A 57,671-nucleotide genomic window follows, 5' to 3' on the forward strand; every position below is an offset into this window, starting at 1 on the left:
CCTCATCTACAAAAGAGGGTGCGCTGTTTCCATTCACTTTTCTTAAGACACGGTACCAGGTCCCAACACAAATTGGAAACAATTCTGAATTGATCTGGAGTTGTGTGTGGATCTGATATCCTAATTATTTTTCATATGAACCTCGCGATATTCATACATATATAAGGTGCGCAAAAAATGAATTTACGGAGGACATCTATTGTTGAAAAAATGGATTGTGGTGTGTGTGATTTTTCTCATGGCTGTAACGGGAACGATGCAGGATGTACAAGCTGCAAGTTTTAAAGACATGCATAAGAAAACTTCGTCACTGTACGTGGAAGTAAATTACTTGGCGGATCGTGGAATTATAAGCGGTTATCCGGACGGGAAATTTAGGCCGAATGAGCCGATCGCAAAGAAGCATATTGCCGCAATGCTTGTTCAGGCCCTGGATCTGCCGACGACGAATTTGAAAGATCCTAACTATAAGGACGTACCCAAATCTCATCCTTATTATAATGAAATAGCGGCGGCATATACTGCGGGTCTGTTTTCAAATGCGGTCAATTTCAAACCGGAATCCAGTATTTCTCGCGCATTTATGGCGAGGCTGATGAGTAAAGCATTTAATTTGAAGGTGCATAAAAAAGGAGAAGAAAGTCCGCGGTACAGTGACGTTCCAGCGCATTCGGAGTTTCACATTGATATTTTGAGGGTGTCGTCCAACAATATTGCTACTGGATATCCAGACGGTACATTCAAACCGAATCAGCTCATTACACGTGCGCATTTTTCAGCATTTCTAGCTCGCGCACTTACAACGAGAGCAATGAATATTATGCCGGATCCGAATTATACGTATTACTATACAGACGGCTCTAGTAACTATCGTTATGAGTATGACAGAAAAGAAGAAAACGGCTTAGCTTATTGGCGTATACACAATGAAACGAAACATGAAAAGATTCCTCGTCTAGGCTATGTTCAAAACTCTTGGTCCTACGCAGAAGCTTACGATGACTGGTTCCATTATGATCAATATATACCATATCCTTTTGTTGTAACTCAAACCCACAGTGAAAACGATATCGGTCCAGTCAGCTTCGGTAATATATGGATTACAGAAACGAATGCTGTGAAGACTGTTCGTACTATAGAGTACCGTGACGTGTTGGTAATTGAGAACTATACGCCGTGGGACAATAAGACAATTTTCGATTACTACGCAAAAGATATTGGATTGATTCAACGAGTAGACAGTTCGGGGAAAGAGCTGTATGGATTAGTGAAACGTGTGAAAAAAACTAAGTAAATATACGAGGTCCCGGAACAATCCTTGGTTGTTTCGGGACTTTTGAATTTGCAGTAGGTATCAGGTCCAGATACAACTATGTAAGTGGAACTGGATCCTTGTTCATTAGAAGAAAATCAACTAGACCCTATCGGCATATCATACAATAAACAACGAGTACATTTGAATAGGAGAGATTGAGGTTAACGGGAAACATACATTGTTGGATATGAAAATGGGAGATGTCAACGGAGATGGTATGTTGGACACCGTGTATTTGTATGGTCAATTCGATGGGCCACCAGGTATCTATGCTCATAATATTACACTCGTAATACATGATGGACGATCAACTAAAAGTACAACCGTTCATCTGAAAAATAATGCGGGCTATAATCCGCGCTTATTTCTTGGCGATTTTAACAAAGATGGTGTCCCTGATATTATGGTAAGTATGGATACGGGCGGCAGTGGGGGATATCGTATTTTTTATATCTATTCCTTTAAGAATGACAGGTTACAGGAATTGTTCAACAGTGATCACTACGACGAAAAGTATGAATTCGAAGCACATTATGTGGATTATTATAAAGTGCGTGTGGAAAGTTCTCAACTTAACGTTTTATTCATCATAGACATTAGTTACAGAGGCATTGATTATTTATCTCAGTTTTATAACAGTGATGGGAAATTAAAAAATCCGGTTCAAGGCGGAGTTCTTGGAATAGGAGGCTTATTTCCGATTAATACAACAAACACAAACAATTATTTTGATTTATTAGCCATGCAACGTATTATTGGGCCCACTAATTCAGATACATTAGGATATGTTGAAAATCTATTGACGTGGCAAGACGTCGAATTTATTTCGAATCGATTGACTGTGTCTGTATTTGGTGTGAATATGAAGTGACATGAAACGAGTACCAGGTCCCCACACAATTCAGAAACTATTCTGAATTGAACGGAAGTTGTGTGTGTACCTGGCACCATCTACGAAAAAAACAGCGCATCCTCATCTACAAAAGAGGGTGCGCTGTTTCCATTCACTTTTCTTCAATTAACCCACTATCCACCAAGTATTCCTTGGCGACGAGTTCTACCATAATTCCATCATTATCGACTTTACCATTCATGACTTGCATCGTTTCTTCATCGATTTGACCTTCAAGCAGGCCGAGTATTTCTTCGAGTTCTGGGTATTCTTTGAGTGTTTCATCTCGTACTAACGGCAGTGCGTGGTAGGGCGGGAAGTACGATTTGTCATCTTCTAGCACGCGTAGATTCGCAATTGCGAGCTGCCCGTCTGTTGTGTAGGAGTTGATGACATCTACTTCGTTTGCACCAATGGCACGATACATCATACCGTGATCCATTCCTTTGACGTCTTTAAACTCGATGTCGTATTCTTTCTCAAAACCAGGTAATCCGTCGGGTCGGTCAATAAATTCGAATACGGCGCCGAGAATGAAGTCGTTCGACACTTTAGCAAAATCGCTAAACGTCACGAGGCCAAGCTCTTCCGCTTTCTCTTCATCAAGTGCCAGTGTATACGTATTATTGAATCCGAATGTACCGAGTGCGGTGATGTTGTCTCCGGCGACGAGTCGTTTGGTTGCAGCTAATGTTTCTTCAGCTGTGCCAGGCTCTTCTTGGTAATACGTTACGACAATAGTTCCTGTGTAGTCTGGGATGACGTCGATATGGTCGTTAGTCATCGCGTTCCAGACGACGGATGAGCCGCCTAGGTTTTCTTTGTAAATAATATCTACACCTAAGCGATCTTCAATTAATTGTCCCATGATATTAGACAAAATTATACTTTCCGTATTGTTTCGAGAACCGAGTCTGAGTGAATCTTTTTCATTGAATATACAGCCTGACAATAAGCTAGCCAATAAGGTCGTGACGAGCAACAGTGTAAGTTTGTTTTTCAAATCATCTCAATCCTTTCGGCGTCGTCCAACGTTCAACGCCACCAAAGAACGTTTCAAGGGCAATCGCGAGGATCGCTGCTGGAATGGCTCCAAGTAAGATCAATCCGTCAATTCCACGTGTAATGCCGAGGAAAATGAAGTCACCAAGTCCACCAGCTCCGATGAATGCTGCGAGTGTCGCGTTCCCGACGTTAATGACCGCAGCTGTTCGAATGCCGGCCATAATAATAGGGATGGCAAGAGGCAATTCTACTTTAAATAAAATTTGCATGCTCGTCATGCCCATACCTTTTGCCGCTTCTATTGTGGCGGGGTCGACGTCTTTAATTCCTGTGTAAGTATTACGCATAATAGGCAGTAAAGAGTAAAGGAATAGCGCAGCAATAGCTGTTTTGACGCCGATTCCGAAAATGGGGATCATGAAGCCGAGTACTGCTAAACTTGGGATCGTTTGCATAATGCCTGCTGCACCAAGGACTCCCGTTTTCAGTTTGGGTACGCGTGTGATGACAATCCCAAGCGTTACTGCAATGACTACTGCGAGGATCATTGAGAAGAATACGAGTTGAATATGGATGGAGGTTGCTTCGAGCACTTCCGGCCATCGCAATTTCGTTTGTTCTACGAGTTGTTGCCATATGTTTAAATCATTCATCTAGATCGGCCCCCTTATCTGTCCATTGACTAGACATCGCAGAGAGTAAGGAACCGCGGTTGACGAGCCCTACCAGTATATGGTGTTCATCGACAATCGGAATCATACCGAACGGTGAAGTGTCCATCATGATAATGGCATCTTTCGCTGTTGCTGTATTCACTAAAAAAGGTACAGCGGGTTTCATCACGTCATCAATGGTTTTGATGCCATCTAAATTTTTAATTAAATCGTAAGCGGAAACAATACCAAGTAGCTTCCTTTGATCATCTACGACGAGAAGATCTGTTATTTTTCGTTGACGTATAAGAGAGATGGCTCGTTCTGGAGAAGTAGTAGATTGAGTAGTGACCACTTTCTCTGCCATAATTTCTGTAACCGGCATCAGTTCAGGGTTTTGGATAATTCGATGCTTACCCATAAACTCTTCCACAAAGCCGTGAGCGGGTTCGTGTAGTAATTTCTCTGGAGTGTCTAACTGAAGTAAATTGCCGTCTTTCATAATGGCAATACGGTCGCCCATCTTTAGCGCTTCGTCCATGTCGTGTGTGACAAAGACAATGGTCTTCTTTAACTTTTTGTGTAGCTTCAGCAATTCTTCTTGCAACTGTTCCCGTGTAATGGGGTCAAGCGCACTGAACGGTTCATCCATTAATATGACATCTGGATTCGCTGCAAGCGCTCTCGCAATGCCGACACGTTGTTGCTGTCCACCTGATAATTCTTTCGGATACCGCGAAGCATAAATTTTCGGATCGAGTCCGACCATTTCAAGTAGATCGAGTACACGTGTTCTCGTTTTGTTTTCGCTCCATTTTTTCAATTGGGGTACAATAGAAATATTCTTTTCGATCGTGTAATGAGGGAAGAGCCCGACTTGTTGAATGACGTAACCGATATTTCTGCGAAGATCAGCGGCGTTGTAAGATTTGATATCTTTGCCGTCGATAGAAATTTTGCCACTTGTGTGTGGGATAATCCGGTTAATCATTTTCATAGTAGTAGACTTACCTGAACCACTAGGTCCTATGAGAACTAGTAATTCACCTTCAGCAATCTCGAAGTTGACAGATTTCACAGCTTGAAATCCACCATCGTACACTTTTGATACATTTTCAAACTTCAGCATAAGTACCTCCTGTATGTAATTAAGAGTAAATCCTGATTTCTTAACGTTTTTGAAATCAGGATTTAAAAAATAGACGTGGCTCCTTAATAAATTAAGAAAGTCGTCTTTGTAAATATCTTAACATATTAGTAAAGCTTGTACAACAAGCGATTGGGTACCAGGTCCCTGCGTGATTAAGAGACAATTCTGAATCCGTCCGAAATTGTGTGTGGACCTGGTACTACTACTATGTTTACCAAACCACCTATCAGGTAATAGAACGTTAAGTCATCAAAGTACTAAACGATAAATATGAACATAAAACAGGAGTGGAAAGTCATGAAACAAGTACCAGAAACAAAAGTTAAATTAACCGATGTGAAAGAGCTGATGAATAAAGGATATAATTTGTTGCAAGAGCTGCGCGAAGAGGTGGATGCGCCAGTCGTGAAAGCTGAATTCTTAACTAAAGAAGTAACTGCTGTTTACGGGGAGGAGGCAGCCCGTAAATTTTATGATCCCAAAAACTTTAAACGAGAAGGAGCTATGCCGAAACCAGTCTTGAAAACGTTATTCGGTGAAGGTGGGGTGCAAACGCTAGACGGTGAAGAACATCATCATCGCAAGAACTATTTCATGGATTTGATGTCTCCGGATAGAATGGAAGCGTACCACGAACTATTAGCTAAAAATGTTTCTGAGGAGTTAGGCAAACAGCACGGTGAATTTGAGTTATTTGACCTGGCCAATAAAGTGTTGTTTAACACCATCTCGGAATGGTCGGGGATCAATTTGGAGCGATATGATTCGAAGACGTTGGAGAAACTTGCGAGAAATCAAATTTCCATGATTAGTGGCGCAGTGACATCTCCTATAGACCACATAAAAGGAATCAAAGATCGTAATGAGTCTGAAAAGTGGGCGCAGGATCTCATAGAGGAAGCACGAAAGCACCCGGTACCAGGAAAAGAACATCTTGCGCTATATGCATTTGCACACGCGACGGATCTGTATGGAGAATTATTACCTGTGGAAGTAGCAGCGGTTGAATTATTAAATATCATCCGTCCGACTGTCGCATTGACGGTTTGGGTAGCATTAATGGGGCATGCACTCTTTGCTGAAAGAAATGTGTATGAAGAGGTAAAGGGTAATTTCGGTGAACTGCAAGATTCATTCATTCAAGAAATGCGCCGTTACTATCCATTTTTCCCAATGCTACCGGCGATTGCTGTGAATGATGTAGAAATTGACGGGTATTTGATTGCGAAAGAAAGCTTTGTAGTATTGGATCTCTACGGCAGTAATCATGATGAGCGTACAATCACTTCTCCGGGGCAATTCGATGTTAAACGATATGTAGGAAGAGCGAAAGATATTTCCTATAAAGAAGAATATGAAATGATTGCACAAGGTGGGGGGAAGTTTAGAGAAATGCACCGTTGTGCGGGGGAATGGATTACTCTTCACAGCTTGCGTGTCTTTTCTGACCAGTTAGTGAATAAATACGAATTTACCGTACCGCAGCAAGATTGGACGATTCCAATGAATCAGTTCCCAACGTATCCAAACAGCAAAGTATTGCTATTCAAAGAGTAATTCGTGCATTTAGTTTGCTTCACAACATATCAGCAAAAAGAGTCTGTCTACTGATGTAGACAGACTCTATTTTTAATCACAAAAATTCGATTAACGTTGTAGCAATCGAGAAATAAATTAGTAACCCGATAATATCATTTAACGTAGTAATGAATGGGCCGGAAGCGATCGCTGGATCAAATTTCAATTTATTGATGATCAAGGGAACGATTGCGCCAATGACAGCAGAAATTCCTAGCGTTAGTAAAATGGAAAAGCCGACAATCAAACCAAGCGCCAGATTACTATAGAAAATATACACAAGTCCCGTAATGACGACCATACAAATTAGTCCAATTAAGAAACCGGTCTTCAATTCCCGTTTCACCATTTTAAACGCACTATTCTTTTCAATTGTACCTAACGCCAAACCTCGAACGGATATCGCTAGCGATTGTGTTCCGACATTACCCGCAGAGTCCATAATCATTGGAATGAATACAGCTAGTAGCACGACGGACTCCAATGTCTCTTCAAATCGTCCAATTACGCCACCTGTGATCAACCCAAAAAACATCAGGCTAATGATCCATGGAGAACGCTTTTTAGCAGCTGCAAATGAAGTTAAGTTTATATCTGTCGCACCTTTAGTAGCCGATAGTTCACCAAAGTCTTCTGTCGTTTCTGCTTCTAAAATGTCCATAATATCATCGACAGTAATAATGCCTAACAAGTGATTTTCTGTAGTGACGACAGGAACCGCTAGAAAGTCATACTTTTTAATGAGCTTTCCGACATCCTCTTGGTCCATATGATCTGGGACCGATACGACGCGCGTATTCATAATATCTACAATCATTTCGTCAGGATTTGCGACGAGCAAGTTTCGTAACGATACAACACCGATTAGCTTGCCCTGTTCGTCGACCACATATAAATAGTAGATAATTTCGGCATCCGAGGCAATGATCCGTAACGTATTCAGAACATCTGTCACGTTGTCAGTAGACGCAATGCTCACAAGTTCCTTCGTCATTACCGATCCAGCAGTTTCTGGTAGATACGATAAAAGGCTTTTGATCTTTTCGGCTTTGTCGGGTTCCATATTATCGATTATGGAATTCGGCAACTCATTATTGAGCTTCGTTAAGAATGTGACGATGTCATCCGTAAACATGTTGTTAAACATTTCGGAAGCATATTTGTCATTCAGCTCTTGAAAAACATCTTTTTGATGATGGAATTTTAAAAGCCCGAAGATATCCGCCATTTCACGAGGGGATACATACGAATAGACTCGCTGACGTTCCTCTTCCTGCAATGTCATAAAAATGTCCGATTGGTCGGATGGATGCAGCTCTAAAAACGTTTCTCGAAACTCTACCATTTTTTCCTCTCTCAACTCGTCTAACGCCAAACTCATGTATTGTTCGCGTGTCTTTCTGCTTAACTTAGTCATATACAACGCTCCTTCAATTAATTCTCTCGTAGGGTAAGGCTACAACAGCAAAAGGAATTTTGATAACATACGTTTGTTTTAAATGAACTATAAAAAAACACCTTCAAGAAGAGAAGGTGTTTTGTCATAAGCAATACGAAAAAAGTTCTCTAAAAAGAACTGTAAAAGGCCAAACAAATATCCTCCAGTCGTGGAGCTTTAGCACTGTATGGCATAGGATTGAATCCAGCTACATTAAAAATTACCTTAACTCGATAATTCCTGTTGACCCATTGGCGTCTTTGGACGTTTCTGGGCAGCAGCGTTTCTCCATACAGGAGCCTTACCTAACGAGGGTATCTATGCAATTCATTACAGATACTATCGGAAGGTGTTTGGTTTGTCAAAGGAAGGCAAACAGGTACCGACACCACTCAAACAGGTACCAGGTCCCGACACAATTCGGGAACAATTCTGAATCGTGTCGAAGTTGTGTAGGGACCTGGCACCGTTATGAACTTATATGATTTTCACAGCAAGCAACATTGTTTTCAATTTGACTCAACACATGATCAAATGTGTCTAATAACTCTTTAATTTGTTGATTACGTAGTCCATAGTAGACATATTTACCTTCTTGTCTTCCTACAATAATTCCACAACCTCTTAGACAAGCTAAGTGCTGCGAAATATTTGACTGATTACCTTCTATACTTTCAACAATTTGTGAGACAGTCTTTTCCTCATATTTGATGCACTCTAATATTTGAACCCTTGTTTTGTCTCCGAATGCACGTAAAAACTTCACTTTAAGTTCTAAATTTTCTTGTATCATATATATCACTCCTTATATTAGACATGACTAATACGTTTTGTTATTATCACATTAGCAATCACTAATATGAGTGTCAAATATATAGTGAATCCTGTATAAGGGCTACTGCTAGTGTCAAACACAAAATCAGAATAGTACGTCCCCCCGCTTTTACAGGTATTCTAAAAGAGGTAGGACTTCTAGTTAAAAATGGGTAGTGGCACTATGGAGAGGAAATGAAGGGGGAATTATGACGAAGAATATTATCATAATCACAATTTTGTTTTTCATCGTCTCGGCAAGTACCGTATCCGCACATACCAGCCTAACTAGCAGTACTCCAGCTGATGGTGAAGTGATTTTGGAAGAAGTTCATGAAATTGTATTGGATTTTAATACGAAAATTGAAGCCACAAGTACGGTGAAAGTCTTTAACGAGGCGAATGAGGAAATAATCGTCAGTACTATTAACGTGAATGATCATGTCATGACAGCTGGTTTTTTGTCTCCATTAGATCATGGTACCTATACTGTGGACTGGAAGATTATAGGTGCGGATGGTCATCCGATACAGGGAACTTATTCATTCGTAGTCAATCAAGATGATTCAGAGGATCCTATAGTGTCAGAAGAAGCTCAAGAAACACCTGCCAAGCCTATTGAAGAACGAGTAGAAGAAAATGTGGAGCAGCCAGTTGAAGTTCAATCAAAAATAGCATCACATGATGTCTTAGTTATCATCCTTGTCGTTTTATTTACGATTGCTGGCGGAGTTTTCGGCTGGATCATAGGAAGAAGGCAAACATAAATGATTTGGATTTATATTTCAGAAAGTTTATTGTATTTATGTTTCTCACTATTGATGGGCGCATTTATCATTCAATTCATTCCAGAACGACTGAAACCTGAAATCCGTATTTCGAAGAGGCTACTTCAATTGGCAGTGCTAGGCATTGTGTTCTTTTCGGCTGCACCGCTGATTAGAGTCATCTTATTTCTTTATGAAGACATCGGTCTACTGTTGACGATGCAAAATGTGCTTACGGGGTTTGAAGTAGGCAAGGCATGGACAGTCACCCTCATACTTGCACTATTCTTTTATTTGTTTGTATCCTTGTTTTCAGTCTTGAATAGCAAAGTGCTTTCTGGTATTTCATTAGCTTTCACCTTCGTCCTACTCCTGGCATTGGGATGGGCAAGTCATGGCGCATCGCTTACCGAATGGAGTGGCTTCGTTATTCACTCTTTACACTTTCTAGCAGTGACAGTATGGATTGGTATGCTCCTGATCGTCGGTTGGTGTTCAAAAAACCAAGAGAATTGGCTTTCCTATTTACGGTGGTTTACTCCTTTGGCCATCGCATGTTTTCTTACGATTGTAGGAACAGGATTATTTCTCATGACATTGGTAATTGATGTAAATGAGTATAGCGATGCATGGATGCTACCTTATGGACAAGCCTTATTGGTAAAGCATTTGACTATCATCCCGGTTCTGTTTTTCGCTTTTATAAATGGGTTTTGGATTAAACGTAAATTGAAAAGGCAAGAGCCAATTAATCCTATACCGTGGTTGAAGTTCGAAAGCGTGCTTCTATTATTTACGTTCGTTTCGACAGGGGTCTTAGGACAACAGGAACCACCGCATAGTATCGAGATTACTCTCGCAGGCAGCGGTCCTTCGGCGTACTTCGATTACTTTTATTTAGGGGTTATAGAACCTTCCATGAGTTTGCAATTTGGTTTTAACACATTAAACATTCTATTTTTTATTGTAGCCATGATCTTCATGGGGCTAATCGTATATAGCTTCAAGAAAAAAACGCCTGCAATTGCTCCGTTTTTCATGGGGATATTCAGTGTTCTATCGCTCTATTTTGGATTCATGTCTAGCATGCAATAATAACGATGAGAGAAGAGGTATTTGATGAAACAGAATAAGAATTCCAATATGAAATTTGTGGTTATTTTAACACTATTGGCAGTCGCAATATTGGCGGCAGTTGTTGTATTTAGCAATAAAGAAGAAACCTTACCAACGGATACAAAGAAAATCGATATCACTGGGCAACCTTCACTTGGGGATCAAGATGCTCCTGTAACGATAGTTGAATTTGGTGATTTCAAATGTCCTGCATGTAAAGCATGGGGGGAAATGATTTATCCAAAGCTAGTTACGGATTATATCGAAACAGGTACAGTGCAATTTTCATTCGTGAATGTATTGTTCCACGGTGATGAATCGATTTTAGGTTCGATCGCCGCTGAGTCCGTTTTGGAGCGTAGTCCTAGTATATACTGGGATTTCCATCACGCATTGTATGATGCACAGCCAGCTGAAAATCATGATGCCGAGTGGATAACTCCTGAAAGAATTCTTGAAATTGCGAGTGATTTCCCTGAGATTGATCAGACACTTTTAAAAGAAGACATGGACCAACAAGCGACTATGGAGAAAGTAAAACTCGACGAAGATTTAGTAAGGGAAGTCGGCGTTGCCATGACTCCAACTATTGTGATAAACGGAAAAATGATGGAAGACCCATTTGATTACGAAGCGATTAAGTCCGCAATTGAGCAAGCGAAGAAGGATAAAGACTGATGAAGTATAAAGAAAACCAATCTAAATCACAGGAATTCCTATTATATGTGGCTTGGGTTGTTTCGCTAGTTGCCATGTTTGGGAGCCTGTATTTCAGTGAGATTAAAGGCTATATTCCATGTGAGTTATGTTGGTATCAGCGCATACTTATGTACCCACTTACATTACTATTGGGGATTGCTACTTTTCAGAATGACAATACTGTTAAAAAGTTTGTGCTTCCGCTAGCTCTTATTGGAGGAAGCATCTCCTTCATGCACTACTTAGAACAGAAGATACCGGGGTTTGGAGGTATCAAGCCGTGCGTAAGCGGAGTACCTTGTAATGCCGCGTACATCAATTGGTTTGGGTTTGTTACGATTCCATTTTTGGCATTAATGGCCTTTGTAACAATTGCTGTCTGTATGTTTCTTCTTAAACCCAAAAAGGTAAATGAATAAAGAATGCTGTTTTAAGAAGTCAAAGTGGTCGAATGTCGATCTTTGGCTTCTTTTTTTTGAATAAGGTACCAGGTCCCGACACGATTCGGGAACAATTCTGAATCGTGTCGAAATTGTGCGGGGACCTGGCACCGTTAAGCAATTGTTCCCGTTCTCTCCGCCCGTAGTGTACGATAAGTCTGCAAGCTCATCAACGTAACTTCTACGGCAATTAATAGTACAATCACAACCGGCAAGAAGAGTTGCAGTGGCTGTGCCAACGCGTCGATCCATGGATGATGGCCGGTAGGAATTCGTTCCGTGAAGAAAAGGAACATGCCGAATGTAAACACGCGAGCCCATTGCGTCGGGGAATAGTCAAAGAGGCCATGACGCCAGCCGAGTTTCCGAATTCGTTGAAAAGCCCATATGATCTCAATCGTTTCGATGACAAGGAAAAATACGAATGAAAGAGTCCAAACGATATACATGAGGGAGAAAGCTGTAGGGTGTGCGAATGTAAGTGCCACGCCTGTAATGGACAAAGCACCATGTAAAATACAATTCGTATTGACCCAATTGACCGTCAAATCTTTATCTGAAGCCGTTACATAACGGAACACAATCAGCAAAAAGTTCAGTATATAAAACAATGAACCAATAACAAGTAGAGTATTAGCGCGGCCTGTCCATTCAGCGCCATCCAACACATGATAGCCCGAAATAACAATAGATTGAGTGGATACGCATGTCAGTAACAATCCGCCATGTATTTGATGTATATACTTTTTCAGATTTGTGAAAATGAACATATAATTTCTAATAACGAGTCCAATATAAATAAACCAAAACGTGAGATTTATGTAGAATAGAATGTTCATTGAACCGGCCATGTCGTTGTCCGACAGCAAAATAAGAATAATTGAAACAGATGCAATCCAAGTGCCAATCGAAAAACTCGATATGGGATCTTTCACATGAAGCAAATAAAAGTCTCTATGAAACAAATCGAATAGGTAATGAATTAAGATCCAAAATGCGCCTGCAATGACTACGTAAAATACGATGGTGGTTGCAGATGGAAAATATATGAAAACGACGCTTTTTAATGCAATGCCCATCGACATAAGGGGGGCGCCGGCAACTGTGGAAATCACTGGCTTATGTCCGAGATGTTTACCGGTGAATGCCAGAATGAGAGTAGCGATAAATAAGAATATAAACATAGTTGCATCCCTTTGCTTTGGATTTCTTTTTTTGCGTAAATCATATCATAAACGGTGCCAGGTCCCAACACAAATCAGAAACAATTCTGAATTGAATTAGAGTTGTGTGCGGACCTGGCACCGTTTATGAAGTATATTGAATTCATCCAATACACTTCATCTTTGATTTCACTAGTAAATAAGTATAAAATGTACTTCTGTACTTCTATAAATTACGGAAGAGGTATGAATGAATATAAAGAATAAAAGTTTTAGTGGAGGGTCTGTATGAATTATAGAATCGGTAACAAGCAAGTATTCGAGCAAGCACAGTTGCGATCGGTTTCAGATGTACCGTTTACTGAAGAAGAACTTCAAAATGGTATGATGTTAGCGATAGCTAAGAAAGACTCTACGTTGGCACTGTATTTAGTAGAGGTAGATGGTCAGAAGAAATTTGAGGTTCGTTGGGATGATTCGCACGAGCTATTCAACGGCTGGAATTCTGCATGGGAAAATTTCACATGGTGCCTAGATATCGTAGGTAACTGATTTTCAGATACTTGTGTGCCAAACTACATATCCATATGTTCTAAAGGAAAAACTCCGCTGGTTTGTGTGAACTGGCGGAGTTTTTTTATTTTTTTCGGTACCAGGTCCCCACACAAATTGGAAACTATTCTGAATTGAACCGGAATTGTGTGGGGACCTGGTACCGTTTGCTGCCGTTTGTTTGCTGACCGTTCGCTGTGCTGTGTTCCATTCGTTCCCGTTCACCAGTGAGCCATTTGCCAGTGCCCAAAAAAGCCTACCCAACATAAGCTACAACAAAAGAACATATTCGTACGACTTACAAAGGGAGAGGAGTGACTAGTGCATGGCAACAAAACCGCAGCAATTAAAAAGAGGCGACACGGTGGGGATCGTGACGCTTGGAAGTCCGCTCGCAGCTAATCGCATTACGGAAGGGATTCGGATGTTGCAAACGATGGGGTATAAAGTCGTGGTAGGTGAACATGTGTATTCGGCAAATGGATTTCTTGCGGCTACGCCTCAACAAAGGGCTTCGGATTTAATGAAGATGTTTAAGAATCCGGAAGTGAAATGGATTTTACCTACTCGCGGAGGCGTCGGAGTGGCAGGTATTTTACCTTTCCTTGATTTTAATGTGATTAAACAAAACCCGAAAATTGTTTCGGGATATAGCGATATTACGATTTTATTGAATGTGTTGTTTGAATATGCCGACCTCATCGGTTTTCAAAGTTTGCTGTTGCTAGACTTTAAGGCGGGGACCCCTGCATATAATTTCAATCAATTCTTTGCGGCGACATCAAATGTCACGGCACCTTGGCAAATTATGAACCCGCCTGAAGTTCCACTGGTTGGATTAGTTCCGGGAAATGTCACGGGACCGATTGTAGGTGGGAACCTCACGTCATTCGTAGGCACATTAGGTACGTCCTATGAAATCAATACAGAAGGTAGGATTCTTCTATTGGAAGAAACTCATGAACCGATTAATACGGTGTATCGTTACGTAAACCACTTAGCGATGGCAGGGAAATTTGATGATTGTGTAGGCATCATTATGGGACAATGTACGAACTGTGATTCTGCCTATGGGAAAAGTTATGTGGATTTGATCAATGAATTTATAGTTCCACTAGGCAAACCTTTATTGACCAACCTAGCGAGCGCACATAGCTTCTACAAAGCCACTGTACCTATAGGGACCAGTGTTCGTATGGATACGGTGAATCGAACGTTAACGGTGACGGAGCCGGTTGTAAAGTAGGTGACAGGTCCGCATGAAATTCATTATATTTTGCTAATATACGCGAGTTTTAGGGTATACTTATAAAGTAAGAAGGTCTACTTCAGTAAATTAAGGTATCATCCTTGTGTTGAATAGATGGTCTACTAAGAAGATGAGAAGAGTAGGTGAAAACAATGGGGAAGTATCAACTAGATAGTAAAGGCAAGGCGTCTGTGGCAAAGTATCACGAAAAAAACAAGCCAGCTCAATTTGATAAAAAGCAACAAATTGATAAAATACGTACAGCGTATTTGGAAAAGAAGAAAAAACAGGCGGATGAATAAGTTAGATCAGATGCCAGTACAACGCAGAAACGGTTCTGCATTGTACTGGCATCTGGTACTTGACTTGCCTATTTATCCATGGAAAACTCTCAGCATTTATTATGGGGAGTTTTTTTGTATTTCATCCTTCTACTCTTTAATAAAATCTTTTTATGAATAATTCAATTTTATATCGTTAACCACTAATTGTTGATATGATTAAGGTATATTCTGCATGAAAAGGCAGTAGACTGCGGAAAATACTTAACAAGGTGTGAATTATATTGAATCTCTTAAATGTTAGAAAAGGCCAATTCGTTTATTATCAAAATAAGCTGCATAAAGTCTATTCTGTAAAAGCTTTTTTCAAGCAGTCCGTTCACTTGATCCGACTAGAAGACTTTGAACAACAGCTGGCTACGGCTAAAGAAATTAATTTGTATAAACCTAAACATTTGGACAGTTTTGTCGTGAATCATAAACGATATACATTGCACAAAGATGAGAAGGCTAAAGTAGGCGATTATATTTTAATCATTAATCCTCAACCAGATTCTTTAGATCATCACCATCTACATGCGATTGAAATGGTATCTTCGATTGAACGTCATGGTGTCATCAGTAATAAATCCAATGGTATTAAACATAACGAGTATTGGGTGATGATGCCTGGGCTTGAAGACGGTGCGAATATTATTGATATGGAAATTCCAGATGCGGATTATATTACGGAGCAAGTAAATGAAAAGACGAAGATCAATGTGCCTAAAGCGCATAAAATTAAAATAGGCGACGTGTACCAATGCAACACAAAAGATCCGATTCTTCAGGCGATGGTTGTCGCTATCCAAGGAGAGACGGTTTATTTAGGTAGCAATCTCGAAGTGGATATTAATGAGTTGAACGATCCTGAGTCTTGGAGTTTAGTTCAAAGCAAGCTACATTCGTGAGATCGGTACCAGGTCCTCGTACAATGTAGAAACAATTTAAGAATGTATGGGGAGTCGGTAGGCGATAGTTGTAGTTTACTGCTTTAAAATCAATATGTACTTCCTTTAAGACCATAAAAAAGAGTGGATCGGACTTTACTTGATTCACTCTTTTTGTATACCTTATTATTGCATGTTATCCGTCATCCTCTGCAAGGTCTAGGCGTAGAATTACCACTGCGTTTACTTGATCTTCTGTGGTAGACATTGTTTTTATTGGATTTCAAGAGAAAGAATATATAGTGATCACCCATCGGTATAACTACTGGTGGGTTTTACTGTTCGCATTTGATAGAGTGTTAGTAGGATAGTTAGGGAGCGTGTAAGATGGAACGAATAAAAGAAGCAGCCGGATTTACGGTAATCACGTTATTATTTAGTCTTCTTACTTGGGTCATGAAAGATTCCTATATGGATGAATATGATTTACGCTCTATTCAGTCAGAAGAAGTAACGATCATAGAGAAGGTAGGAGCTAAAGGTTTATTTACGCCTCCCGTTTATTATGTTCGTATTAGATTACCAAATGGAGAAGAGCCGGGTCGTCTTAACCGCCTTTCAAAGAATCAGATGGAGAATAGTAAAATAGGCGACTCCCTTAGCGGTTACATGACGGGTACCGCAACTTTTTCGACAGCTCGTGATATTGCGATTGATAGCTTGTACTACTTGTTGGCTATTATCATTTTTGGCATTTTGACTTTCTTTTGTCTAGTTGCCCTAATATTTTCTATTCCCGCAGTGGATCGTTTCGAAAGGAAGATGCTTTCCAAACGGCGTGTTAAAAGTAAGAAAAAATGGAGTGTAAGGAAAAGAGCCTGGCGAAATGCAGGAATCATTGTTCTGTTCTTTCTTTTCATTTCGGGCCGTTTTGTATGGAACTTGATTCGTAAATTGCAGTTTGTTGGAAAGACGGAGACTGAGGCCACCATTTTGGATCAGTTTTCGCATACTACGTACCGTAGATATGAAGACTCGCAGTATGAACTGACAATCTCTTTTAAGGATCAGGCGGGACACACTTTCGAAGTATTGAAGGATGTAACGAGACACACCTATCAGCAATATGGCATCGGAGACAAATTACCAATCTCATATCGGAATGCTAATACATACGACGTGTTTGTGCCTGATCATTCTATATGGGATGTTGCTCAGGCATTTACGTATTGGGAGTTGTATATGTATATCATCTTGTTGGCGGTGAGTGTGTTTGTTGTCTGGGCTTATCTTACTGATTCAGAGTAGGATCGGTACCAGGTCCCCACACAATGTAGAAACAATTCAAAGGCAATAAAAAGAGTGGACCAGGCTATACACCTGATCCACTCTTTTTTAAAATCCACCTACATCATTGTTGCATTTTACCCGCTGTATACCCGCCATCCACCGCAAGTGTGACGCCGCTAATTGATTTCGCGAGGTCTGAGCATAGGAATACTACAGCGTTTGCTTGTTCTTCTGCGGTAGACATTCTGCCAGCTGGAAGTGAAGCGAGTACACCTTGGTATTGTTCGGGCGAAGTTTTAGACCAACTTTCAATTGCCGGTGTAATCGTTGCGCCAGGAGCAATAGAATTGATCGTAATGCCTTGTTGGCCATATTCTAAAGCCACTGATTTCGTAAGACCTGCAATAGCGTGTTTAGATGCAGTATAAGGCGCCATGTTCGGTGAGCCTTCAATGCCCGCACCGGATGCTGTGTTGACAATCGCGCCGCCACCCGTTTTAAGCATAGCGTTTACTTCGTGCTTGATGCAGTAAAACGTGCCATAGAGATTGACTTTTAGCGTAATATCCCAGTCCTTCGAATCCATTTCCCCAATAGGCTTTAACCCTTTGTTAATGCCTGCGTTATTATGCGCAAAGTCTAGCTTGCCGAAAGTTTCAACTGTTTGATTGACCAGTCCGATTACTTGTTCCTCATCACTTACGTCGCATTTGAAAAAGGCCGCTTCTCCTCCAAGATCTTGAATCAGTTGTACGGTTTCCTGTCCAGCCTCTTCACTAACGTCAGAGATCATCACTTTCGCGCCCGCTTTTGCTAAAGCAATGGCGGTAGCTCTACCGATACCTGAACCCGATCCTGTTACTAGTCCTGCTTTACCTTCCATAACTCCTGCCATGAAAAACACTCCTTTTTGTTAATGTTCTTATTGGGTTCCATACACATTTACGACTATTTGTTCAATGAACGAGGTTGCGTTCTGCGTTTTCTATTGAACAACATACGCCCAATTGATTGGGAAATCAACTATGCAGTTTTGAACGGTACCAGGTCCCCACACAATTCAGAAACAATTCAGAAATATCAAGAGTAGGTAAGTACTAGTGATAGTTTTTTGAAAAGTGTATCTGTATATCTTGAAATAAAATATAGTAGCGTTTCATGCCCAGTATTGAGGGAATAGTATATTTCTTACAAAGTATACAAAATATTATGTCATGTACATGCATATAATTTAAATGCAGGCTGAGGGGCAATCAGCTTCGACTAGACTAGTAGAAGACTAAGTTGCCCATATGTATACATTGATAATTTTTAAAAAAGGGGGATTTATTTATGGAGTGGGATTATGAATATGATGTAATTGTCGTTGGTTCAGGAGCATCGGGGTTTTCGGCCGCGATCACGGGAAAGAAAGAAGGCTTGAAGACGGTCTTGATTGAAAAGGAAAAAGTATTTGGCGGGGCGTCCGCACTTTCGGGAGGCGGGGTATGGATTCCGAATAACCGGTATTTGGTTAAAGGTGGAGTACAGGACAGTTTCCAGGAGGCAAAGACGTATTTGGATTCTACGGTCGGTGACAAAACGTCGGATGAGATGAAAGAGACCTATTTGAAGAAAGGCATCGACATGATGGATTATCTCCATGAAACGTCCGAGCATATGCGGTTTACGTACGCCAAAGACTACTCAGATTATTATCCTCACTTAGCAGGCGGTAAAGGTGAAGGGCGTTCCATCGAGCCTACGGTTTTTAATCTTAACAAGCTCGGCGGTTGGAGAGGGCAGATGAAGGCACCTGCGATGGATACGAAAGGATTTGTCATGACAGGGCAGGATTTCCGACATATTAATATGATTACTCGAACGTGGACAGGAAAGAAGAGAAGCTTGACGCTCGGCTGGCGTTTGGTCAAGCACTTGGTTTTGAGAGCCAATTATTCTGCTTTGGGTCAAGCGTTGATCGGTAGACTGGCGATGACATACAAAGAGCTTGGCGGCGAGCTTTGGCTAGATAGCCCATTTATCGACTTTATTATCGAAGACGATGAAATTAGCGGTATCAAGATTATGAAAGATGGTAAAGAAACATGTGTGAAAGCATCGAAGGGAGTCATTTTTGCGTCGGGCGGATTCTCCCAAAAACAGTCGTTCCGTGAGAAGTATCTTCCGGCACCGACGGATAAAACGTGGACATCTTCTCCGCAAGGGCAAACGGGGGATTTACTGGAGCCTGCTCAGGAGCTTGGTGCGAAACTCGGCTTCATGGATAAGGTATGGGGCGCGCCATCGATCATTGATCATACAGGTAAGCCATTCTTCTTAGTGGCGGACCGCGCCATTCCGTCTATGATTATTACAGACCAAGATGGCAATCGCTATATTAATGAGCCAACGCCCTACCATGAATTTGTGGACACTATGTATGCGCACAATGAAAAGTCAGGTGGAAAGGCCATTCATTCATGGATCATTCTAGACCATAAAGCGAAGAAACGTCATCTCTTCGCGGGCTTGTTCCCAGGACAAGATTTCCCTAAAGAATACTATGAACATCATGTGGTTCTAAAAAGTGAAACGATTGCAGGATTGGAAGAGCAATTGGCGATACCACAAGGGAATCTGGTGAAGACGGTGGAGCGGTTCAATGGATTTGCGGAGACGGGAGAGGATTTGGATTTCCATCGTGGCGAAACGAAGCATGATCAGTACTACGGCGATCCCACATTGAAAAACCCGAACCTCGATGCGATCGACAAAGGACCTTTCTATGCATTGAAGATCTATCCAGGGGATATTGGAACGAAAGGCGGAGTCGTCATCGACACACATGCCCGTGTACTGAAAGAGGATGGCACGCCAATTGAAGGACTGTACGCGTGCGGTAATTGCTCGGCTGCCGTCATGGGCGAATCTTATCCGGGGCCAGGCGCAACAATTGGACCCGGTATGACATTCGGTCATATCGCAGCCCTTCATTGCAAAGAGAAAGCGAAGTCCGGAGTTACACTTTAAGGTGTCAAAGGGGGGCTGAATACGTTCAGTCATCAGATTTTATCTGATGACTGAACGGAATGGTCTACATCTTGAAACGGGGGGATACTATGAAACTTTTAACTAAATGGTCCAACACGTTAATGGAGAGGTATTTGCCAGACCCGTATATTTTCGTTGCTCTATTAACATTGGTTGTATTCGCGCTCGGCCTTGGATTCACCGATTCGGGTCCACTCGACATGGTCGTGCATTGGGGAGATGGCTTCTGGGGGCTTTTATCCTTTACGATGCAAATGGTCATCGTGCTAGTCGCAGGTTATGTTTTGGCGATTAGCCCAGTGTTCAAAAAGTTACTTAGCACGCTTGCTGGTATCGCAAAGTCGCCTGGTTCCGCAATTATACTCGTTTCTGTTGTCGCACTGATCGCTTGTTGGATTAACTGGGGATTCGGTCTGGTCATAGGTGCTCTTTTTGCGAAGGAAATTGCAAAGAAAGTACCGAATGTTGACTACCGTCTGTTAATTGCGAGTGCTTATTCCGGTATGATTATTTGGCATGGAGGTCTTGGTGGTTCCATTCCATTATCGATCGCAACTGAAGATCATCCGTTCGCTGACATTATGGGTGTCGTTCATACATCGGAAACGATCTTCTCAACGTACAACATGATTATTGTTGTGGCGTTACTCCTGATCATTCCCATTTTGAATCGTTTTATGATGCCTAAGCCAGAAGATACCGTTACGGTGGATCCGAAGCTTTTAGAAGAACATATCGAAGTGGAGAAAGATACAGATCACACACCAGCGAGCAAGCTTGAAAACAGTGTGATTATTTCCATGCTGATTGGCGCACTTGGTCTCATTTATCTCATTCAGCATTTCATTACCAAAGGATTCGATTTAAACTTAAACATTGTGAATTTTATTTTCCTCATTCTTGGTGTGATTTTCCATGGTACGCCGAAACGTTTTCTTGCTGCGGTTACGACTGCGGTTAAAACAGCTGGGGGTATCATCATTCAATTTCCGTTCTATGCAGGGATTATGGGCATGATGGTTGCTTCAGGATTAGCTGGCGTCATGTCCGAATGGTTTGTTTCTATTTCGACGGAAAGTACGTTTCCCTTGTTCACTTTCTTTGCGGCTGGCCTTGTAAACTTTTTCGTACCGTCTGGTGGCGGGCAATGGGCAGTGCAAGCCCCTATCATGTTGGATGCCGCGCAAACACTTGGCGTCAGCTATTCAAAGACGGCTATGGCGATTGCATGGGGCGACGCATGGACGAATATGATCCAGCCGTTCTGGGCATTGCCGGCACTTGCGATCGCAGGACTTCGTGCCAAGGATATTATGGGCTTCTGTATTTTCGTACTTATAGTGAGTGGGATTATTATCAGTATCGGTTTATATTTCTTCTAAATGAATGTGAAACGACTGAGATCATTCTCGGTCGTTTTTTGTCGTAACGGAATGTTTCCTATTTCATTAGGCAATCGGTATACTAGAAAAGACGGGACGAATATACGTTCTTGATTCGACCGTACACTATACAGCTAGAGAGGTTTACATATGAAAGGCACTTCACATCTATTTATCGGTACAGTAGTCGGTGCTGTTGCGGGGTACGCTGTGCAACCGGATATTCAGACTGCATTGATTGGTGCGGCAGTCGGCGGAATATCCGGCGTTGTTCCGGATCTCGACACGAACGGGCTTGCGAGCAATAGCATTACACTTAGTAAGAAAGTAAGCAAATGGCTGATGGAGACCGCCGGCATCGTGATATTACTGACTCTCATCTATCAAGTATTTATAGAAGGACTGAGTCAAGATATTTATGTATATGGCGGTATCGGACTTCTACTGCTTATTGTGTCGCGTATCATCACACAACGACGAATGCTCACTATTACAGGTATTCTTGTCATGCTTCTCGGCTTTGTCCTTGACCAGTCGCCAGGTATTTTACTCGCTGGCAGTTATATAATTATAGCGTCATTCTTGCCGCATAGGTCCTATACACATTCGATTATCGGTATTGTGTTCTATGCATATATTTTGAAGCATTTGTATGCCCAGTGGCCAATTGACGGTTTGGTTGCTGCGGGGCTTGCTGGGTATATTAGTCATTTGCTTGCGGATATGAAGGTTCTTCCTGTTAATCGGCGAGGGGTAAAGTGGTTTTTGCCTTTGTGGGGTCGGGAGTTTTAGGGTGGCACGGTTTGATTAGGTACCAGGTCCCCACACAATTCGAGAACAATTCAGAATTGTGTGGGGTTTTGGTACTTATATTATATAACTCGATTTCTACCAGCACCCAAACCGACAATCAGATTTAATACTGTGACAAATAATAATATGGATAAGGAAAATGTCCAAGTACCTGTCCTGTCAACAAGTGATCCTACTAAAATGGGCCCTATCGCAGCAAGGGCATATCCGATTGCTTGTGCCATTCCTGATAACTTTGCTGCTTGCATTGCGGTCGATGTACGCATAGCTAGAAAGGCTAAAGAAAGTGGGAATAATCCACCATAGGCAACACCTATTAATCCAACACTCCAAATCATAACATCGTAACTCTCACCACTTAAAAGACCGATATACCCAATGAATGCCAACGAACATAAAAATAAAATAATTCCTCGTTGTGATGTAAATTTGCCGGCAATGATTGGAATGATTAGACTGGCAGGTAGTCCGATCAATTGATTGAATGACAGCATCCAACCAGCAGACTCACTCGTGACTCCGTAATCAATTAAAATTTCCGGCAGCCACGTCATAAGCGCATTATATGAAAAAGCTTGTAACCCAAGAAAAATGGCTACTTGCCAAGCAAGCGGCGAGCGCCACATTTTACTATCATCGGCCTTCACATAATACATTTTTACTTCGTCAGCAGACCTTCGCTGTTTAACGAAATAAACCCAAATCGCAATGCCCGCAAGCGCAGGTACTATCCAGATACCTAAGGCAAATTCCCACCCTAATCCAGCACCGATAGCTAACGGAATACTAACGCCTGAAGCTAAAGCCGCAAATAAACTCATCGTCGTCGTGTACATACTAGTCATCAATGGTACTTGATTCGGAAACCGTTCTTTAATAATACCGGGGAGTAACACATTTGAAATAGCAATTCCTACACCGATTAAAATCGTGCCAATAAAAAGTAATGGGATGAATGGAATGGACCTTACGATGATTCCAAAAGAGAGAATACACATCCCCGCAATGAGTGTCGTTTCATTGGTGAATTTAGTACTGATCTTGGGAACAATGGGGGACATGACCGCAAAGGCAATTAACGGTAAGCTCGTTAAAATACCTATGCTTCCATTAGATAAAAACAGACTTTCGCGTAGTAGACCGATAATAGGCCCAACAGAAGTGATGGCCGCACGTAAATTACCTGCAACGAGTAGGACCGCGGAAATTAGAAGAACTTGATTGTAACTTTTTAACTGACCAAATTTATATCTATTCATGAACTCAACTCCTATTTAGACTATGGGAATGTACACTGCCGTTAAATGAAGGGCAGGATCCTTTTAGTCGAAAAGGGATCTCAAAACAAATCGTGAGAAATTCAAGGGTATTTGATTAAGTAAAAGCTGCTTACTACGTATTGGCCAGATTCTCTCACGGCTTTTGATTAGCTAAAGCATCTACTTGATTATTACTTTTCTTTGTCTTGTAGTTGCACGATTGCTAAGCAAGCGACACCAATGGACAGTAGTGTGATGGCGGTTTCTACAGATACATCACCTAAAATACTTAAAACAAGTGTACTGACACCCATCGCTAATGCAACTGCTTTGAAAATAAGTTTGATGTTTTTCATTTGAATTAGCTCCAATTCAGGCCTGTAACGGCATTTTATTATAAAGCGCACCCAACGATAAAATAAACCTATTGATCTTTATTGCTTTTGTCGAACTTTGTGGAAAACGTAGTCATCCACACTATAAAAACAGGTAGTAAACTCCATAAAAAGAAACCCCAGTGCTGTGTTAGTACGGATAATACGAAGAAGAAAGCAAGTGCGACAATTGAAATATATACACTACGTTTCTGATAGGTATTCATTTGGCACGCTCCTTTTCGTGATCTGGTAGTTGTTATATGTATCGACGAACATTTTGGCAGTACTGTACGTACTCTTCCCCATAAATTTTTACTAACGATTGTTCTTCGAGTCGTACTTGTCGATTAAATAACCAAAAAGCTGAAATCAAATATACTAATAGAATCCAATTGGGATAAATGAGGAATTCACCACATAAGACCATCCAAAAAGCAGTATATATCGGATTTCGACTGATGGAAAAAGCGCCAGTAGTACTCAATGTGCCTGGGTTCTCTTCATCAATGCCAACTCTAAAGCTTTTCCCAAATGAAATTAAGCTGTAAAGGAATAGCGAAAGCCCACCAAAGCAAAAGACCACACCAATCCAGCCCACAACTCCATTAGTAAATAGCTCTGTTCCTACCCTTGGTAAATGAAAGGCGTTTGAAAAGATTATATATAACAACAGCAACGCAAAGGGCGGTATGATGTAATCTTTTTTGTCCATGTGTCCAAATTTAAATACCTTAATGCCACATTTCTTTAATTGAATCGACCGCATGATTACGAATATGATTAATAGGGTAATCGTTGTAACCGCAATATATTCTTGCATCATGAACCCCCTCTAATTTACTGTTTTTCTATATTCATCTTATCACAAATATCATAGTAAAATACTGTGTTTATAGACTACTCTGACAATAAGGGCGTCTTACTACAATTGTATTGCGAAGTAGAGGCGTATAGAATCCCAAAGAGAAAACATCTCTTTCAGGTACCAGGTCCTGACACAACTTGGAGAATATTCGGAATTGTTTCGGGACCTGGTGCTTTTAAAAATACCCAAACGTTAAAATCTGACTTGACATTCAAAGTCTGAAAATTCATAATATGTATAAGTTAGAAACTGGAAGTATGGAGGAAGTGAGAAAGTCATGTCATTACGAGAAAAGAAAGTAGAAAAGAAAAAAGAAGAGATTCGGAAATCTGCTATGAGTGTTATTGCGGAAAAGGGATATCATGCGACGACGATGGAAGATATTGCAGCGAAGTTACTTATGACTAAGGGTTCTGTTTACTATTATTTTAAAGATAAAGAATCACTTGTGTATGAGAGTCATAAACTACTTTTGGAACAAAGTATGAAGCAACTTCAAAATGTGTTTGCAGAAGAACTACCGTCTGTTGCGAAGTTGCGCAAGGCGATGGTCGTCCACATGGAAAATGTCATTACAGAAAGAACGGATTTCTTTATTGGCGTTAAACCGGATCAAGTGTTTGAAGGTGAGCATTTGCAAGAAATTCTACACCTTAGAAATCAATACAGTGATTGTATGAACAGACTTATTCAACAAGGGATGGAGGACGGAAGTTTTGTACAAGTAGATATGAAGATTGTGAATTATATAATTCTAGGAGCCATGAATAATGCGGTAATCTGGTATTCTCCGAAAGGTAGTAAAAGTATAGAAGAATTGGCCAATTCTATTGCAGATTATTTATTAAAGATTCTATTGTAGGACTATATATCAAAAGGATAAGAAAGGGAGCGAAGTAAATATGAACATGGATCACGTGTCAGCGGTTATTACAGGGGGCGCTTCGGGACTTGGAGAAGCTACAGCAAGAGAAATTATTGCGGCAGGAGGAAACGTAACGATTTTCGATTTGCAAGAAGAACGTGGGAATAAATTGGTCAAGGAACTCGGAGATGGTGCCTCATATATCAAGACGGATGTTACTAGCACGGAAAGTGTTCAAGCGGCTTTGAATCATGCGGTGAGTACTTTTGGCAAAATCAATGCAGTCGTAAATTGCGCAGGCATTGGTGTGGCGGAGAAAACCTATAGCGGTAGAAAAGGTGCGCATGATCTGGAAAACTTCAGCAAGGTCATTCAAATTAATTTAATCGGGACGTTTAATACGATTCGTCTCGCTGTTGAACATATGACAAAAAATGAACCGAATAGTAATGGCGAAAAAGGAGTCATTGTAAATACCGCATCGGTTGCGGCGTTTGACGGACAGATTGGTCAAGTGGCGTATGCGGCATCTAAAGGCGGGATCGTCAGTATGACATTGCCGCTTGCGAGAGATCTAGCATCTGAAGGAATTCGCGTGATGACGATTGCACCGGGTTTGTTCGAAACACCGATGTTCGTTTCATTGCCAGAGAAGGCAAAAGAATCTCTTGGCGCAATGGTACCTTTTCCTTCGCGACTAGGCTACCCGGAAGAATACGCACAATTGGTGAAAAGTATTTGCGAAAATACAATGCTTAACGGGGAAACAATTCGCTTAGATGGTGCAGTCCGTATGCAGCCAAAGTAAGAGTGTGTATAGAGAATGTAAAAATTAATCGACTAAATGTAAGGGCTTACAAATGTATTTAAGAAAGAGGGATGTAGTATGAGAGAAGCTGTAATTGTGGAATGGGTCAGAACGCCGGTAGGAAAAAGAAATGGTGTATTGAGTACGGTACGGGCGGAAGATTTAGCAGCCAAGCCCCTAGCAGAAGTAATCAAACGAGCGGGAATCGATGCGGGACTAGTAGAGGACGTCATCTTCGGTTGTGTATCGCAAGTAGGGGAACAATCTTTTGATATCGCTCGAGTTGCAGCTTTGCAGGCAGGATATCCAGTGGAAGTGCCAGGAACGACAGTGGACAGACAATGTGGATCAAGCCAGCAAGCTGTACATTTCGCGGCGCAAGCGATTATTAGTGGGGATATGGATGTGGTCGTAGCAGGGGGCGTCGAGAGTATGTCCCGAGTACCGATGGGTAGCACCCGACTAGGCGTTTCATTCAGTGAAGAAATCACATCGAAATATGAAATGGTCCATCAAGGTGAATCAGCGGAAAGAATTGCTGACCAATGGGAGATTTCAAGAGAGGTAATGGACCGCTACTCACTGGAAAGCAATAAGAAAGCTATCACTGCTCGAAAGGAAGGTAGGTTTGATAGTGAAATCATGCCAATAGAGGTCACACTTCCTGACGGTACGAACATGACCGTGAAGGATGATGAAGGACCGAGGGAAGATACGACGATGGAAAAGCTCAGCAAGTTGAAAACTCCTTTTAGAGAAAACGGCGATGTGACGGCAGGAAACTCCAGCCAAATCAGCGACGGGGCCAATGCAATTCTGTTAATGTCCCGCGAAAAGGCGGAAGAACTCGGATTGAAGCCGAAGTTTAAAGTACTTACTCGCGTAGTGGTAGGTTCCGATCCGACACTCATGCTAACGGGGCCTATACCGGCTACCCAAAAGGCTTTGGAAAAGTCCGGACTAACACTCGATGATATAGATGTTTTTGAAGTCAATGAAGCCTTTTCTGTTGTGACAATCGCTTGGTTGAAAGAAACAGGTGCCGATCCAAAGAAACTGAATCCGAATGGAGGCGCAATCGCTCTAGGACATCCACTCGGCGCAAGTGGCGGACGCTTGATGATTACGATGATGAGTGAATTGGAAAGAACGGGCGGGCGTTACGGACTGCAGACGATGTGTGAAGGGCACGGCATGGCAAATGCGACGATTTTGGAACGATTGGATTAATTAAATGATGAATGAAGACATGTAAAGAGGAGAGATTTCAATGCCATTAGAATCTATTCGGGTACTGGATTTATCCCGCTTGTTACCGGGGCCATACTGTTCGATGCTTCTCGCAGATTTTGGTGCAGAGGTGATCAAGATAGAAGAGCATCACACTGGAGACTATGCGCGGGCGGAATTGCCTAAGGTGGGCGAAGTGAGCGCGCTTTTTCATTCATTGAACCGTGGTAAAAAGAGTATTTGTCTTAACTTAAAAGATCCAGAAGACAAAGAGCGTTTTAAGCAGCTTGTGAAAGACGCGGATGTTGTGATTGAATCATTTCGACCTGGCGTCATGAAGCGGCTCGGATTGGATTATGAAATATTGAATGAAATTAATCCAGGGCTTGTGTACTGTGCGATTACAGGTTACGGACAAGACGGTCCATACGCTACTCTGCCGGGTCATGATCTGAATTACATTGGTTATGCAGGCCTGCTAGATGCGATGGGCGAGCGACAGGGTGCGCCACAAATCCCTGCTACACAAATCGCGGATATCGGAGGGGGTGCGTATCCGGCAGCGATGGGGATCATGCTGGCATTGTTTGAAAGACAGAAAACAGGTATTGGGCAGATGGTTGATATTTCAATGATGGATGGCGTGCTTTCTTGGATGCCAACATTCTTTCCCGGGTTTCTTGCGACGGGTCAACAGCCACAAAGAGGTGAACTAGACTTAAGTGGCAAGCGTGCGTCGTATGCGGTGTACGAAACGAAAGACCATAAATGGTTAGCTGTTGGCGCATTTGAATTAAAATTTTGGCGTGCATTTTGCGATGTTATTGGTAAAGAAGAATTTGCGGAGAAATTGCATGATCCAGTAGATGTTCAGTTGCAGATGAAAGAAGAAATTACTGCGATTTTATTGCAGAAGACGAGCGCGCAATGGATGGAAATATTCGATGAGGTCGCGGCTTGTGTAACACCGGTCCTGTCATTCGATGAAGTACTAGAGGATCCACAAGTTAAGGCACGGGGGATGATCCAGCAAGTAGAAGATCCAGAAATTGGGCCAGTGACGCATATCGCAACACCTATAAAGTTGTCAAGAACGCCCGGAAAAATTCAAAGTCCAGCTCCTTCTCTAGGAGAGCATACAGTAGCGGTACTCGGAGAATAGAAAGAAGAACTCGATTTATATGATGTGGCCATTGGTAATGAAGAGGAGACTTTTCGCGTCAGGAAAATAGAAACTGTATGTCAATGAGTTTAGTGAGAGAAAGGGGACAATACTAATGGATATCGGCCTATCACTTTCCCGTAATGCACGCAGAATACCTGAGAAAACCGCAATGATCTATGAGGATCGACGTTATACGTATCGCGAGCTGAATCAAGAGGTGAATAAACTTTCACATGGACTCATTCACCATGGCGTGAAAAAAGGTGACAAAGTAGCGCTCATGATGAAAAACTCAGATACATTTATTATCGTCTATTATGCCATATTGAAAGCTGGAGCTATTACGGTACCCGTGAATTTCCGCTTAACCGCTACTGAAGTTTCGTATATTTTGGATGATAGTGATGCAAGTGTTGTGTTATTTGATGAAGAGTATGCTTCGTTGATCGATCAAGCAACAGCGAAGAATCACAAGATCAATTTGAAAATCACAACAGGCGCAACAGCAATTAACGACCAAGTCCTTTACAAAGATGTATTACAAGACACCACAGATGATCCCGAGATCTCTGTCGATGAAGCCGATGATGCAGAAATATTATATACATCCGGTACGACTGGCTATCCGAAAGGCGCGTTATTTGATCATCACCGCGTGCTTCACGTAGCTTTTAACACCTCTTTAATCCTCAAAATCAATCCGGATGACATATTGCTTCATGCGGCACCGTTGTTTCATTCCGCACAATTGAATTTATTTCTCGTACCAGGAATTTATTTAGGCTGCACGCAAGTCGTTCATCAAAACTTCGAACCTCAAAAAGTATTACAAGCAATCGATCAATATAAAATCAGCTTCTTCTTCGGTGTGCCGACGATGTATAATTTCTTGCTGCAAGTTCCAGATAAGCAAAAATACGATCTTTCTTCTGTTACACGATGTGGATATGGTGCGGCGCCGATGCCTGTCGCTTTGTTGGAACAGATAATGAAACTTTTCAGTACCGACCAGTTTTACAATATGTGTGGTCAGACAGAAGGCGGACCAGGTGGCGGTGCTTTTCTTCTGCCAGCAGATCATAAAGATAAAATCGGTACGGGAGGAAAAGCTTCGCTGAATACGGAAATACGCGTGGTGGATGATCATGATGAGGATATACTACCTGGTGAAGTAGGAGAATTTATTATCCAAAGTGAGATGGTTATGAAGGGGTATTATAATAAGCCGGAGGAAACTGCGAAAGCGATCCGAAACGGTTGGCTTTACACCGGTGATTTGGCGACCATCGACGAAGACGGCTTCGTAACCTTAGTAGACAGAAAGAAAGATATGATCGTTTCTGGAGGAGAGAATGTTTATTCAACAGAAGTGGAACAAGCGTTGTATAGACATCCTCAATTGCTTGACTCGACGGTAGTCGGCTTACCGGACCCGGTGTGGGGAGAGAAAGTAGTCGCGATTGTAGTCGCGAAGAAAGAGGAGAAGCTCGATTATGCAGAGTTGAAAGCGTTTTGTAAAGCCCATTTAGCGGATTATAAAGTGCCGGTTGAATTTATTGAAGAACAAGAGATACCTAGAAATGCATCAGGGAAAGTGTTGAAATATCGTATTCGGGAAGCACTGGTTTCCAATCGACCTGTTAATCCTCACGTATAAAAATAGAAGCTTTCTTACGGGAGAGTAAAGGAGTGGCGGATGCATGAAGCGACCATTTATGACGGAAGAGCATGAACAGCTCCGGAAATCAGTGCAGAAGTTTTTGCAGAAGGAAGCCGTACCTTATATAGATGAGTGGGAGAAAGAACAGCAAGTGCCTCGATCGTTTTGGAAGAAAGCTGCCGCCCAAGGATTGATCGCACCTTCAGTTGAAGAAAAATATGGCGGTATAGGCGCGGATTTTGGCTATGCTGTCGTCATTAGTGAAGAGTTTGAAAAAGTGGCAAGCGGCATCGGTGGAATTGGATTGCATAATGATATTGTCATTCCATATATACAATCCTTTGGTTCGGACGAACAGAAAGAACGTTGGCTCACGAAAGCTGTAACCGGAGATATGATTAGTGCTATTGCGATGACGGAACCAGGCACAGGTTCCGATCTTGCTGCCGTGCGGACGACTGCGATAAAGAAGGGAGACCGTTATATTATTAATGGAGAAAAGACATTTATCACAAATGGCTCTTCTGCCGACTTCGTCATTGTCGTCTGTAAAACGGATCCTACCGCATCACCTGCTCATAAAGGCATCAGCTTGCTCGTAGTGGAAGAAGGAATGCCTGGGTTTACAAGGGGAAAGAAGCTCAATAAAGTAGGACAGCATGCGAATGACACGAGTGAATTGATATTTGAAGATGTATCGGTTCCGGCAGAAAACCTTCTGGGTGAGGAAGGGAAAGGGTTCTACTATTTGATGGAGAAACTTCAGCAAGAACGCTTGATGTGCTCCATACAAAGTGTGGCTTCTGTGCAGAAAATGCTAGATATTACATTAGTGTATGTAAAAGAGCGACAGGCTTTCGGCAAGCGGATCGGGGATTTCCAAAATACGCAATTTAAAATGGCAGAGATGCAAACGAAGGCCACCATTGGTCAAACATTTGTTGATCGTTTAATTATCGAGCATATGCAAGGCAAAAACGTCGTAGATGAAGTATCGATGGCGAAATGGTGGACGAGTGATTTGGCACAAGACGTGGCGATTCAGTGTATGCAATTTCATGGTGGCTACGGCTATATGGAAGAATACGAAATCGCTAGAAGGTATCGCGATGTGGCGGTCAGTTCGATTTATGCCGGGACGAATGAAATTATGAAAGTGATTATTGCGAAGAATATGGGGCTATGAAACAAAGTAGGTGAGTAGAATATACCAGCATATTATGAGTACAAAAAAACGCGATGAACAACTCATCGCGTTTTTTACATTAAGGTTGAATCAATACTTTGATACAACCGTCTTCTTTCTTATCAAAAATGGAATAAGCATCTGCTGCGTCTTCCAACTTTACTTTATGTGTAATAATATCTGTCGGATCGAATTCTTTTGCTTCGATCTTTTTAAATAACTCAGGCATTAAGTGAATAACGGGTGCTTGTCCCATTTTCAATGAAACGTTGCGTGTGAAGAAATCACCCAGTGGGAAGTTGTTGGCGTCTGTCGCATAGACACCTGTCAATTGCACTGTCCCAAATTTCCTTACGACTTGTGAAGCCGTGATAATCGGGCTGATCGTTCCAAATTGGTTATCTCCACTAGATCCGAATGTTTCGCCTGGTTGTACAGTTCCGTCCATTCCTACACAATCAATGACGACGTCTGCGCCGCCTTTTGTTTCTTCATGCAATAATTTGCCGATGTCGTCATGTTCTTTAAAATTATACGTTTCTACTTTATTTGTCTTCTTGGCATGCTCTAAACGATAATCTACATGGTCTACTGAAATGACTCGTTTCGCGCCTTGCATCCAAGCAAACTTCTGCGCCATTAACCCAATAGGGCCGGAGCCTAGAATAATTGCGGTATCACCTTTTTTCAATCCGCTATGAAGTACACTCCAATACGCTGTCGGAATGACATCAGATAGTAAGGCGAGATGCTCGTCGTCTAGTTCGCTATTTTCCGGTACTTTAAATGACGTAAAGTCTGCGTACGGAACACGTAAATACTCGGCTTGACCTCCTGGGTAGTTACCGTTAGGCTCAGCAAAACCAAATAGTCCACCTACTTCACCATGCGGATTGGATTCGTCACATTGACTTTCCATTTCGTGTTGACAGAAGAAACATTCTCCACAGCCTATATTGAAAGGAACGACGATACGGTCGCCTTTCTTTAATGTTTTCACTTCAGAACCTACTTCTTCGACAATACCCATCGGTTCATGACCGACTACATAATCTTTCTCTGGCACAATCCCGCCATGATACAGATGCAAATCCGATCCGCAAATACCACTTGTCGTAATGCGTACGATTACATCACTATTTTCTTGGATACTCGGAGCTTTCACTTCTTTCGTGACCATCGATTTCTTCCCTTGAAATGTTACTGCTTTCATACCATCACTTCCTTTTCGCGTTATGCTTATTTTGTACCCGTCTATTTTCTATGTAAACTAGAAATGTAGGATATGATTATTGATACCTAGTAGATGGAAGAATGGTAAACAGAACTATGTATGTATGTTAAAAGAAGTGCTATAAAGGGAAGTGAAGAATAAGGAGGGGTTCATTCATGTTACAAGAAAATGAAATGAAGCATTTACAACGAGCTGTCGAATTAGCAGAAATTGCGTTACATAAAGGAGATCAGCCATTTGGTTCGGTATTGGTTTCAGCGAGTGGTGAAGTGCTAGCTGAAGACCATAATCGTACAAGTGGTGGCGACCCGACGCAGCATCCTGAATTTGCTTTGGCGCGGTGGGCTGCAGATCATATGGACGCAGAAGACAGAGCGAAGGCGACGGTATTTACGTCGGGTGAACATTGCCCGATGTGTGCGTCAGCCCATGGGTTAGTCGGTTTGGGACGGATTGTCTATGCTAGTTCATCGAAACAGTTAGCCCAGTGGAAGAAAGAAATGGGGGTTACGCTGCCTGCACCTGTGAAAAGTTATCCGATTCAAGAAATGGTGCCTGCTATCGAAGTAGTTGGGCCAGTAGAAGAGTATGCGGAGCAAGTGCGAGAGTTGCAACGGCAGTACCATCAGAAGAATAACTGATGTAGATTACACGAGGAGAGCCGTATGTTTTGGCTCTCTTTTTTATATCAACCAGAGAAACTATAGGAAAGCGGTTTATTTCACTATATAATCAAACTATAATGTTATGTAACTAATTATGTCGTGAAAGTATATACAGTGGGGATGGAGGTTGGAATTTGATACAACTCATAAGTTTCTTCATCTTCTGGTACCTATTCGGGGGCATATTGCCGGCGCTCTATATAGGGAAAAGGAAAGGACTAGATTTGCGTGTAGAAGGTAGTGGCAATCTAGGAGCGCGTAACGCCGGGAGGGTGCTTGGGAAGGCGATGTTCTTTGTTGTGTTGCTTCTTGATGCGACCAAGGGGGCAGTGCCGATCATCGTCTCGCGTGCCCTTGGATTCAGCCCAGCTATCGTCTTGTTGATGCTTTTTGCGGCCGTGCTTGGGCATTGTTTTCCACTGTTTCATCGATTTCGTGGTGGGAAAGGGGCGGCTTCTTTACTCGGTGGCATGATAGTCTTTCAGCCACTTATCTTGCTGTTAATCCTTATTTTTTCGGGTCTGTTATACTCGTGGATTCGTCAGAAAACAAAAGCCGCGCTGCTTGGATTGTCGGCCATTATTCCAGCTATTTTTATTGGCTACGGCCAATGGGCGGGGATCGTAGCATTCTGTTTGTTTGCGCTAGTCATCTATACACATCGTAGTTATTTCATTAACGAGCAAGGGAGGCAATCAGTATGACCTATTATTATCGGCTTGCCGTACTTCCGCAAGATGCGGAGCGAATTCATCAGTTGAATTATCGAGCGTTTGTGGAAGAAATTCCGCAGCATGCATCCAATGAACAGCGTTTGTTGGTCGATCCGTTTCATGAGGAAAATACATATATCGTTTGTTTAAAGGAAAATGAAATAGTTGGGATGTTGGCATTGCGTTCGACTCGTCCGTTTTCATTGGACAAAAAGATCGGTCCGATTGAGGGATGGCTTGAACAAAAGCCACAATATCCTGTAGAAATCAGATTGCTTGTAGTCGATCGAGCACATCGTAGTGGTCGAGCATTTTTTGGTTTGATGCAGGGGCTAGTGAATTGGTGCAAGCAAGCAGGATACGATGCAGCGGTGATTTCGGGTACAGTGCGTGAGCTGAAGCTTTATCGTCATATGGGCTTTGAGCCATTTGCCAATCCGGTCGGTACGAAGGAAGCGAAATATGTGCCAATGATTTCATCGTTCGCGGCATATGAAAAAAGTGCAGCGAAGCGTTTGGTTGCACCTGTCGTGAACTTTTTGCCTGGTCCACCGAAAATTGCTGAAAATGTGAAAGCAGCTTTTGCACGTGAAGCATTTTCCCATCGTTCGGCTGAATATGCACGATTATTTACGACTGTAAAACGTCAATTACTCGACTTAACGGGTGCGAAATACGTTCAGTTATTACAGGGAACAGGGACGCTTGCGAATGATGCGGTGGCGGCCCAGTTGTCTAGAATAGGGGGGCGTGGCCTCGTTGTAATCAATGGAGAATTTGGTCAACGGTTATGCGATCACTCAAAGCGTTTTGGTTTAGCTTTTGATTGCTTAGAGCAAGAATGGGGAGAAGTGTTATCGCTGGAAAAGTTAGCGGAGCAATTGGATTCTCAAGAATATAGCTGGTTGTGGATCGTTCATTGTGAAACGTCGACGGGTGTCTTGCAGGAGTTGGAACAGATTACAGCACTTTGTCGCGCACGTGCGGTTCGAATTGCAGTGGACTGTGCGAGTTCAGTCGGAACAGTGCCTGTGAATTTGCGTGACGTCGATTTCGCTTCTTCAGTTAGTGGTAAAGGACTGGCGTCGTACGCGGGGCTTGGTCTAGTGTTCCACCAAGAGGCGATCGAGCCGGATGAAACGATTCCGCGCTATTTGGATCTCGGTCAATATGAGAAATATGACGGCATTCCGTATACACAGTCGTCTAATGGAGTAGTCGCGTTGCATCAGTCGCTTGAAAATATATTGTTGGATCCGCCACAACGTTTTCAGCATATTCGCCATTGTGCAGATCGTTTGCGTGAAGGCGTTGAAGAGTTGGGTATGGAGGTGGTGGCGCCGAATGAGTATGCAAATCCAGGTATTTTGACATTCGTACTACCTAAAGGGAAAAGTTCAAAGCGACTCGGTGATGATTTACTTCTGAATGGCTACCGCACGCATTATGAAAGTAGGTACTTGCAAGCGCATAATTGGTTGCAAGTGGCGACAATGAATGAACCTTCGGATGAAGAGGTGGAGAGATTTTTGGAGTTGTTGCGTTGTTTGCTAAGGGTTGGGTAACGTCCATCGATTACACAAAACAACACTCTCTTTCATCTCGCCAGTATTTTTAACACTTTATTGAAAAGTAACGAAATATGGAAAAATACTAGAGAGGCACAAACACCAAGTACGAAAACATTGGATATCAGTAAACCTGAAACATCTCCATCAATTAGTAACGAAATGAATAACAGGATCCCTACAATTAATAATCCACCGGCTATATAGATAAGGAAGTACATGATATATTTTTGAACTTCATTACGAAACTTGATCTTTTCGAAATATATATCTACATAATGCGAATACGGTATTCCTCCAATTATATAAATGGGTATGGAATAAAGGAAATATAGAACGAATAGTGCGTCATAAGGGAAGTACCCAACGTCAGCTTGTTGTTGCGCTGAGGGAGTGTATTCGTAAAAAGCTAAGGATAAAGAAAATACGATGGCGGAAAGTATGGCGACAGTAAGTTTTCTTAGAAATTTCATTTACTTCACCTCTGTTTATGCTATAACATTAAATTTAGTGTGTTGATAATAAAAGGGTACGATGGTGGTTTCGACCCGTTGATCTACGTTGCAGCCGGACGCGTTTAGTGGGCGGGCGGTGAACCTCCCGTCGCCGGCTTCCACTCCGATCAACTGAGCGAGTGCGAATAAACAATGTGCCACAATCAAGCGCCCGATTGCGGTAGATTCCCCTTTTCACACGTGAGTTTTTCTATTTCTGGTGCTGCTATGATTCCTCTCATTTGATGATAGCGTGGCTTAAAATCACTTACCTTTTAAATACTCATTTTTGATTTCATCTCTGGTTTTAATTTTTTTCGATTGAATATCCCAAGAGATTTTCGGAATAATTAAATCACTTATTGTTCTTACTGGAACTTTAAATTGTACAATGTTACAAGGTGATTTTGTTACAGCGGTGTAATCGTTCTTCATAAGTTCTAATATCTTTTTAAAACAATCCAAACGCCTGTTATTTTGGTCAAATAAACTTATAATCCATTCAGCTTCATAATATTGAAAATCTGGAATATCAATTAAATATCGAATTTCTTTTTCTTTAATAACATTTCTTTTTGTGGAATGAATTAAGGAAGCTGGTATATGACTAGACCAATCTCTTGCTGTGGTAACCCTATTTAATTCAGCTTTTTCTTCTTCGCTTATTTCGCAGTAATCAATCTGTAACTCCTTACTTTTTTTCTCAACATTCTTTCGATAGTTCTGGTAAGATGTTCCAAACTCTGCCTGATCACCAATAATATTTAATAAATATGAAGATGAATAAGAAAGCATCGCCTTATACTCTTCATATATATCTGCTTCAACAGTGGCTTTTGGGTTGTCTATTAGACCTTCTTTCTGAATAAACTTATCCAAGCTATGAAGTTGAATTTCATAGCTTTTTATACTATTTACTGAAACAATGATTAAGTGTCGAAGATATTCTATAAAATCTTCCTTTGTATTAAAACTATAATTTTTTAAATTCATAACATTTCCCCCCTCGTAATTCCCCTACTTTAAGAACCTGGCCCGATTGCTTAATAAGCCAACCTCTTATAATTCACTTTAGCATATAATTCCTTTTTTACATCAAAGTTTTTTAGTATTTCAAAATTCCTTTCTAGGAAACCGTTCCATTTATCAAGGCTCAATCATTTAACAATGTAATTAGCAGGGGGAAATAAATTTATGAGCTGCTGTTTAGTTGCCTTTAACGTCAATTCAAAAATAAAAATAGGGACACCGACTCCTGTGCGGATTGCGTCCCAATGTGTTATGCATTTACAGGTTGAACCGGTATCTCCATGAAAACAGCAGGTTACCTATGCCGTTTCACTTTTTCAGCCCGTGGCCAAATGAAGTAGGAGAGTGAGACCACCATATCAAGGCCCACAATGAGCGCCCATAACTTCAGCATTTGAGAGAGTGCTTCCGTTTTATTGGCATCTCCAATGAGGTAAATCATTATAAACAAGAAAACGCCACCGATGATAAATGCTAGTACATGTTGTAACGCACCTTTCACGGAATGGCGTGCATGGGCATATCCTGTTTTCTTCGCTGGTTTTGTGCCTTGTTTCTTGATGTAGTAAAGAAAGCGTTCGTCCGCCCAGCCAATCATACTTTTTCCGAAAGCAATCGATACACCTAGATAAATCGCCGCAATGGCATGAACTTGTGTAGCAACAGCGCCGTTGTACAGATCGGTAGCCGTGACGACTAGCAATAGTAAATCGATGACTGGTGTTAATGCTAGAAAAAATAAGCCGAGCCGTTTTTTGTTGAATACGTATCGTGTAATGAGGCCTGCAAGAATGACGACCCAAAAACCTATTTCACAAGCAATAATCGTCCAAGCAATGAAATCCATGTATTCACCTCTTTTACTAGAGTGATATTGTTTATGTATATACTAGCATAATTATTCTGAATCGTTTGTGATCATGACGCTTTTTGATATCGGAACACCTATCTTCTAGTATATTTCATCACACTAGTTGAAAGCATAAAGAAAATAATAGTGATTAGTAGTAGATACATCACACTGACTAAAGGGGAGATATGCCAACCATTTACTTTGAAAACCACTCCCATATTCAACTGAAAGCTTTCTTTCATTTCAACGGGTGCTTGAGCGAATGCTTCAGTCATTGGAGCGTCCATGAGAATTTGGCGAAGCAAAGCGGCGATATGGGAGATGGGGAAAATGTGAATCATACTTTGTAAGTAGGCAGGTAAAGTGCCGATTGGAATGTAAATGCCGGTAAGGAAGCCGATCAATGTACCAATTACTGTACTAGCTGCAGCAAATGCATGGGAGGTTTTAAAGAAAATGACGAGTAAAGAGGTCATGGAACCAGCAGTCAAAACCGCTAGAAATAGTACGCCAACCGATTGAATGAGTTGTGTGAATGAAAGTAGAGGCTCACCAGTGGCGTAAAGCATAACGTTTGCTACGAGAAGCGTCATGATGCACATAAGAAATCCTATGGAGAGTGAACTGATTATATAGCCACCGAGTAATTGGGGTGGTTTGATGGGCGTCACACGGAAATCTTTATAGGCATTCGTTGCTTGGTCATTTACCATCACACTGAATGCACCTAATGTTGTCGTCACACTCGTCACCGTGATGACACCAGCGATAATCCAAGACAGCAAGAGCCAATGCTTCGCTGGAAAGTCTGGCACTCCATCCGCGATCAAATCGCCAAGAAAGAATACATAGAGTGCAATCAAGATCAAGACAGCTAGCAATGAGAAAAACACTGCAGACTTATCTCGAAAATAGAGCAGTAAATTTCTTTTGGCGAATACTAGCATTGTTTACACATCCTTTCGATCATGAATACGAATAAAGACATCATCCAAACTAGATTTTCGGACTTCAAAAGACGAAATAAGCGATTGGTATGTAGTGAGTATAGGAATGGCTGCTAGCGTATTCGGTAAGTCGATTGTGTATCCGCCAGTTTCTTCTTGATACTGCACATGATCTTGTTGAAAATGTGTGCGCAATGCAATGTGATCGGTCGTCGTAATAAATAAGCGGTCTGCAGAATATTGCTGTTTTAAATCTACCGGAGTTCCTTTGGCAATGATTCGTCCTTCTTTTATGACGATAACGAAATCTGAATTCGCGGCTTCTTCTATATAATGTGTCGTCAGAAAAACGGTCATGCCATGCTCTTTTTGTAAGTGTCCGATCATTTTCCAGATTTGCTGCCGACTTTGTGGATCGAGTCCTGTTGTCGGTTCATCGAGGAGCAAAATTTTGGGTTGGTGGAGGAGGGCACGAGCGATATCGACTCTTCGCTTCTGGCCGCCAGATAATTTGCCGTATCGTCTTTTCAATATTGAATGAATATCCACAATTTCAGCGCAACGCTGTATGGCCGCTAGCCGTTCCTGCTTTGTCATTCCGTACAATTGTGCACGTATATCTAAGTTCTCTTGCACAGACAACAGCGGGTCTAATAAGCTTTCTTGGAATACGACTCCGATCTCTTTCCGAATTACTTCATCCTCTTTGCCAACCGTAAATCCGTTGACCGTTACGGAGCCACTATCAGGTTGAAGTGCGGTTAAAATAATAGATATGACTGTCGATTTGCCAGCGCCGTTCGTTCCAAGAAATGAAAATAGACTTCCTTTTGTTACGTAGAAGCTCATATCATCAACAGCGTTCACATGACCGAACGATTTACTGACATTCTCCACATCAATGATTGTTTGCATCCTGACTCCTCCTCTGCAAGATCATATGATTTATTTTTAACTCATCTGCTTTATTGTTCAAGTAAATTAGTACAATAACAGAACCATACGCAATAAGCCCCACCAATACAGCCGTCACTACGTTATACAACCCGAAAGGATATAAGTTGAAAAATGCACCGGCTACGATCATCACAGTCATGACGCAGCTCACTTCTAACACATACATCAAAATCGGATTCTCTATTGGTAATTGATGTGAAAGAAAAATAAGAATCGTAATGATGATAGAAATGACTAGCATGGAAAGCGTCATGTTTTCTGTCAGTGGAGGGTAGATTCCAAGAAACCGGAATAGTGAATAGACGATCGTGCTGAATGTAAATGCGAAGCAAGCCCCGCTTATATAGAGTAAAAGATGTTTCAACCGCTTCACCTCATCCTAGGAAATGCTTTCGAAATATTTTTGCGTAATGACGATTCACGATGACCAGTTCACCGTTTTCTAAGACGGCTTGAAATCGCCCATTCAATAACGCACGAACACTTTCAATTTTGGATGTATTGACCATCATATGTTTGCTGATCCGCAGAAATCGCGTATCTTTCAATTGATTCTCAAATTCATACAGCCGTAATCCGCTTTCATAGACGTCATCCTGTGTGTATAAAAAGGATGCATTGTCCACTGTTTCGATATAGAGAACCTCACTAGATTGTATCGAATAGACAGCGTCATCTTTTGTAACGGTAAAGCTATACATCATTTGATTGATCTGCTGTATGAGGCGGGATAAGCGCTCATCTACTTCAGGGCATCTGATCGTGATTTCAATCTCCTGAAATTCATTGGATTCTTCAATTTTCAGCTGTATGGTCATCACCTCTATTCATTGTTCATGGCTGAATCGTATCATGGTGATGGAAATCGAACAATGGCTTTTGTGGTGACCTGCATGTAGAGGGGGGTTAGTTACATAAAGAGCTTTTGCTATTCAATTACGTTGCCAGCCTCATTGTTTTAATGCAAAGTAAAGATCACGACATGGAATGTATCAATCGACTGTTGAAAGATAGTCAGTTTCGGTATAATCAAGAGAGAAGAAGCGCGTCAGGTCGCAAAGGAGTGAAGCACGATGCAAAGTTATATCGTTATGCAAGGACGTACATATGATGAAGAGAAAGAATTAGGTGTGCTTTGGTCATTGCAGCAAGACAGTATAGACAATGTTCATCATTTTTGGGAACGGATGAAGGAAGTGCGCGGGGGAGATCGTATCTTTCATTATGTAAAAGGGGATATTGTCGCCATAAGTGTGGCGAAGTCGAGTTACCGCGAGGAGCGAAAGCCGTCTTCGATTCCATTGACAGATAGTGAAGACGCCAAAGGATACTTAGTGGAAGTGGAGTATCATGAACTCGATCAACCGTTGACGATTGCGGATTGTTTCGATGAACTTCTACCGCTATTGCCGATTAAGTATTCTGCATTTCAAGAGAATGGCAATGGAAACCAAGGTTATCTCTTCCCATGCAATGAAGAACTGACGATTAAATTAGTTGAGTTGATTGCAGATTTGAATATTTATGAAATCGATGAAGAACAATTGGAGTTCGTTATGGGCACCGTGCAGAAGACGGAGCATGATTTCCTCATTCCGGTACTTGCTGAAACCGAATCGGAAACGAAAACGAAAGTGCGAATGGGCCATCAGCGCTTCCGCAACGAACTCATGCAATTATGGAATGATCAGTGTGCGCTATGCGATATCGAGCTACCGGAATTATTGCAAGCTAGCTACGCTAAACCTTGGAAAGATTGCACGAACAACGAACGCGTTGATCCGAACAATGGCATCCTACTCTGTCGCAATCATGATGCGCTCTATCAGTACGGTTTCATTGCGTTTGACGGAACTGGCAAGATTCATATTTCATCTAGAATTCTGGAAGAGGATTACGAGAAGTATGGATTGCACAGCAAGATGAGAGTGAATCGAACGGAGAACAACAAGCCATATTTGAAATGGCATAAGAAGCATATGTTTAAGGAATAGAACTTACCGTCATCACCGCACATTCAGTGAGTGGTCGAATATAAGCGCTCGTGTTCCGGTTAAATCACCATACTTCACCGATCGCCTTGCAAAACTTGGTGAGTTTACCCTCTTTTTGTAGTATGATGCATAGAGAGTGTGAATTCGATAACATATTGTGCGGAGGTACGACATGAATTATGGTGATCCGTTAAAAAATAAAGACATAGAACGAGATACGACAATTTATAATAGTGAAGGTTTTGACAGACGAGGGTTTAACAAGTTTGGTTATGATCGTCACGGCTTTAATGAACAAGGATTTAATGCCAGTGGTTTTGATAAGTATGGCTTTGATGCACAAGGCTTTGACAAAAATGGCTATAATAATCAAGGGTATGACAAAGAAGGATTTAAGGCAACGGGCTATAATAAAGCGGGCTTTGATCGAACGGGTTATGATCGTTATGGTTATGATGCAGAAGGTTATAATAAAAGTGGTTATAACGTCCAAGGCTATGACAAAGAAGGCTATAAAGCGGATGGTTTCAACCGCCAAGGCTTTCACAAGAATGGCTATAACAGAGACGGTTATGATGTCCATGGCTTCAACCGTGCGGGTTTCAATAAACAAGGCTATGACAAATACGGTTTCAATAAATACGGTGTCAGTGCCCAAGGTTATGGGACGGATGGATTTAATAAGCTAGGTTATGATAAGAACGGTTTTAATCGTCAAGGCTATACTAAATTCGGCTATGACAAAAGAGGGTTCAATCGTGATCGCAAGCATATGAACGGTACAATGTATGACGGCAAAGGCTTTGATTTTCAAGGCGTTCATCTAAATAATAGTCCATTCGATGATCACGGCTTTGATCAAGCGGGCTTTGATGCAGACGGCTATAATAAAAGAGGATACAATCGCGAAGGTTTTACACGCGATGGCGCCCATATTAGTGAAAAGACGTATGATGCAGAAGGTTATGATCAGCACGGTTACAATCGAGATGGCTTTGACCGAGCAGGATACGATGCATCGGGCTTAAATTCGCTGGGCTATGATTCGGAAGGCTATGATGCACAAGGTTTCAATAAACATAGCATGGATCGTGAAGGCTATAATCGAGACGGATTTAATAAAGCAGGCGTCGATCGGGAAGGTTTCGGGAAGAATGGACGAAATCGCCAAGGCTATGATAAAAAAGGTTTTAATTTGCAAGGTTATGATAAGAACGGTTTTAATAAAGAAGGCTATAACCGATTCGGCTATGATCGATATGGTTTTAATCGGGATGGCAAACATGCCAATGGTACGAAGTATGATACAAAAGGGTTCGACTGCAACGGCTTCACCCCACAAGGACTCCACCGAAATGGAACGGACCGGGATGATCAAGGCTATGATAAGTCTGGCTATGATGCGGATCGATATGACCGAAAAGGTTTCAATAAACTCGGCTACGATCGAAATGGTTATGATAAATATGGCTATGATAAATCAGGTTTTCGAGCGGATTCGAAGTAAAAGAATCTTATATTATATGGGGAACATCTAGAAAGTTTAAAGTAACCCTTTGACTTTCTAGGTGTTTTTTATTGGGAGTTATGCAGGTTGAAAGAATTATATTTTCTATTGTGAATAGTGGGATGATGTTCATAGACGATGCATTGTGTATCATACTTACCATTTTGCTGTTTGCACTTGTTTCGTATTAAATTAAGAGGGAGTATATATTCCGTTTCAATTTATGAATCTGTGTAGAGCTAGTTGCAAAGGCGTAGTTGAAGAATAATCAGGACCATACAATCGGTAGATTTAATATGTTTCGGTTGTGTATTATCTGCAATACTTTTACATGGAGATGACAGCATAACACTTAGCAAGTATGTAGTGGCTATCTTGTTGTGTTGATGACGTAGAGAAAAGAGAAGTAAAGACAGTTGGTGTCGAGTGTAATAATAGATAAAAAAATACCCCCATGTTCTTTGAGGTCGCTGAAAAACTTACGTTTTTTTCAAAGTATAGTTTTTTGATCTATTCTCATTCTTTATCGCTCAGTAACTTGATAATCCGTTTTAGGTTAACCGCAAATATGGTGGTGGCACCTTGTATCTCCATGCCAAATAAGCCCGCCGATTTGGCCGTTTTGTAGCCATGCGGATGTTTCAATTCACTATTCTTTGCTTCAATTTTATACCGATTCTTCGCAAGTTGTTTAAATTCATCAGTCTCTTGAAAGGCGGCTTGTTCTTCATGTTCAAGTGATTTGACGGTCACACTGTATGTTTTGCTTTTTGCCCCTTCCTTATAACACCCTTCACGCATCGGACAAACTTTACATTTTTCGATATCGAAATAATGGGTGGAACTCTGATTTTTATTCTGATTTTTCTTTCCTGTCCGTGCCTTTCGAATCGCCATGTGCCCAGCTGGACACACAAACATTCCTGCATCTTTATTGTAATCGAATTCTATTTTTCGTTGTCCACTACCGCTTGTAATAACGGTATTTAACTTGGATATTAATTGGAGCCCTTCTGTTTTGGCGTATTGTAAGTTGTCTTTTCCGGAATACGCTGCGTCACCCAGAACGGTTTCAATTTCCATGCCTGCCTCTTTACTTTTTTCAATTAATTCTTGAAGATATTGCCCGTCACTTTTTTCGCCTGTCGTCACAATCGCCGCGGTAATAATTCGTTCGTCGCTCATCGCAATATGCGTTTTAAAACCAAAGAAAGCGGAGTCAGCCGACTTATGTCCAACTCGTGCATCTGGGTCATTGGAGTAACCCCATTGGTTTTCATAATCATCAATCACTTCTTTTAAGACATTGACTCTTTCTTTAACGGCTGGGATTTGTGCGACCTTTGATTGTGTCTCGACCACTTCAACCACTTGACGACAGTACTGTAATTCTTCTTCAATTTCATTTGAGGTAGGTTTCTCAGGAAATTTCCCGACCATTTCTTCTTCCAGTTGATAGACTGATTTCCGCACATTTTTTGATTTTTCCTGCAGGAACTCCTTGGGTGATTTTTGATTGTAGCGTGCTTGGGTATGGGTTGCATCCACCATGATCATTTTACTGAGGAGGAGCCCTTTTTCGACTGCGATTTCCACTGTTTTATTGATGAGTAGATCCAATAGGTGTAGATCCTGTAAGCGAAGTCGACGAAATTTTGTCAGAGAACTCGAATTCATGACGTCCTCTTCTGGCGTCATATCCAAAAAATATTTAAAGGACATATCGTACTTTGAGCGCTCTACAAGGTCGGCATCGGATAAGTCATAAATTGATTTGAGTAGTAAATATTTGAACATCCGAATCGGGTGAATGGCATTGCGACCGTTTTCTAAACAATATTTTGATTGAAGTTCGTCTAAGACAAATGAAAAGTCTACGAGTTCATTGATCTGTCTGAGCAGATGATCTTTCGGGATCAGCACATCATACAGCGCCATATAAGGACTTAAATTGAGCGTTTCTTGTTTGGAAATCATGGTCGCACCACCTCGAATTAGTTCCTTTTATTGTACTATGGAAAACAGATGGAGAGAACAGAAAAGCGACTGTGCATACGGATTTCCGTTCGCACAGTCGCTTTTCTTCTTTTATTGGACTTTTTCAGCGGCCTCTGTTCTTTGGGGGTACTTATCAAGATATTGTTTTTAGTCAATCAAATCTGCTTTCTAAGTCTTCTAAACAAATCCATTCCATAGGTTTTATAAAATACGTATTAAAAGGATTTTTGAAACGATTTTTAAATATTACTTTCGATATTCCTGATTGATTCAAGATCTTAGTGCAGTTATCACAAGGTTCCAATGTCACATAAGCAATAGCACCTTTTAAATCATCTTTATTAGAAACATTCAATACTGCATTCGTCTCAGCGTGAATTTGCCTCATACAACGGCCGTCCTCAGACATGATGTGCCCAGCCTCGCTACAAGGTTTATACTCTGGAATCGTCGCATTCCAGCCTGAAGAAATAATAGCACCGTCTTTCACAATGACACAGCCAACGTGAAGAAGATCACAAGTAGCATGTACAGCAACTTGTTCTGCTTCATTGATAAATTGCATATCTCGTTCTGTAATCAATTACAACGTTCCCCTCTAAAGTTCATCTCATTTAAGAATAAGATTTATGTTTCTTTAAATACTCCACGAGACTTGACTCATTAAGAATATTTACCATTACTTCTGGCATTTTTGCACCCTGATAAGATTCATTATTCGCATGATTTTTCACGGTGCCTTCTTGAACATTGACTTCAATCATATCCCCTTTATTAATTTTGAAATCTTTTAGTTCAACTAAAGGCAGGCCGATATTTATAGCGTTCCGGAAGAAGATTCTTGCGAAAGATTCAGCAATTACGACGGAAATACCAGCCGTCTTCAAGGCCAATGGTGCTTGTTCGCGTGATGAGCCACATCCAAAATTTTCTCCGGCAACTAGAATATCTCCTTTTTGAACAATTTTGTGGAATTCAGGATCTACATCCTCTAATACATGATCAGCGAGTTTTTGCATATCTAATGTTTTCGTATATTTGCCAGGAATGATTCGATCTGTATCAATATTATCACCGTATACATGTGCTATTCCTTTTAAATTCATAATAATGAATACCTCCTTAGTTAGTTGCTGCAGGATTTACGATTTTTCCATTTAAAGCTGCCATTGCGACGAAGGCAGGAGATCCCAAATAAACATTTGAATTCCTATTCCCCATTCTACCTTGGAAGTTACGGTTTGTAGAAGAAGCTACATTTTCAGCATTTCCCGGAATTCCCTGGTGCGTACCTACGCATGGTCCGCATCCTGAAGGTAGGAATGTTGCCCCTGCTGCAGAAAGTGTTTCTACTGTACCGTCTGCGAGTGCTTCTTGAAACACTTGTCTTGAAGCAGGTGCAATAATTAATCGAACTTTTGGATGTACTTTTTTGTCTTTCAAGATTTCAGCGGCTGCTTGTAAATCTTCTAGTCTTCCATTTGTACAGCTTCCAATAAATGCTTGTTGAATCGGTATATCCAATAACTCTGAAATTCCTTTAACGTTATCCGGTGAATGTGGCACTGCAATTTGTGGTTCCAGTTGTGAAACATCAAATTCTAAAACCTGAGAGTACACTGCATCTACATCTGGGATGACTGCTACATATTCGTATGGAAGATCTAATCCTTTCAAGTCGACAAATCCTGCTTTTGCTCCCATTTCAATGACCATATTGGACATTGTCAATCGGCTGTCTAGGCTCATCACTTCAATTGCTTCGCCTGTAAATTCTATCGCTTGATAAGTTGCACCTTGAATTCCGATTTTACCTACAATATGTAAGATTAAATCCTTTGCAACTACACCATCAGGTAATTTTCCATTTAGAATAATTTTGATTGTTTCTGGAACTTTAAGCCATGTCTGCCCTGTCAGCATCGCACCGGCTAAATCAGTAGAACCAACGCCTGTAGCAAAAGCACCGACAGCTCCATATGTGCATGTGTGTGAATCTGCTCCTAAAACAAGGTCTCCTGGTTTTACGTGATGATTGTCAATAATAAGCTGATGACAAATCCCATCACCGACGTCATAAAGTTTCACATTCTGTTTTTCAGCGAAGTCGCGAATCAGGTCATGTAGAACAGCAATTCCTTCATTTGGAGCAGGAGATGCATGATCAATAACCAGTACCATCTTTTCATTATCCCAAACTTTCGTTCCACCCATATTTTCAAATGCCTTAATCGTCAGTGGACCTGTAGTGTCAGTAGCCATCACTAGATCGACATCGACGATAGCTATATCCCCGACAATTGGTTCTTGCTTAGAATGATTGGAAATGATTTTTTGAATAATAGTTTTCCCCATAATTAATCCCACGCCCTTCTTGTAGTAAGTATTATCATAATTTAATACTTTAACATTTAAAAAATGTATCGCTTTTCACGCGTTCCACATTGTGGAACGTGTTCTAAAATGTTTATACATATATACTAATGAAAAGGAGTATGAATTGTCAAATAATTTTTTTAGATAATAAGATATTAAATTGTCTTTAGAAATACATTTCTTATAAGAGCGAGAATGACATAAATATAGCTTTAATAAATTTTATATTAGATATGTGTAAGCTAACCGCCACTTAACTTTTAAAAACTCCCATTTTTTAGTTTTAAACAAGAAATTTATAGGTCTATTTATGTGTACTGGAATATACGAAGCACTTGGAAAAGATGATTAAATGTTTTTTATATGATGGTTTTACCATTTTTTTAATTGTCAGAACTTTATATTGACTTTATAAAATAAAAGATGCTAAGATGTCACTATATTTAAAACGCGTTCCACATTGTGAATTAGGAGGTGTTTGAATTAAAATATTTACAGACAGTAGCTAAGTATGCCAATTCATTTACTCTCGAAGATATTCCTAAGGCTGTGAACTTGAAAGCAAAGCTGATCATCCTAGATTCACTTGGTGTGATTGTAGTTGGTAATAACAATGCACGAGAGTCTGAACCGTCAAAAGTTTCAAATGCATTTGCAAGTTTTGAGTTACCGAATTCCGTTGAAAAAGGATATGTGATTGGAACCAATAAGGTTACAGACTATAAAACAGCAGCCCTGTTGAACGGTATTGCATTGGTAGCTGAAGAGTTGGACGAAGGTAATCAATTCGCTAAAGGCCATCCAGCTTGTCATTTTTTTTCGGGTTTACTTTCGCTGACTTCCCAAAACAACAGGTCTGGTAAAGAGTTTTTAGAATCTTTTATAGTAAATTATGAAATAGGCGCGAGGATGGGGGCAGCTGTAAAACAGAAAGAATCCATTCATCCACACGGTAATTGGGGCATTTTTGCAAACGGTTTCAGTGTTGGAAAGTTATTAGGATGGAAAAATACCGAAGAGTATATTCAAGCGGCTATGTTGAGTACTAGTCTTAGTATGCCAACCTTATGGCAGTCGATTTCGGAAGGGCACCAAGTTCGTAATGTGATCGTCGGTCTAAATAATTTACATATGGTTTTATTGCCGAGCTTGGTCGCAGCTGGTTTCAGCGCTACTAATCTTACACCTAAGATATTGTTTGAAGAAGTTCTCGCTGACGGTTTTGTAAGTGCTTTCCTTGATAAAGATTTGGGGAACATCTATTACTTAGAGAAAACCTATTTTAAGTTTTATCCATATTGTAGATTCTGTCATTCTTCAATAGACGCGGCAATCAGTTTAGTAGGAAATACGTCATTGGATGATATTAAACGTATCGATATCAAAACATATAAGTCGGCAGCTAAGCTAAAAGCGCAAGAAGTGCAAAACGATTTTGAAGGTAAGTTTTCCATTCCTTTCTCTGTAGCAAGTGAGCTATTAAATAAACAGAACCCTTTAATAGATGAAACCAGTAAGAAACAACAAATCAAAGATCTAATGCGGAAAGTATTTGTAGTGGAGGATGAAGACCTAACAGCGTTACTTCCTACTGAAAGATATACTGCGATGAACATAGAGTTTTGGGATCAAGAATCGAGAAGTATAGTTCTAAATAGAGCAACTGGAGATCCTGATGAAGAAAATCTTGAACGGAAAGTGTTGGAGAAATTCAAAAGAAATGTCTTACCTCTATTAGGAATTGAACGTACGCAACAAATTATTGATTCTATCTATAGTTTGGAAAAAATTAATGATTTTAATGCATTTTTAAAACTATTTCAACGAACTACTTCAGAATGAGAAATGAGGTTCAGATTATGTGGGATGCAGAAGTTGATATTGCTATTGCGGGAGCTGGAGGATGCGGACTAGTAGCTGCATTGACAGTTGCAGAAAAAGGTCTTCAGGTCGCGGTTTTTGAAAAGACAGATTTCGTTCTAGGAAATACAGCTGCCAGCGCAGGAATGATTCCGGCTGCAGGTACAAGATATCAAAGAGAGATAGGGATTCAAGAAACGCCAGAAGAAATGGCAGAGGATATATTAAAAAAGAATCATCAGGAAAGCAACCCTGATTTGACACTTGCTCTAAGTAAAGTTTCTGGACCATTGGTAGAATGGATGAATGATAAATTAGATATGCAGTTCAGCCTTGTAACGGAATTTAAATATCCGGGTCATCGAAATTTAAGGATGCATGCACCACCAACTAGGTCAGGTTTGGAATTAATGAAAAAACTAAAACAAGCGGTAAATGATAAAGATAATATTTATCTAATGCTAAAATCCCAAGTGGAAAAGTTAATACTTGGTGATAAAGGTGAAGTGATTGGTATAGATGTACAAACTACAGATGGTGTTCAACGTATCAAAGCGAAAAAGGTTATTTTAGCAACTAATGGATTTGGCGGCAATACTTCAATGGTTAAGAAGTTTATACCTGAAATATCGGATGCATTATATTTTGGTTATGAAGCTAATACCGGAGAAGGAATTGAAATGGCGCTGGAGATTGGAGCAGACGTTTCCAATATGACTGCCTATCAAGGACATGCGGCTGTTAATGAGGCTACCGGCTTATTAGTAACCTGGGGTACCATCATGTCTGGTGGGTTTATGGTCAATCAAAACGGTGAACGATTTGGAAATGAAGCGCAAGGCTATTCTGAATTTGCCTTAGAAGTAGTAAAACAAGAAGTACAAAACGGATACATCATCATTGATCAAGATATCTATCAGAATCTCTTATCAATTGAAGATTTTAAACAACTAGATGAAATGGATGCATTCAAGTCTTCAGATAGTATCGAAGATTTGGCAGTTAAGTTAGGTATTAATGTAAAAAGCTTAAAACAAACATATACTGCGTTTCAAAAAAACGAGCAAGGTAGCTCAGATCAATTTGGAAGAACAGACTTTCCCAAACAATTAACAGGCAAGTTATTTGGGATTAAAGTAAGCCCTGCACTATTCCATACTCAAGGCGGTCTGAATATAAATGAACATGCACAAGTAGTTAATGGACAAGGTAATGTAATAGAAAATCTATATGCCGGTGGTGGAACAGCGGTAGGCGTTTCAGGAAGACATGCATATGGCTATATGTCAGGAAACGGACTTCTTGCTGCACTCGGATTCGGAAAAATAGCAGGAGACCATGCAGTACATATGATTCAGCAGAAAGGGATGGAGTAAACATGACACGTATTTGGGAAGACGCACTTACTGAAACAGATAGAATAGTAATCGAAAAGGGCGGATATGGTAAAAGTAGAGGACTAGGAAAGAAGCCATTATTAGTCATTATTGACGCACAGCATAATTATATTGGTGCAGATTTGCCTATACAAGAACAATTGACAGAATGGCCTAGTGGTGGTGGTGCCTTGGCCTGGGATGGAATTCGACAAATTAAGAAGCTGAAAGAAGTTGCAAAAGAAAATGGTATACCGGTTCTTTACACAAGGAACGTCCAAAAGAAAACAACTAAATTTGATTCATTTGCGACAAAAACAAAAAGAGATAATACTAAATATATAGATGGTAATCCAGCAGCAGATATTGTGACGGAAATAGCGCCAGACGAGGATGATATGGTTATAGATAAGAGTTATGCAAGCGCTTTCTTTGGTACCCCGTTGATCAGCTATCTTGTAAAGATGGATGTAGATACATTAATCATTGTAGGTGGTTCAACAAGTGGCTGTGTAAGAGCGACGGCAGTAGATGCAGTGACGCATAACTTTAATGTAGCTGTAGTGGAGGATGCGGTATTCGACAGAATAGAATTATCGCACAAAGCTGGTCTCTTAGATTTATGGATGAAGTATTGTGATGTAGAGAAAGTAGATAAAATTATGGATTATATGAAGTCGCTCTAATTATCAAGAGTAAGGGAGGATATATATGCTGGATTTATTAATTAAGAACGGAACTGCAGTTGTTCCTAGACAAGGTTTGAAAGAAGTAAATATCGGGATTCGCGACGGGAAAATAGTAGGGATTTATGAATTGCGTCAAACAATGGAAGCAAGAGAAACTATTGATGTACAAGGATTACATATCTTCCCAGGGTTAATTGATGCTCATCAACATTTAGGGATCTATAACTCTACTGAATTCGATTTTAAAGATACTAAACAACATGCAGTTGGTGGTGTTACGACAGTAGTGAATTATGATCGACAGCCAGTGAGCTATTTAGAGTATTTCCCTAAAGTAAAAGAAATCGGAGAGAAAAATAGTTATATTGATTTCACTTACAGTCTCGGGATATTGAAAGAGCAGCATCTAGATGAGTTAGAAGAATTAGTGGAAACGCACGGGTTGACGTCTTTTAAGTTCTTCCGTAATTATGAGCGTCAATTAAACGATAAATTTAGTATTGAAGATGGAATTAATCTATCCAGCTATGATTTAAAAAGGATATTGGAAAAGTTCAAGTCCATCTCGTCTAAACTTATGCTTTCAGTACATTGTGAAAATATGGATGTCAATCGAAAGCTGACTCAAGAATTAAAGGATTCAGGAGAAGATGATGGACTAGTAACTTGGTCAAAAACGAGTCCTGGATATGCTGAAGCTGAATCGCTGATAAGTACTCTCTATATAAATCATGTAGTAGGCGGAAACTTATTTATAGTTCATTTAAGTTCTGCTGAAAGTATGGAGGTTCTCGAAAAGACACCTTGGTTACATGAAAAGGGTGTAAAAGTAGAGACCTGCCCGCATTATTTGGTCTTTAATGAAGATCATGAAATAGGAATGAAAGCTAAAGTAGGACCACCAGTGCATACGGAAAATGACTCGAATCGTTTATGGGAAGGTATTCGCAATGGTACTATCAACGCCATAGGAACAGATCATGTGCCGAATTATTTAAAAGATAAATTAGGTGAGAAAGGTGGCGTTTGGGAAACGCAATTTGGCTTCCCGAGCATGGGCACACTTCTTCAGGTCATGTTGACAGAAGGATATGAGAAGCGTGATATTCCATTGGAGCGCATCGCAGATATTACTTCGTTGCAGCTGGCTCAGTCATATAACTTGGAGAACAAAGGCAGAATTGAAGTTGGTGCAGATGCAGATTTTGCTATTGTAGATTTAAAGAAACGTAAAACTGTAACAATGGATCAATTACATTCCTTATCCGACTACAATGTCTATGAAGGAATGGATTTGATAGGATGGCCTGTATACACGATCAGTCGTGGGGAAGTTATCGTCAAGGATGGTGTTCCTACTAAGGAAAGTGGTAGAGGAAAGTACGTTAGAAGATCGATTTAACACCATGTAGTTAAAATAGGGGGGGATGCAAAATGAAGAAGAAGTTATTAGCTTTAAGTATGGCAGTATCATTAGTTTTTGTTGCAGCTTGTGGTGAAGAAAGTGGTACTGCAGGTGGCGGAAATGAAGGGGAAAATATTGTGAAAATCGGTTCACTTCATCCATTAAGTGGTGGTTTAGCACTAGAAGGTCAGGAGATGTTAGATGGAGTCAAACTAGCAGTGGAAGAAGCAAATGAAGCTGGTGGTATCGAATCGATGGATGGTGCGAAAATCGAGTTAGTTGAAAGTGATCACGAAGGTTTGGCTGAAAAAGGAGTATCAGAAGTACAGAAACTCAACACAGCAAAAGTAGCTGGGATTATTGGAACATATTCAAGTGGTGTTGCACTTCCTGCTACTCAAGAAGCAGAACGTAATGGTATTCCGTTTATAGTGGATATCGGTTCAGCAGATGATATTACAGAGCGCGGTTTTAAATACACTTTCCGGTTACAACCGGCTGCGACATCTTTCTCGAAGGACTTTTTGAAATATTTTGAAGATTTAAATAAAAAAACTGATAAACCTCTTAAAACAGCTGTTCTAGTTTACGAAGATAGTGTTTTCGGTTCAAGTATTTCTAAAGCAATCAAAGAGAACGCAGACGATTATGGGTTGAAAATCCTTGGAGATTTACCACACTCGGCTTCTAGTGCAGATCTTTCTTCTACCATTAATAAGATTAGCTCTCTTAAGCCTGATGTAGTTATTACTACGACATATCTTAGGGATGGTGCAATGCTTGTAGAAGGACTACAAAGTACAAAGTTTGTTCCAAAAGCAATTATTGGAGTAGCAAATGGCGCATTTAGTAACGCTGGTTTTATTACAGATGAGAAAGCTGAAAACCAGAATATTATGGACGTAAACTATACAATTAATCCTAAAAGTGAAACTGCAAATAAAGTAAAAGAAGCTTACAAAGAAAAATACAATAAAAACTTAGGACCAAACGCAGCTTATTCTTACATGGCAGCAAAAGTTCTAATAGGCGCAATTGAGCGCGCGGGTACAAATGATCGTGAAAAAGTAATGGAAGCGTTAAAAGAAACAAATTATGAAGATCATATACTTCCTCAAGAAGCTATCCAGTTTGATGAAAAGGGCCAAAATATTGGTGCACGTGCTGTATTGAATCAAATAGATGGTCATGAATCAAAAGTAGTATATCCGGAAGAGTTTGCAGAACAAGAAGTCGTATATCCTGCAAATTGATAATGGAGGAACAAGAGTAGAGTCTACTCTTGTTCCACATTTCTTGAAGAGGAGGAAAACAAATGTCAGGTGGATTGTTTATTCAGTCACTAATTGATGGCTTACTGATGGGTGGTATTTATAGTCTAGTTGCAATCGGACTTACCATTATATTTGGAGTAATGAAAATCATTAACTTTGCACAAGGTGCATTTATGATGTTAGGAATGTATGTTACATACTGGTTATATGCAATAGCTGGGCTTAACCCATATTTATCAATTCCAATAAGTGCAATTGTATTATTTTTAGTTGGAGTAGCTATACAAAAAACTATTCTTTCTAAAATGATGGATGCACCTGAACATAACCAGTTGTTAGTTACATTAGGTATTATGTTATTTATCGAAAACTTCGCATTGATTTTATTTAAACCGGATTTTAGAAGTGTAACTGTTGAAGGAATGCCAAAGACAATCTCATTATTATCTATTAATATCGGAACAGGGAAACTAATTGCTTTCTTATTTGCAATAGGTTTGACAGCTTTACTGTTTTGGTTCTTGAAACATACATTTTTAGGTAAAGCAATCCGAGCAACATCTATTAATAGACAAGGCGCTGCGCTCATTGGAATTAATACAAAGAGAATTAATTATATAGCGTTTGGCTTAGGATCAGCTTTAGCTGCAATTGCCGGTACATTGATGACTCCATTTTTCTATACATCACCTGATGTAGGAAGCGCTTTCATACTAAAAGCTTTTGTTGTAGTTGTTTTAGGTGGACTTGGTAATGTATTGGGTGCATTGATAGGCGGGCTCGTAATTGGAGTAGCCGAATCGCTTGGTGGAGCTGTTTTACCAGGAAGTCTAAAAGAGTTAATGACGTATTTGATTTTCATTCTAGTATTGCTATTTAGGCCAAATGGGATATTTGGGGGGAAATCTAAATGAAAAAGTCTATGATTATTATAGCATCCGCGCTCGTTCTATTGCTTGTTTTTCCTTTATTTATAGAAAGTCAGTATATTATGCATATTTCTATACTTATTTTGTACTATTCACTTGTAAGTCAGGCGTGGAATATACTTAGCGGATATTCAGGTCAATTCTCATTTGGACATGCGGCGTTTTTTGGAACAGGTGCTTATACCTCATCAATTTTATTAACAAAATATGCAATAACACCATGGATTGGTATGCTAATAGGAGCAGCTATTGCATGTATTATAGGATTATTCATCGGTTTCTTATCTTTCCGATACAAGCTGCGTGGAGCTTATTTTGCTTTAGGAACATTAGCTTTTGCGGAAATTTTACGTATATTTGTTCAAAACACAGAGTTTTTTAATAAAACTTTAGGTGTTTTGATCACAATCAATCCAGATCCACTTATGTTCCAATTCGCTTCAAGAACAGGTTACTACTATACAATTTTAGTATTCACCATATTAGCTACCTTAATTGTATATTTTATTAGCAAATCCAGACTGGGTTATAACTTGGTCGCTATTAGGGAAAATGAAGAAGCAGCCCAGTCATTAGGCGTGAATACATTCAAAAATAAAATGATAGCAATTGCTTTGAGTTCTGCGATTACAGCTATTGGTGGCACGTTTTATGCACAGTATTTCTTGTATATCGAACCATCTACAACGTTTGGGAATGATGTCTCCGTAGATATTTTATTACCCGCAATTATTGGTGGAATGGGAACCGTATTCGGTCCTTTCATTGGAGCTTTGGTTATAGTGCCATTGGGAGAATTGACAGCGCATTTCTTTGGAGGTTTTGCAGGCGCTCATTTGATGGCTTATGGAATTATTTTAGTTGTAGTCATTCTCTACTTGCCAGGTGGAATTGTTGGATGGTACCAAGATCGTGTCAAAAAAAGAAAAGTGAAAAGAGGTACATAATATGGTCCTTTTAAAACTGGAAAAAGTAACTAAAAAATTCTCGGGTCTTATAGCAGTAAATAATATTGACCTTACATTACATGAAGGTGAGATACTAGGTTTGATAGGTCCAAATGGTGCTGGGAAAACGACTTTATTTCACTCGATTTGCGGATTTCATAGACCGGAAGATGGGATTATTGAGTTTGAAACAGGCGATATTTGCGGAATGAAACCCGAGTATATATGTAAACAAGGAATAGCTCGTACATTCCAGGTCGTACAACCTTTTGGGAACCTTACATTACTAGAAAACGTAATAGTTGGTGCTTTTAATACAGTGCATAAATACGATGATGCTGAAAAAATAGCTATGAAGCAGCTCGAATTTATGGGAATGGCCCGCAAAGCAGATACGGTCATGAAAGATTTAACTTTTGCTGAACAGAAGAAAGTAGAAGTGGCACGGGCACTTGCGACAAAGCCGAAGTTGCTTTTCTTAGACGAGGTTATGTCAGGACTCAATCCTTCTGAAGTTAATGAATTTATTGAGTTAATAAAAGATATTCGTGATCAAGGGATTACAGTATTCTTTATTGAACACTTAATGTCAGCGGTCATGGCACTATCAGATCGTGTAGTGGTTATGCATCTCGGTGAGAAAATTGCCGAGGGAAAACCAGAAGATGTTACGAAGGATCCAAAAGTAATAGAAGCTTACCTTGGGGAGGAGATCGCATGATAGAAGTAAAAAACTTACAGGCGGGTTATGGAAATATAAAAATCTTGCGCGATATCTCTTTCGAAGTAAAGAAAGGTGAAGTAGTAAGTATACTTGGCACGAATGGTGCTGGGAAAACAACTACCCTGCGGGCTATTTCTGGCATACTTCCCATTTGGTCAG

Annotated in this window: 58 protein-coding genes and 1 riboswitch (1 of these 59 running past the window's edge); of the genes, 35 read left to right on the top strand and 23 right to left on the bottom strand. The window is 40.7% G+C overall.

What is annotated here, in order from left to right:
• Positions 1-199: 199 nt before the first annotated feature.
• Both CSV68_RS08635 and CSV68_RS08640 read left to right on the top strand, forming a co-directional pair.
• Positions 200-1,294: an S-layer homology domain-containing protein gene (locus tag CSV68_RS08635; protein ID WP_099661909.1), complete on the top strand. Its 1,095-nt coding sequence runs from the start codon at positions 200-202 to the stop codon at positions 1,292-1,294.
• Positions 1,295-1,502: 208 nt separating this feature from the next.
• Positions 1,503-2,186, top strand: a complete 684-nt coding sequence (locus CSV68_RS08640; protein ID WP_099661910.1) for an FG-GAP-like repeat-containing protein — start codon at positions 1,503-1,505, stop codon at positions 2,184-2,186.
• A gap of 133 nt (positions 2,187-2,319) precedes the next feature.
• On the opposite strand, the gene CSV68_RS08645 is transcribed toward CSV68_RS08640, so the two are convergent.
• Genes CSV68_RS08645 through CSV68_RS08655 form a run of 3 tightly spaced genes read right to left on the bottom strand, consistent with a single transcriptional unit; the run spans position 2,320 to position 4,994 of the window.
• Positions 2,320-3,210 carry a glycine betaine ABC transporter substrate-binding protein gene (locus CSV68_RS08645; RefSeq protein ID WP_099635310.1) on the bottom strand — a complete coding sequence of 297 codons (891 nt, stop codon included), beginning with the start codon at positions 3,208-3,210 and terminating at the stop codon, positions 2,320-2,322.
• A gap of 1 nt (position 3,211) precedes the next feature.
• Positions 3,212-3,865 carry an ABC transporter permease gene (locus CSV68_RS08650; RefSeq protein ID WP_099635309.1) on the bottom strand — a complete coding sequence of 218 codons (654 nt, stop codon included), beginning with the start codon at positions 3,863-3,865 and terminating at the stop codon, positions 3,212-3,214.
• Positions 3,858-4,994: a betaine/proline/choline family ABC transporter ATP-binding protein gene (locus CSV68_RS08655; RefSeq protein ID WP_099635308.1), complete on the bottom strand. Its 1,137-nt coding sequence runs from the start codon at positions 4,992-4,994 to the stop codon at positions 3,858-3,860. The genes CSV68_RS08650 and CSV68_RS08655 overlap by 8 nt, the downstream gene beginning before the upstream one ends.
• Positions 4,995-5,312: 318 nt before the next feature.
• Between CSV68_RS08655 and CSV68_RS08660 the strand changes: the two genes are divergently transcribed.
• Positions 5,313-6,572, top strand: a complete 1,260-nt coding sequence (locus CSV68_RS08660; RefSeq protein ID WP_099661911.1) for a cytochrome P450 — start codon at positions 5,313-5,315, stop codon at positions 6,570-6,572.
• Positions 6,573-6,648: 76 nt separating this feature from the next.
• Here CSV68_RS08660 and mgtE read toward each other — a convergent pair whose 3' ends face one another.
• Both mgtE and CSV68_RS08675 read right to left on the bottom strand, forming a co-directional pair.
• Positions 6,649-8,010 (bottom strand): magnesium transporter, encoded by a 1,362-nt coding sequence (gene mgtE, locus CSV68_RS08665; RefSeq protein WP_099661912.1) that lies wholly within the window; start codon positions 8,008-8,010, stop codon positions 6,649-6,651.
• A gap of 175 nt (positions 8,011-8,185) precedes the next feature.
• A riboswitch (M-box (ykoK) riboswitch) is annotated at positions 8,186-8,351 on the bottom strand.
• 149 nt (positions 8,352-8,500) lie between these two features.
• Positions 8,501-8,824, bottom strand: a complete 324-nt coding sequence (locus tag CSV68_RS08675) for an ArsR/SmtB family transcription factor (protein ID WP_099661914.1) — start codon at positions 8,822-8,824, stop codon at positions 8,501-8,503.
• Positions 8,825-9,053: 229 nt separating this feature from the next.
• Between CSV68_RS08675 and CSV68_RS08680 the strand changes: the two genes are divergently transcribed.
• The 4 genes from CSV68_RS08680 to CSV68_RS08695 are packed head-to-tail and all read left to right on the top strand — an operon-like array spanning position 9,054 to position 11,845.
• Positions 9,054-9,611: a copper resistance CopC family protein gene (locus CSV68_RS08680; protein WP_099661915.1), complete on the top strand. Its 558-nt coding sequence runs from the start codon at positions 9,054-9,056 to the stop codon at positions 9,609-9,611.
• On the top strand, positions 9,612-10,706 hold the full coding sequence (locus CSV68_RS08685) for a copper resistance D family protein (protein ID WP_099661916.1): 1,095 nt from the start codon (positions 9,612-9,614) through the stop codon (positions 10,704-10,706).
• 24 nt (positions 10,707-10,730) lie between these two features.
• Entirely contained in the window at positions 10,731-11,405 is a 675-nt protein-coding gene (locus tag CSV68_RS08690; protein WP_099661917.1) for a DsbA family protein, read from the top strand.
• Complete coding sequence (locus tag CSV68_RS08695) at positions 11,405-11,845, top strand: disulfide oxidoreductase (RefSeq protein ID WP_099661918.1); 441 nt, start codon at positions 11,405-11,407, stop codon at positions 11,843-11,845. Before CSV68_RS08690 ends, CSV68_RS08695 begins: the two co-directional genes overlap by 1 nt.
• A gap of 134 nt (positions 11,846-11,979) precedes the next feature.
• On the opposite strand, the gene CSV68_RS08700 is transcribed toward CSV68_RS08695, so the two are convergent.
• Positions 11,980-13,050 (bottom strand): SLAC1 family transporter, encoded by a 1,071-nt coding sequence (locus CSV68_RS08700; RefSeq protein WP_099635214.1) that lies wholly within the window; start codon positions 13,048-13,050, stop codon positions 11,980-11,982.
• Positions 13,051-13,317: 267 nt separating this feature from the next.
• Between CSV68_RS08700 and CSV68_RS08705 the strand changes: the two genes are divergently transcribed.
• From CSV68_RS08705 to CSV68_RS08725, 5 genes are all read left to right on the top strand, one after another.
• Positions 13,318-13,581, top strand: a complete 264-nt coding sequence (locus tag CSV68_RS08705) for a hypothetical protein (RefSeq protein WP_099635215.1) — start codon at positions 13,318-13,320, stop codon at positions 13,579-13,581.
• Between the two features lie 325 nt (positions 13,582-13,906).
• Positions 13,907-14,827, top strand: coding sequence for a S66 peptidase family protein (locus CSV68_RS08710; RefSeq protein ID WP_099661919.1), 921 nt, complete (start codon positions 13,907-13,909; stop codon positions 14,825-14,827).
• Positions 14,828-14,982: 155 nt separating this feature from the next.
• Positions 14,983-15,132, top strand: a complete 150-nt coding sequence (locus CSV68_RS17305; protein WP_099635217.1) for a hypothetical protein — start codon at positions 14,983-14,985, stop codon at positions 15,130-15,132.
• A 263-nt stretch (positions 15,133-15,395) separates the two neighbouring features.
• Positions 15,396-16,061 (top strand): hypothetical protein, encoded by a 666-nt coding sequence (locus tag CSV68_RS08720; RefSeq protein ID WP_099635218.1) that lies wholly within the window; start codon positions 15,396-15,398, stop codon positions 16,059-16,061.
• 366 nt (positions 16,062-16,427) lie between these two features.
• Positions 16,428-17,348, top strand: a complete 921-nt coding sequence (locus CSV68_RS08725; RefSeq protein WP_099661920.1) for a hypothetical protein — start codon at positions 16,428-16,430, stop codon at positions 17,346-17,348.
• 103 nt (positions 17,349-17,451) lie between these two features.
• On the opposite strand, the gene CSV68_RS08730 is transcribed toward CSV68_RS08725, so the two are convergent.
• Positions 17,452-18,225 (bottom strand): SDR family NAD(P)-dependent oxidoreductase, encoded by a 774-nt coding sequence (locus CSV68_RS08730; protein WP_099635220.1) that lies wholly within the window; start codon positions 18,223-18,225, stop codon positions 17,452-17,454.
• A gap of 437 nt (positions 18,226-18,662) precedes the next feature.
• Between CSV68_RS08730 and CSV68_RS08735 the strand changes: the two genes are divergently transcribed.
• The 3 genes from CSV68_RS08735 to CSV68_RS08745 all read left to right on the top strand — a co-directional run bounded on the left by CSV68_RS08735 (position 18,663) and on the right by CSV68_RS08745 (position 22,537).
• On the top strand, positions 18,663-20,342 hold the full coding sequence (locus CSV68_RS08735; RefSeq protein ID WP_099661921.1) for an FAD-dependent oxidoreductase: 1,680 nt from the start codon (positions 18,663-18,665) through the stop codon (positions 20,340-20,342).
• 89 nt (positions 20,343-20,431) lie between these two features.
• The gene (locus CSV68_RS08740; RefSeq protein ID WP_099661922.1) at positions 20,432-21,745 is read left to right on the top strand and encodes a short-chain fatty acid transporter; all 1,314 of its coding nucleotides are present in this window, start codon (positions 20,432-20,434) and stop codon (positions 21,743-21,745) included.
• Positions 21,746-21,895: 150 nt separating this feature from the next.
• A complete protein-coding gene (locus tag CSV68_RS08745; RefSeq protein ID WP_099635223.1) occupies positions 21,896-22,537 on the top strand; it encodes a metal-dependent hydrolase in 642 nt (213 codons plus the stop codon).
• Between the two features lie 80 nt (positions 22,538-22,617).
• On the opposite strand, the gene CSV68_RS08750 is transcribed toward CSV68_RS08745, so the two are convergent.
• The 4 genes from CSV68_RS08750 to CSV68_RS08755 all read right to left on the bottom strand — a co-directional run bounded on the left by CSV68_RS08750 (position 22,618) and on the right by CSV68_RS08755 (position 25,014).
• Complete coding sequence (locus CSV68_RS08750) at positions 22,618-23,817, bottom strand: CynX/NimT family MFS transporter (RefSeq protein ID WP_099661923.1); 1,200 nt, start codon at positions 23,815-23,817, stop codon at positions 22,618-22,620.
• 191 nt (positions 23,818-24,008) lie between these two features.
• Complete coding sequence (locus tag CSV68_RS17160) at positions 24,009-24,173, bottom strand: hypothetical protein (RefSeq protein ID WP_158232212.1); 165 nt, start codon at positions 24,171-24,173, stop codon at positions 24,009-24,011.
• Between the two features lie 68 nt (positions 24,174-24,241).
• On the bottom strand, positions 24,242-24,418 hold the full coding sequence (locus tag CSV68_RS17310) for a hypothetical protein (RefSeq protein WP_199168591.1): 177 nt from the start codon (positions 24,416-24,418) through the stop codon (positions 24,242-24,244).
• Between the two features lie 32 nt (positions 24,419-24,450).
• A complete protein-coding gene (locus CSV68_RS08755; RefSeq protein WP_099661924.1) occupies positions 24,451-25,014 on the bottom strand; it encodes a methyltransferase family protein in 564 nt (187 codons plus the stop codon).
• 322 nt (positions 25,015-25,336) lie between these two features.
• Between CSV68_RS08755 and CSV68_RS08760 the strand changes: the two genes are divergently transcribed.
• The 6 genes from CSV68_RS08760 (at position 25,337) to CSV68_RS08785 (ending at position 31,973) form a co-directional block, all read left to right on the top strand.
• Complete coding sequence (locus CSV68_RS08760; RefSeq protein WP_099661925.1) at positions 25,337-25,921, top strand: TetR/AcrR family transcriptional regulator; 585 nt, start codon at positions 25,337-25,339, stop codon at positions 25,919-25,921.
• A 40-nt stretch (positions 25,922-25,961) separates the two neighbouring features.
• Positions 25,962-26,732, top strand: coding sequence for a 3-hydroxyacyl-CoA dehydrogenase (locus CSV68_RS08765; protein ID WP_099661926.1), 771 nt, complete (start codon positions 25,962-25,964; stop codon positions 26,730-26,732).
• 78 nt (positions 26,733-26,810) lie between these two features.
• Positions 26,811-27,962 carry a thiolase family protein gene (locus tag CSV68_RS08770; RefSeq protein ID WP_099635229.1) on the top strand — a complete coding sequence of 384 codons (1,152 nt, stop codon included), beginning with the start codon at positions 26,811-26,813 and terminating at the stop codon, positions 27,960-27,962.
• Between the two features lie 40 nt (positions 27,963-28,002).
• Positions 28,003-29,124, top strand: coding sequence for a CaiB/BaiF CoA transferase family protein (locus CSV68_RS08775; protein ID WP_099661927.1), 1,122 nt, complete (start codon positions 28,003-28,005; stop codon positions 29,122-29,124).
• Positions 29,125-29,239: 115 nt separating this feature from the next.
• A complete protein-coding gene (locus tag CSV68_RS08780) occupies positions 29,240-30,784 on the top strand; it encodes a class I adenylate-forming enzyme family protein (protein ID WP_099661928.1) in 1,545 nt (514 codons plus the stop codon).
• Between the two features lie 43 nt (positions 30,785-30,827).
• Positions 30,828-31,973, top strand: coding sequence for an acyl-CoA dehydrogenase family protein (locus CSV68_RS08785; RefSeq protein ID WP_099661929.1), 1,146 nt, complete (start codon positions 30,828-30,830; stop codon positions 31,971-31,973).
• A 79-nt stretch (positions 31,974-32,052) separates the two neighbouring features.
• On the opposite strand, the gene CSV68_RS08790 is transcribed toward CSV68_RS08785, so the two are convergent.
• Positions 32,053-33,186: an alcohol dehydrogenase catalytic domain-containing protein gene (locus tag CSV68_RS08790; protein ID WP_099635234.1), complete on the bottom strand. Its 1,134-nt coding sequence runs from the start codon at positions 33,184-33,186 to the stop codon at positions 32,053-32,055.
• Positions 33,187-33,362: 176 nt separating this feature from the next.
• On the opposite strand from CSV68_RS08790, the gene CSV68_RS08795 reads away from it, so the two are divergent.
• From CSV68_RS08795 to CSV68_RS08805, 3 genes are all read left to right on the top strand, one after another.
• A complete protein-coding gene (locus tag CSV68_RS08795) occupies positions 33,363-33,848 on the top strand; it encodes a nucleoside deaminase (protein ID WP_099635235.1) in 486 nt (161 codons plus the stop codon).
• A 158-nt stretch (positions 33,849-34,006) separates the two neighbouring features.
• Complete coding sequence (locus CSV68_RS08800; protein WP_158233505.1) at positions 34,007-34,576, top strand: glycerol-3-phosphate acyltransferase; 570 nt, start codon at positions 34,007-34,009, stop codon at positions 34,574-34,576.
• Positions 34,573-36,150: an aminotransferase class V-fold PLP-dependent enzyme gene (locus tag CSV68_RS08805; RefSeq protein WP_099661931.1), complete on the top strand. Its 1,578-nt coding sequence runs from the start codon at positions 34,573-34,575 to the stop codon at positions 36,148-36,150. The genes CSV68_RS08800 and CSV68_RS08805 overlap by 4 nt, the downstream gene beginning before the upstream one ends.
• 32 nt (positions 36,151-36,182) lie before the next feature.
• Here the strand turns inward: CSV68_RS08805 and CSV68_RS08810 are convergent, their stop codons facing one another.
• The 7 genes from CSV68_RS08810 to CSV68_RS08840 all read right to left on the bottom strand — a co-directional run bounded on the left by CSV68_RS08810 (position 36,183) and on the right by CSV68_RS08840 (position 41,251).
• Positions 36,183-36,626 carry a hypothetical protein gene (locus CSV68_RS08810; protein ID WP_099661932.1) on the bottom strand — a complete coding sequence of 148 codons (444 nt, stop codon included), beginning with the start codon at positions 36,624-36,626 and terminating at the stop codon, positions 36,183-36,185.
• A gap of 285 nt (positions 36,627-36,911) precedes the next feature.
• Positions 36,912-37,640 (bottom strand): hypothetical protein, encoded by a 729-nt coding sequence (locus CSV68_RS08815; protein ID WP_099661933.1) that lies wholly within the window; start codon positions 37,638-37,640, stop codon positions 36,912-36,914.
• A 331-nt stretch (positions 37,641-37,971) separates the two neighbouring features.
• Positions 37,972-38,523 carry a hypothetical protein gene (locus CSV68_RS08820; RefSeq protein WP_099661934.1) on the bottom strand — a complete coding sequence of 184 codons (552 nt, stop codon included), beginning with the start codon at positions 38,521-38,523 and terminating at the stop codon, positions 37,972-37,974.
• A gap of 98 nt (positions 38,524-38,621) precedes the next feature.
• A complete protein-coding gene (locus CSV68_RS08825; protein ID WP_099661935.1) occupies positions 38,622-39,476 on the bottom strand; it encodes an ABC transporter permease in 855 nt (284 codons plus the stop codon).
• 3 nt (positions 39,477-39,479) lie between these two features.
• A complete protein-coding gene (locus tag CSV68_RS08830; RefSeq protein WP_099661936.1) occupies positions 39,480-40,391 on the bottom strand; it encodes an ABC transporter ATP-binding protein in 912 nt (303 codons plus the stop codon).
• A complete protein-coding gene (locus CSV68_RS08835) occupies positions 40,375-40,797 on the bottom strand; it encodes a DUF3021 family protein (protein ID WP_099661937.1) in 423 nt (140 codons plus the stop codon). The genes CSV68_RS08830 and CSV68_RS08835 overlap by 17 nt, the downstream gene beginning before the upstream one ends.
• Positions 40,798-40,807: 10 nt before the next feature.
• A complete protein-coding gene (locus CSV68_RS08840) occupies positions 40,808-41,251 on the bottom strand; it encodes a LytTR family DNA-binding domain-containing protein (protein WP_099661938.1) in 444 nt (147 codons plus the stop codon).
• A 255-nt stretch (positions 41,252-41,506) separates the two neighbouring features.
• On the opposite strand from CSV68_RS08840, the gene CSV68_RS08845 reads away from it, so the two are divergent.
• Entirely contained in the window at positions 41,507-42,427 is a 921-nt protein-coding gene (locus CSV68_RS08845) for an HNH endonuclease (RefSeq protein WP_099661939.1), read from the top strand.
• A gap of 172 nt (positions 42,428-42,599) precedes the next feature.
• A complete protein-coding gene (locus CSV68_RS17315) occupies positions 42,600-43,934 on the top strand; it encodes a hypothetical protein (protein ID WP_099634564.1) in 1,335 nt (444 codons plus the stop codon).
• Positions 43,935-44,450: 516 nt separating this feature from the next.
• Here the strand turns inward: CSV68_RS17315 and CSV68_RS08860 are convergent.
• From CSV68_RS08860 to CSV68_RS08875, 4 genes are all read right to left on the bottom strand, one after another.
• Entirely contained in the window at positions 44,451-45,911 is a 1,461-nt protein-coding gene (locus CSV68_RS08860; RefSeq protein ID WP_099661940.1) for an IS1182 family transposase, read from the bottom strand.
• 172 nt (positions 45,912-46,083) lie between these two features.
• On the bottom strand, positions 46,084-46,515 hold the full coding sequence (locus tag CSV68_RS08865) for a deoxycytidylate deaminase (RefSeq protein WP_099661941.1): 432 nt from the start codon (positions 46,513-46,515) through the stop codon (positions 46,084-46,086).
• 31 nt (positions 46,516-46,546) lie between these two features.
• Entirely contained in the window at positions 46,547-47,038 is a 492-nt protein-coding gene (locus tag CSV68_RS08870; RefSeq protein ID WP_099661942.1) for a 3-isopropylmalate dehydratase small subunit, read from the bottom strand.
• A 16-nt stretch (positions 47,039-47,054) separates the two neighbouring features.
• On the bottom strand, positions 47,055-48,287 hold the full coding sequence (locus CSV68_RS08875) for a 3-isopropylmalate dehydratase large subunit (protein WP_099661943.1): 1,233 nt from the start codon (positions 48,285-48,287) through the stop codon (positions 47,055-47,057).
• A 495-nt stretch (positions 48,288-48,782) separates the two neighbouring features.
• On the opposite strand from CSV68_RS08875, the gene CSV68_RS08880 reads away from it, so the two are divergent.
• The 9 genes from CSV68_RS08880 to CSV68_RS08920 all read left to right on the top strand — a co-directional run.
• The gene (locus CSV68_RS08880; RefSeq protein WP_099661944.1) at positions 48,783-50,150 is read left to right on the top strand and encodes an MmgE/PrpD family protein; all 1,368 of its coding nucleotides are present in this window, start codon (positions 48,783-48,785) and stop codon (positions 50,148-50,150) included.
• 17 nt (positions 50,151-50,167) lie between these two features.
• Positions 50,168-51,544, top strand: coding sequence for an FAD-dependent oxidoreductase (locus CSV68_RS08885; RefSeq protein WP_158233506.1), 1,377 nt, complete (start codon positions 50,168-50,170; stop codon positions 51,542-51,544).
• Positions 51,545-51,546: 2 nt separating this feature from the next.
• Positions 51,547-52,230 (top strand): isochorismatase family protein, encoded by a 684-nt coding sequence (locus tag CSV68_RS08890; protein ID WP_099661946.1) that lies wholly within the window; start codon positions 51,547-51,549, stop codon positions 52,228-52,230.
• Positions 52,231-52,255: 25 nt separating this feature from the next.
• Positions 52,256-53,635 carry a dihydroorotase gene (locus CSV68_RS08895; RefSeq protein WP_099661947.1) on the top strand — a complete coding sequence of 460 codons (1,380 nt, stop codon included), beginning with the start codon at positions 52,256-52,258 and terminating at the stop codon, positions 53,633-53,635.
• A 32-nt stretch (positions 53,636-53,667) separates the two neighbouring features.
• Positions 53,668-54,891 (top strand): ABC transporter substrate-binding protein, encoded by a 1,224-nt coding sequence (locus tag CSV68_RS08900; protein WP_099661948.1) that lies wholly within the window; start codon positions 53,668-53,670, stop codon positions 54,889-54,891.
• Positions 54,892-54,953: 62 nt separating this feature from the next.
• Positions 54,954-55,826 carry a branched-chain amino acid ABC transporter permease gene (locus CSV68_RS08905; protein ID WP_099661949.1) on the top strand — a complete coding sequence of 291 codons (873 nt, stop codon included), beginning with the start codon at positions 54,954-54,956 and terminating at the stop codon, positions 55,824-55,826.
• Positions 55,823-56,788 carry a branched-chain amino acid ABC transporter permease gene (locus CSV68_RS08910; RefSeq protein ID WP_099661950.1) on the top strand — a complete coding sequence of 322 codons (966 nt, stop codon included), beginning with the start codon at positions 55,823-55,825 and terminating at the stop codon, positions 56,786-56,788. The genes CSV68_RS08905 and CSV68_RS08910 overlap by 4 nt, the downstream gene beginning before the upstream one ends.
• Before the next feature lies 1 nt (position 56,789).
• Positions 56,790-57,509: an ABC transporter ATP-binding protein gene (locus CSV68_RS08915; protein ID WP_099661951.1), complete on the top strand. Its 720-nt coding sequence runs from the start codon at positions 56,790-56,792 to the stop codon at positions 57,507-57,509.
• Positions 57,506-57,671: the beginning of an ABC transporter ATP-binding protein gene (locus CSV68_RS08920; RefSeq protein WP_099661952.1), read on the top strand. It continues 545 nt past the right edge of the window; the window shows 166 of its 711 coding nt (coding positions 1-166); it begins with the start codon at positions 57,506-57,508; its stop codon lies off the right edge, out of view. Before CSV68_RS08915 ends, CSV68_RS08920 begins: the two co-directional genes overlap by 4 nt.

Origin of the sequence: Sporosarcina sp. P29, from assembly GCF_002743265.1 — a bacterium.
GTDB lineage: Bacteria > Bacillota > Bacilli > Bacillales_A > Planococcaceae > Sporosarcina.

Coding starts and splice junctions, on each gene's coding strand:
- CSV68_RS17315 (WP_099634564.1), top strand. CDS start 42,600: ATGAATTATGGTGATCCGTTAAAAAATAAAGACATAGAACGAGATACG.
- CSV68_RS17310 (WP_199168591.1), bottom strand. CDS start 24,418: ATGAATACCTATCAGAAACGTAGTGTATATATTTCAATTGTCGCACTT.
- CSV68_RS08695 (WP_099661918.1), top strand. CDS start 11,405: ATGAAGTATAAAGAAAACCAATCTAAATCACAGGAATTCCTATTATAT.
- CSV68_RS08815 (WP_099661933.1), bottom strand. CDS start 37,640: ATGAATTTAAAAAATTATAGTTTTAATACAAAGGAAGATTTTATAGAA.
- CSV68_RS08735 (WP_099661921.1), top strand. CDS start 18,663: ATGGAGTGGGATTATGAATATGATGTAATTGTCGTTGGTTCAGGAGCA.
- CSV68_RS08685 (WP_099661916.1), top strand. CDS start 9,612: ATGATTTGGATTTATATTTCAGAAAGTTTATTGTATTTATGTTTCTCA.
- CSV68_RS08875 (WP_099661943.1), bottom strand. CDS start 48,287: ATGGGGAAAACTATTATTCAAAAAATCATTTCCAATCATTCTAAGCAA.
- CSV68_RS08660 (WP_099661911.1), top strand. CDS start 5,313: ATGAAACAAGTACCAGAAACAAAAGTTAAATTAACCGATGTGAAAGAG.
- CSV68_RS08890 (WP_099661946.1), top strand. CDS start 51,547: ATGACACGTATTTGGGAAGACGCACTTACTGAAACAGATAGAATAGTA.
- CSV68_RS08650 (WP_099635309.1), bottom strand. CDS start 3,865: ATGAATGATTTAAACATATGGCAACAACTCGTAGAACAAACGAAATTG.
- CSV68_RS08830 (WP_099661936.1), bottom strand. CDS start 40,391: ATGCAAACAATCATTGATGTGGAGAATGTCAGTAAATCGTTCGGTCAT.
- CSV68_RS08870 (WP_099661942.1), bottom strand. CDS start 47,038: ATGAATTTAAAAGGAATAGCACATGTATACGGTGATAATATTGATACA.
- CSV68_RS08740 (WP_099661922.1), top strand. CDS start 20,432: ATGAAACTTTTAACTAAATGGTCCAACACGTTAATGGAGAGGTATTTG.
- CSV68_RS08700 (WP_099635214.1), bottom strand. CDS start 13,050: ATGTTTATATTCTTATTTATCGCTACTCTCATTCTGGCATTCACCGGT.
- CSV68_RS08820 (WP_099661934.1), bottom strand. CDS start 38,523: ATGGATTTCATTGCTTGGACGATTATTGCTTGTGAAATAGGTTTTTGG.
- CSV68_RS08905 (WP_099661949.1), top strand. CDS start 54,954: ATGTCAGGTGGATTGTTTATTCAGTCACTAATTGATGGCTTACTGATG.
- CSV68_RS08675 (WP_099661914.1), bottom strand. CDS start 8,824: ATGATACAAGAAAATTTAGAACTTAAAGTGAAGTTTTTACGTGCATTC.
- CSV68_RS08840 (WP_099661938.1), bottom strand. CDS start 41,251: ATGACCATACAGCTGAAAATTGAAGAATCCAATGAATTTCAGGAGATT.
- CSV68_RS08760 (WP_099661925.1), top strand. CDS start 25,337: ATGTCATTACGAGAAAAGAAAGTAGAAAAGAAAAAAGAAGAGATTCGG.
- CSV68_RS08770 (WP_099635229.1), top strand. CDS start 26,811: ATGAGAGAAGCTGTAATTGTGGAATGGGTCAGAACGCCGGTAGGAAAA.
- CSV68_RS08680 (WP_099661915.1), top strand. CDS start 9,054: ATGACGAAGAATATTATCATAATCACAATTTTGTTTTTCATCGTCTCG.
- CSV68_RS08805 (WP_099661931.1), top strand. CDS start 34,573: ATGACCTATTATTATCGGCTTGCCGTACTTCCGCAAGATGCGGAGCGA.
- CSV68_RS08705 (WP_099635215.1), top strand. CDS start 13,318: ATGAATTATAGAATCGGTAACAAGCAAGTATTCGAGCAAGCACAGTTG.
- CSV68_RS08885 (WP_158233506.1), top strand. CDS start 50,168: ATGTGGGATGCAGAAGTTGATATTGCTATTGCGGGAGCTGGAGGATGC.
- mgtE (WP_099661912.1), bottom strand. CDS start 8,010: ATGACTAAGTTAAGCAGAAAGACACGCGAACAATACATGAGTTTGGCG.
- CSV68_RS08910 (WP_099661950.1), top strand. CDS start 55,823: ATGAAAAAGTCTATGATTATTATAGCATCCGCGCTCGTTCTATTGCTT.
- CSV68_RS08795 (WP_099635235.1), top strand. CDS start 33,363: ATGTTACAAGAAAATGAAATGAAGCATTTACAACGAGCTGTCGAATTA.
- CSV68_RS08690 (WP_099661917.1), top strand. CDS start 10,731: ATGAAACAGAATAAGAATTCCAATATGAAATTTGTGGTTATTTTAACA.
- CSV68_RS08785 (WP_099661929.1), top strand. CDS start 30,828: ATGAAGCGACCATTTATGACGGAAGAGCATGAACAGCTCCGGAAATCA.
- CSV68_RS08640 (WP_099661910.1), top strand. CDS start 1,503: ATGAAAATGGGAGATGTCAACGGAGATGGTATGTTGGACACCGTGTAT.
- CSV68_RS08755 (WP_099661924.1), bottom strand. CDS start 25,014: ATGCAAGAATATATTGCGGTTACAACGATTACCCTATTAATCATATTC.
- CSV68_RS08825 (WP_099661935.1), bottom strand. CDS start 39,476: ATGCTAGTATTCGCCAAAAGAAATTTACTGCTCTATTTTCGAGATAAG.
- CSV68_RS08845 (WP_099661939.1), top strand. CDS start 41,507: ATGCAAAGTTATATCGTTATGCAAGGACGTACATATGATGAAGAGAAA.
- CSV68_RS08780 (WP_099661928.1), top strand. CDS start 29,240: ATGGATATCGGCCTATCACTTTCCCGTAATGCACGCAGAATACCTGAG.
- CSV68_RS17160 (WP_158232212.1), bottom strand. CDS start 24,173: ATGAAAAACATCAAACTTATTTTCAAAGCAGTTGCATTAGCGATGGGT.
- CSV68_RS08655 (WP_099635308.1), bottom strand. CDS start 4,994: ATGCTGAAGTTTGAAAATGTATCAAAAGTGTACGATGGTGGATTTCAA.
- CSV68_RS08750 (WP_099661923.1), bottom strand. CDS start 23,817: ATGAATAGATATAAATTTGGTCAGTTAAAAAGTTACAATCAAGTTCTT.
- CSV68_RS08810 (WP_099661932.1), bottom strand. CDS start 36,626: ATGAAATTTCTAAGAAAACTTACTGTCGCCATACTTTCCGCCATCGTA.
- CSV68_RS17305 (WP_099635217.1), top strand. CDS start 14,983: ATGGGGAAGTATCAACTAGATAGTAAAGGCAAGGCGTCTGTGGCAAAG.
- CSV68_RS08730 (WP_099635220.1), bottom strand. CDS start 18,225: ATGGCAGGAGTTATGGAAGGTAAAGCAGGACTAGTAACAGGATCGGGT.
- CSV68_RS08915 (WP_099661951.1), top strand. CDS start 56,790: ATGGTCCTTTTAAAACTGGAAAAAGTAACTAAAAAATTCTCGGGTCTT.
- CSV68_RS08790 (WP_099635234.1), bottom strand. CDS start 33,186: ATGAAAGCAGTAACATTTCAAGGGAAGAAATCGATGGTCACGAAAGAA.
- CSV68_RS08725 (WP_099661920.1), top strand. CDS start 16,428: ATGGAACGAATAAAAGAAGCAGCCGGATTTACGGTAATCACGTTATTA.
- CSV68_RS08900 (WP_099661948.1), top strand. CDS start 53,668: ATGAAGAAGAAGTTATTAGCTTTAAGTATGGCAGTATCATTAGTTTTT.
- CSV68_RS08775 (WP_099661927.1), top strand. CDS start 28,003: ATGCCATTAGAATCTATTCGGGTACTGGATTTATCCCGCTTGTTACCG.
- CSV68_RS08710 (WP_099661919.1), top strand. CDS start 13,907: ATGGCAACAAAACCGCAGCAATTAAAAAGAGGCGACACGGTGGGGATC.
- CSV68_RS08860 (WP_099661940.1), bottom strand. CDS start 45,911: ATGATTTCCAAACAAGAAACGCTCAATTTAAGTCCTTATATGGCGCTG.
- CSV68_RS08745 (WP_099635223.1), top strand. CDS start 21,896: ATGAAAGGCACTTCACATCTATTTATCGGTACAGTAGTCGGTGCTGTT.
- CSV68_RS08895 (WP_099661947.1), top strand. CDS start 52,256: ATGCTGGATTTATTAATTAAGAACGGAACTGCAGTTGTTCCTAGACAA.
- CSV68_RS08765 (WP_099661926.1), top strand. CDS start 25,962: ATGAACATGGATCACGTGTCAGCGGTTATTACAGGGGGCGCTTCGGGA.